This window comes from Corynebacterium sp. HMSC071F07, from assembly GCF_001810285.1.
Lineage (GTDB): Bacteria > Actinomycetota > Actinomycetes > Mycobacteriales > Mycobacteriaceae > Corynebacterium > Corynebacterium simulans.
This window is the reverse complement of the sequence record NZ_KV800708.1, coordinates 39,719-94,604: the sequence shown is the minus strand read 5'-3', so window position 1 is coordinate 94,604 and position 54,886 is coordinate 39,719. Positions and strand designations below refer to the sequence as shown.

48 protein-coding genes, 5 tRNA genes and 4 pseudogenes are annotated in these 54,886 nt (G+C 59.1%); 25 read left to right on the top strand and 32 right to left on the bottom strand.

Annotated elements, in window-relative coordinates; all coding sequences use genetic code 11:
* Positions 1-635, bottom strand: a 635-nt coding sequence (tig, locus tag HMPREF2724_RS12835) for a trigger factor (protein ID WP_168164872.1), incomplete at its 3' end; no start/stop codon positions are given.
* 85 nt (positions 636-720) lie between these two features.
* A tRNA-Pro gene (locus HMPREF2724_RS05545) sits at positions 721-794 on the bottom strand.
* 194 nt (positions 795-988) lie between these two features.
* Between HMPREF2724_RS05545 and HMPREF2724_RS12830 the strand changes: the two genes are divergently transcribed.
* Entirely contained in the window at positions 989-1,129 is a 141-nt protein-coding gene (locus HMPREF2724_RS12830; protein WP_168162620.1) for a hypothetical protein, read from the top strand.
* Positions 1,130-1,354: 225 nt separating this feature from the next.
* Here HMPREF2724_RS12830 and HMPREF2724_RS05540 read toward each other — a convergent pair.
* Positions 1,355-1,429 (bottom strand) — tRNA-Gly (locus tag HMPREF2724_RS05540).
* Between the two features lie 149 nt (positions 1,430-1,578).
* On the opposite strand from HMPREF2724_RS05540, the gene HMPREF2724_RS05535 reads away from it, so the two are divergent.
* On the top strand, positions 1,579-2,376 hold the full coding sequence (locus HMPREF2724_RS05535; RefSeq protein WP_062043531.1) for a hypothetical protein: 798 nt from the start codon (positions 1,579-1,581) through the stop codon (positions 2,374-2,376).
* 133 nt (positions 2,377-2,509) lie between these two features.
* Positions 2,510-3,343: an aldo/keto reductase gene (locus tag HMPREF2724_RS05530; RefSeq protein WP_061924182.1), complete on the top strand. Its 834-nt coding sequence runs from the start codon at positions 2,510-2,512 to the stop codon at positions 3,341-3,343.
* 158 nt (positions 3,344-3,501) lie between these two features.
* Here HMPREF2724_RS05530 and HMPREF2724_RS05525 read toward each other — a convergent pair whose 3' ends face one another.
* Positions 3,502-3,975, bottom strand: a complete 474-nt coding sequence (locus tag HMPREF2724_RS05525) for a ribose-5-phosphate isomerase (protein WP_061924185.1) — start codon at positions 3,973-3,975, stop codon at positions 3,502-3,504.
* Between the two features lie 125 nt (positions 3,976-4,100).
* Between HMPREF2724_RS05525 and HMPREF2724_RS05520 the strand changes: the two genes are divergently transcribed.
* Positions 4,101-4,802, top strand: coding sequence for a hypothetical protein (locus tag HMPREF2724_RS05520; RefSeq protein WP_070455891.1), 702 nt, complete (start codon positions 4,101-4,103; stop codon positions 4,800-4,802).
* Between the two features lie 20 nt (positions 4,803-4,822).
* On the opposite strand, the gene HMPREF2724_RS05515 is transcribed toward HMPREF2724_RS05520, so the two are convergent.
* The gene (locus tag HMPREF2724_RS05515) at positions 4,823-5,446 is read right to left on the bottom strand and encodes a mycothiol-dependent nitroreductase Rv2466c family protein (RefSeq protein WP_070432994.1); all 624 of its coding nucleotides are present in this window, start codon (positions 5,444-5,446) and stop codon (positions 4,823-4,825) included.
* Between the two features lie 107 nt (positions 5,447-5,553).
* On the opposite strand from HMPREF2724_RS05515, the pseudogene pepN reads away from it, so the two are divergent.
* Positions 5,554-8,108 (top strand): annotated as a pseudogene (gene pepN / locus HMPREF2724_RS05510) (aminopeptidase N).
* Between the two features lie 12 nt (positions 8,109-8,120).
* Here pepN and HMPREF2724_RS05505 read toward each other — a convergent pair.
* The 7 genes from HMPREF2724_RS05505 to HMPREF2724_RS05475 form a co-directional block, all read right to left on the bottom strand.
* Positions 8,121-8,876, bottom strand: a complete 756-nt coding sequence (locus tag HMPREF2724_RS05505) for a GntR family transcriptional regulator (protein ID WP_246815601.1) — start codon at positions 8,874-8,876, stop codon at positions 8,121-8,123.
* Positions 8,877-9,030: 154 nt separating this feature from the next.
* Complete coding sequence (locus tag HMPREF2724_RS05500) at positions 9,031-9,732, bottom strand: SDR family oxidoreductase (protein ID WP_061924200.1); 702 nt, start codon at positions 9,730-9,732, stop codon at positions 9,031-9,033.
* Positions 9,733-9,782: 50 nt separating this feature from the next.
* Positions 9,783-11,009, bottom strand: coding sequence for an alkylhydroperoxidase domain protein (locus HMPREF2724_RS05495; RefSeq protein WP_061924203.1), 1,227 nt, complete (start codon positions 11,007-11,009; stop codon positions 9,783-9,785).
* An 80-nt stretch (positions 11,010-11,089) separates the two neighbouring features.
* Entirely contained in the window at positions 11,090-12,760 is a 1,671-nt protein-coding gene (locus HMPREF2724_RS05490; protein WP_070455888.1) for a dipeptide ABC transporter ATP-binding protein, read from the bottom strand.
* Positions 12,761-12,767: 7 nt separating this feature from the next.
* The gene (locus HMPREF2724_RS05485; RefSeq protein WP_070455887.1) at positions 12,768-13,643 is read right to left on the bottom strand and encodes an ABC transporter permease; all 876 of its coding nucleotides are present in this window, start codon (positions 13,641-13,643) and stop codon (positions 12,768-12,770) included.
* Positions 13,640-14,620 (bottom strand): ABC transporter permease, encoded by a 981-nt coding sequence (locus HMPREF2724_RS05480; RefSeq protein ID WP_070455886.1) that lies wholly within the window; start codon positions 14,618-14,620, stop codon positions 13,640-13,642. The genes HMPREF2724_RS05485 and HMPREF2724_RS05480 overlap by 4 nt, the downstream gene beginning before the upstream one ends.
* Entirely contained in the window at positions 14,621-16,252 is a 1,632-nt protein-coding gene (locus HMPREF2724_RS05475; protein WP_062043514.1) for a TIGR04028 family ABC transporter substrate-binding protein, read from the bottom strand.
* 149 nt (positions 16,253-16,401) lie between these two features.
* Between HMPREF2724_RS05475 and HMPREF2724_RS05470 the strand changes: the two genes are divergently transcribed.
* A complete protein-coding gene (locus HMPREF2724_RS05470) occupies positions 16,402-18,309 on the top strand; it encodes an FAD/NAD(P)-binding protein (protein ID WP_070587532.1) in 1,908 nt (635 codons plus the stop codon).
* 163 nt (positions 18,310-18,472) lie between these two features.
* On the opposite strand, the gene HMPREF2724_RS05465 is transcribed toward HMPREF2724_RS05470, so the two are convergent.
* The gene (locus HMPREF2724_RS05465) at positions 18,473-19,624 is read right to left on the bottom strand and encodes a cystathionine gamma-synthase (RefSeq protein WP_070455884.1); all 1,152 of its coding nucleotides are present in this window, start codon (positions 19,622-19,624) and stop codon (positions 18,473-18,475) included.
* Positions 19,625-19,861: 237 nt separating this feature from the next.
* Here HMPREF2724_RS05465 and HMPREF2724_RS05460 point away from each other — a divergent pair, with 237 nt between their 5' ends.
* Positions 19,862-20,902: a mechanosensitive ion channel family protein gene (locus tag HMPREF2724_RS05460; RefSeq protein WP_061924223.1), complete on the top strand. Its 1,041-nt coding sequence runs from the start codon at positions 19,862-19,864 to the stop codon at positions 20,900-20,902.
* Positions 20,903-20,905: 3 nt separating this feature from the next.
* Positions 20,906-21,301 (top strand): globin, encoded by a 396-nt coding sequence (locus tag HMPREF2724_RS05455; protein ID WP_061924226.1) that lies wholly within the window; start codon positions 20,906-20,908, stop codon positions 21,299-21,301.
* A gap of 3 nt (positions 21,302-21,304) precedes the next feature.
* On the opposite strand, the gene ald is transcribed toward HMPREF2724_RS05455, so the two are convergent.
* The 6 genes from ald to HMPREF2724_RS05425 form a co-directional block, all read right to left on the bottom strand.
* Complete coding sequence (gene ald, locus HMPREF2724_RS05450) at positions 21,305-22,396, bottom strand: alanine dehydrogenase (protein ID WP_061924230.1); 1,092 nt, start codon at positions 22,394-22,396, stop codon at positions 21,305-21,307.
* Positions 22,397-22,627: 231 nt separating this feature from the next.
* Entirely contained in the window at positions 22,628-23,272 is a 645-nt protein-coding gene (locus HMPREF2724_RS05445; RefSeq protein ID WP_061924233.1) for a DUF8185 domain-containing protein, read from the bottom strand.
* Positions 23,273-23,328: 56 nt separating this feature from the next.
* Entirely contained in the window at positions 23,329-23,757 is a 429-nt protein-coding gene (locus tag HMPREF2724_RS05440; protein WP_061924236.1) for an acyl-CoA thioesterase, read from the bottom strand.
* A 29-nt stretch (positions 23,758-23,786) separates the two neighbouring features.
* Positions 23,787-25,457, bottom strand: coding sequence for an energy-dependent translational throttle protein EttA (gene ettA, locus HMPREF2724_RS05435; RefSeq protein WP_062037514.1), 1,671 nt, complete (start codon positions 25,455-25,457; stop codon positions 23,787-23,789).
* Between the two features lie 160 nt (positions 25,458-25,617).
* Positions 25,618-26,217 carry a single-stranded DNA-binding protein gene (locus tag HMPREF2724_RS05430; RefSeq protein ID WP_070455883.1) on the bottom strand — a complete coding sequence of 200 codons (600 nt, stop codon included), beginning with the start codon at positions 26,215-26,217 and terminating at the stop codon, positions 25,618-25,620.
* A gap of 262 nt (positions 26,218-26,479) precedes the next feature.
* Positions 26,480-28,600 (bottom strand): bifunctional copper resistance protein CopD/cytochrome c oxidase assembly protein, encoded by a 2,121-nt coding sequence (locus HMPREF2724_RS05425; protein WP_070587529.1) that lies wholly within the window; start codon positions 28,598-28,600, stop codon positions 26,480-26,482.
* A 75-nt stretch (positions 28,601-28,675) separates the two neighbouring features.
* Here HMPREF2724_RS05425 and HMPREF2724_RS05420 point away from each other — a divergent pair, with 75 nt between their 5' ends.
* From HMPREF2724_RS05420 to HMPREF2724_RS05410, 3 genes are all read left to right on the top strand, one after another.
* A complete protein-coding gene (locus HMPREF2724_RS05420; protein WP_062043497.1) occupies positions 28,676-29,641 on the top strand; it encodes a LysR family transcriptional regulator in 966 nt (321 codons plus the stop codon).
* A 56-nt stretch (positions 29,642-29,697) separates the two neighbouring features.
* A tRNA-Arg gene (locus HMPREF2724_RS05415) sits at positions 29,698-29,771 on the top strand.
* 102 nt (positions 29,772-29,873) lie between these two features.
* Positions 29,874-30,536 (top strand): hypothetical protein, encoded by a 663-nt coding sequence (locus HMPREF2724_RS05410; protein WP_061924293.1) that lies wholly within the window; start codon positions 29,874-29,876, stop codon positions 30,534-30,536.
* A gap of 3 nt (positions 30,537-30,539) precedes the next feature.
* Here HMPREF2724_RS05410 and HMPREF2724_RS05405 read toward each other — a convergent pair whose 3' ends face one another.
* A complete protein-coding gene (locus HMPREF2724_RS05405) occupies positions 30,540-30,725 on the bottom strand; it encodes a PspC domain-containing protein (RefSeq protein ID WP_201040745.1) in 186 nt (61 codons plus the stop codon).
* A gap of 146 nt (positions 30,726-30,871) precedes the next feature.
* Here HMPREF2724_RS05405 and cmrA point away from each other — a divergent pair, with 146 nt between their 5' ends.
* Positions 30,872-31,684 (top strand): mycolate reductase, encoded by an 813-nt coding sequence (gene cmrA / locus HMPREF2724_RS05400; protein WP_070455881.1) that lies wholly within the window; start codon positions 30,872-30,874, stop codon positions 31,682-31,684.
* 40 nt (positions 31,685-31,724) lie between these two features.
* Here cmrA and HMPREF2724_RS05395 read toward each other — a convergent pair.
* A pseudogene (locus HMPREF2724_RS05395) lies at positions 31,725-33,235 on the bottom strand (alanine/glycine:cation symporter family protein).
* 332 nt (positions 33,236-33,567) lie between these two features.
* Here HMPREF2724_RS05395 and orn point away from each other — a divergent pair.
* From orn to crtI, 4 genes and pseudogenes are all read left to right on the top strand, one after another.
* A complete protein-coding gene (orn, locus tag HMPREF2724_RS05390) occupies positions 33,568-34,200 on the top strand; it encodes an oligoribonuclease (RefSeq protein WP_061924309.1) in 633 nt (210 codons plus the stop codon).
* Positions 34,201-34,250: 50 nt separating this feature from the next.
* Positions 34,251-34,323: transfer RNA gene (locus HMPREF2724_RS05385), tRNA-His, on the top strand.
* A 90-nt stretch (positions 34,324-34,413) separates the two neighbouring features.
* On the top strand, positions 34,414-35,310 hold the full coding sequence (locus HMPREF2724_RS05380) for a phytoene/squalene synthase family protein (RefSeq protein WP_246815600.1): 897 nt from the start codon (positions 34,414-34,416) through the stop codon (positions 35,308-35,310).
* Positions 35,310-36,917, top strand: a pseudogene (gene crtI / locus HMPREF2724_RS05375) (phytoene desaturase family protein). The gene HMPREF2724_RS05380 and the pseudogene crtI overlap by 1 nt, the downstream one beginning before the upstream one ends.
* Positions 36,918-36,926: 9 nt before the next feature.
* On the opposite strand, the gene HMPREF2724_RS05370 reads toward crtI, so the two are convergent.
* On the bottom strand, positions 36,927-38,147 hold the full coding sequence (locus HMPREF2724_RS05370) for a L,D-transpeptidase (protein ID WP_061924316.1): 1,221 nt from the start codon (positions 38,145-38,147) through the stop codon (positions 36,927-36,929).
* Positions 38,148-38,432: 285 nt separating this feature from the next.
* Here HMPREF2724_RS05370 and HMPREF2724_RS05365 point away from each other — a divergent pair.
* Positions 38,433-38,505: transfer RNA gene (locus tag HMPREF2724_RS05365), tRNA-Lys, on the top strand.
* A 270-nt stretch (positions 38,506-38,775) separates the two neighbouring features.
* Here the strand turns inward: HMPREF2724_RS05365 and HMPREF2724_RS05360 are convergent.
* On the bottom strand, positions 38,776-40,053 hold the full coding sequence (locus HMPREF2724_RS05360) for a glutaminase (RefSeq protein WP_061924324.1): 1,278 nt from the start codon (positions 40,051-40,053) through the stop codon (positions 38,776-38,778).
* Positions 40,054-40,088: 35 nt separating this feature from the next.
* Here HMPREF2724_RS05360 and HMPREF2724_RS05355 point away from each other — a divergent pair, with 35 nt between their 5' ends.
* Entirely contained in the window at positions 40,089-40,652 is a 564-nt protein-coding gene (locus tag HMPREF2724_RS05355; protein WP_061924443.1) for an isochorismatase family protein, read from the top strand.
* Positions 40,653-40,674: 22 nt separating this feature from the next.
* On the opposite strand, the gene HMPREF2724_RS05350 is transcribed toward HMPREF2724_RS05355, so the two are convergent.
* On the bottom strand, positions 40,675-40,953 hold the full coding sequence (locus HMPREF2724_RS05350; RefSeq protein ID WP_061924326.1) for a DUF3618 domain-containing protein: 279 nt from the start codon (positions 40,951-40,953) through the stop codon (positions 40,675-40,677).
* Between the two features lie 118 nt (positions 40,954-41,071).
* On the opposite strand from HMPREF2724_RS05350, the gene bcp reads away from it, so the two are divergent.
* Both bcp and HMPREF2724_RS05340 read left to right on the top strand, forming a co-directional pair.
* A complete protein-coding gene (gene bcp, locus HMPREF2724_RS05345) occupies positions 41,072-41,542 on the top strand; it encodes a thioredoxin-dependent thiol peroxidase (RefSeq protein WP_070587680.1) in 471 nt (156 codons plus the stop codon).
* Positions 41,543-41,550: 8 nt separating this feature from the next.
* Positions 41,551-42,183, top strand: a complete 633-nt coding sequence (locus tag HMPREF2724_RS05340) for a TetR/AcrR family transcriptional regulator (RefSeq protein WP_061924329.1) — start codon at positions 41,551-41,553, stop codon at positions 42,181-42,183.
* On the opposite strand, the gene HMPREF2724_RS05335 is transcribed toward HMPREF2724_RS05340, so the two are convergent.
* From HMPREF2724_RS05335 to HMPREF2724_RS05315, 6 genes are all read right to left on the bottom strand, one after another.
* Positions 42,180-42,611 carry a holo-ACP synthase AcpS gene (locus HMPREF2724_RS05335; RefSeq protein ID WP_061924333.1) on the bottom strand — a complete coding sequence of 144 codons (432 nt, stop codon included), beginning with the start codon at positions 42,609-42,611 and terminating at the stop codon, positions 42,180-42,182. The genes HMPREF2724_RS05340 and HMPREF2724_RS05335 overlap by 4 nt on opposite strands.
* 11 nt (positions 42,612-42,622) lie before the next feature.
* Positions 42,623-43,387, bottom strand: a complete 765-nt coding sequence (locus tag HMPREF2724_RS05330) for an ATP-binding cassette domain-containing protein (protein ID WP_061924336.1) — start codon at positions 43,385-43,387, stop codon at positions 42,623-42,625.
* Positions 43,388-43,398: 11 nt separating this feature from the next.
* A complete protein-coding gene (locus HMPREF2724_RS05325; RefSeq protein ID WP_201040752.1) occupies positions 43,399-44,370 on the bottom strand; it encodes an ABC transporter permease in 972 nt (323 codons plus the stop codon).
* 119 nt (positions 44,371-44,489) lie between these two features.
* Entirely contained in the window at positions 44,490-45,482 is a 993-nt protein-coding gene (locus HMPREF2724_RS05320) for a substrate-binding domain-containing protein (RefSeq protein WP_070587523.1), read from the bottom strand.
* 183 nt (positions 45,483-45,665) lie between these two features.
* Positions 45,666-45,821 (bottom strand): hypothetical protein, encoded by a 156-nt coding sequence (locus tag HMPREF2724_RS12825; RefSeq protein ID WP_158510293.1) that lies wholly within the window; start codon positions 45,819-45,821, stop codon positions 45,666-45,668.
* A gap of 21 nt (positions 45,822-45,842) precedes the next feature.
* Entirely contained in the window at positions 45,843-46,046 is a 204-nt protein-coding gene (locus tag HMPREF2724_RS05315; protein ID WP_141741026.1) for a hypothetical protein, read from the bottom strand.
* A gap of 384 nt (positions 46,047-46,430) precedes the next feature.
* Here HMPREF2724_RS05315 and HMPREF2724_RS13480 point away from each other — a divergent pair, with 384 nt between their 5' ends.
* The 5 genes from HMPREF2724_RS13480 (at position 46,431) to HMPREF2724_RS05290 (ending at position 52,977) form a co-directional block, all read left to right on the top strand.
* Positions 46,431-46,895 (top strand): HNH endonuclease family protein, encoded by a 465-nt coding sequence (locus HMPREF2724_RS13480; protein WP_371440780.1) that lies wholly within the window; start codon positions 46,431-46,433, stop codon positions 46,893-46,895.
* A 339-nt stretch (positions 46,896-47,234) separates the two neighbouring features.
* The gene (locus tag HMPREF2724_RS05305) at positions 47,235-48,218 is read left to right on the top strand and encodes an ABC transporter permease (protein ID WP_061924351.1); all 984 of its coding nucleotides are present in this window, start codon (positions 47,235-47,237) and stop codon (positions 48,216-48,218) included.
* Positions 48,219-49,325 carry an ABC transporter permease gene (locus HMPREF2724_RS05300; RefSeq protein ID WP_061924355.1) on the top strand — a complete coding sequence of 369 codons (1,107 nt, stop codon included), beginning with the start codon at positions 48,219-48,221 and terminating at the stop codon, positions 49,323-49,325.
* Positions 49,322-51,226 (top strand): ABC transporter ATP-binding protein, encoded by a 1,905-nt coding sequence (locus HMPREF2724_RS05295; RefSeq protein WP_061924358.1) that lies wholly within the window; start codon positions 49,322-49,324, stop codon positions 51,224-51,226. The genes HMPREF2724_RS05300 and HMPREF2724_RS05295 overlap by 4 nt, the downstream gene beginning before the upstream one ends.
* A gap of 77 nt (positions 51,227-51,303) precedes the next feature.
* Positions 51,304-52,977 (top strand): ABC transporter family substrate-binding protein, encoded by a 1,674-nt coding sequence (locus HMPREF2724_RS05290; RefSeq protein ID WP_061924361.1) that lies wholly within the window; start codon positions 51,304-51,306, stop codon positions 52,975-52,977.
* Between the two features lie 82 nt (positions 52,978-53,059).
* Here HMPREF2724_RS05290 and HMPREF2724_RS05285 read toward each other — a convergent pair whose 3' ends face one another.
* Together HMPREF2724_RS05285 and HMPREF2724_RS05280 are read right to left on the bottom strand one after the other, a co-directional pair.
* Positions 53,060-54,181, bottom strand: coding sequence for an SPFH domain-containing protein (locus HMPREF2724_RS05285; RefSeq protein ID WP_070587514.1), 1,122 nt, complete (start codon positions 54,179-54,181; stop codon positions 53,060-53,062).
* Between the two features lie 252 nt (positions 54,182-54,433).
* Positions 54,434-54,886: pseudogene (locus HMPREF2724_RS05280) on the bottom strand (proline iminopeptidase); the annotation flags it as partial.

Here is a 54,886-nt window from a genome sequence, read left to right as displayed (position 1 = left end):
TTGTCCTCGTCGGTCTTCATGCCGCGCAGTGCGGTGTCAAGGCCCTTGATGAGGTCGTCATCACCAATCTGGTAGGACATGCCTTCGTAGGATGCCTCTTCCAGCTTCTCGCCGTCGATCTCGGTAACGATGTCGATGATGGCGAAGTCGCCGGTCTTCATCTTGCGCTTGGTGTCCTTGAGCTCACCAAAGCGTGCTGCCAAGTCCTCGAGAGCCTTGTCGACGTCCTCTTCCTTAGCCTCCAGAGCCGGAACGGTAACAGACAGCTTGGAGAAGTCCGGAACCTCGATCTCCGGGCGGATGTCAACCTCAGCGGTGAACTCGACGAAGTCGTTGTCCTCGATCTTCGCGATGTCAACCTCTGGCTGGCCGATAACCTTCAGCTCGTTTTCCTGAACTGCCTGCTCGTAACGGGTCGGCAGCATGTCGTTGACAACCTGCTCGAGAATCGGGCCGCGACCAAAGCGGGCGTCGATAAGCTGGCGCGGAGCCTTACCCTTACGGAAACCTGGGATAGAAACCTGTTGTGCGATCGCCGCATAGGCCTGATCGATTTCCTTGTCCAGCTCAGCAAACGGAACGTTGACGGTGAGCTTGACGCGGGTATCGCTCAGCTTGTCTACGGTGGTCTTCACGAGAAACTCTCCTGGCATAAATTGGTTCAGAATGTAAATAAGGGGTCTGGAAATACTTTTAAGGGTATTCCCAGACCCCCATACGTCGGGGCGACAGGATTTGAACCTGCGACCCCCTGCTCCCAAAGCAGGTGCGCTACCAAACTGCGCCACGCCCCGTATGTAGGCCTCCACGATCTTCTAAAACATGTCATGCTTTTCGCCGTGGGTGCGTTGCATACTCGAAATAGTGTAGCGGCATATCTCCAAATGACCTAACACCGACCCCCACTTAAGAGCATTTCCGCAGGTTAAAAGCTATTAATTTCCTCCCCGCCGCAAGGGTCAATGACGCAAAGTTAACGCCTTCAAGCGTGAGTTTTAGCGCTTGTTTTGCGGCGCCATTCCACTGCATCGGCAACGTCTCCGCAGCCCGTTCAGCGAAGCCCCACACCATCGCACTGTGGGACGTGGGCCTTGCCCCTAAACCAGATGGTGAGGTCGCCCATTCCTAGATGGTGAGGTCACGCCGTCAATTCTGCGCCTGGTGATAACGGCTGTGACTGGAGTCTACTGACCTCACCTTTTAGACCTCACCATGTAGGTTTGTCACCTCACCATTTGGGGTTTCGGCCAAACAAGCACGCTTTATGGGCTTTTCCCTGGATTTGATCGCAAGGTGGAAAACGACAAATCTCGAGCCAACATTTGCATGAAACGTTGACTCGAGATTTAAAAATTGGAGGGAATGACGGGAATCGAACCCGCGTCTTCAGCTTGGAAGGCTGAGGTATTAGCCACTATACGACATTCCCACAGTCCGACATCTAGCGATGTTTGACGTGCGAACCACTTTAGCGCACTTGCCGGCAGAAAATAAAACCGGCCCGTCAACGTGGGGAACTAACTAGGCTTGGAAGGCGTTCAACGTGTGTTGCCCATCAAGATTTGGAAGTGAGTTTTCTTGACACCAATTATCCTGCTTATTGCCGTCGGCGGCGGCGCCGCCTACTTTGCTTCGCGCGGACAGAAGAAAAGGCGCGAAGAGCTTGAAGCGCAGCGCTTCGAGGACGCATTGGCAGATGCCCGCCGCTGGACTGAGCGCCTGGGTGGTCAGGTCATGCAGATTTCCGGCACCGACGCTGCTTCCACACAAGCCATGGCAGATGCTTCCGAGCGTTTCACCGCAGCCAATGCCGCGATTTCCCGCGCCAACACCGTCAAGCAGGCGAATCTGGCGCGCGAATCCGCGCTAGAGGGCATGCACTATGTCAACGCAGCGCGCGAAATCATGGGCATGGATGCAGGCCCAGAGCTCCCGCCGTTGGAGGGCCAGCGCCAGGCTGGCAAGGTCACTGAAAAGCGCACAGTTGAGGCAGACGGCCAGACGATTACCGCTTCGCCTTATGCATCCAGCGAGACGCCGAACTACTACCCCGGCGGCGTGGTTGCAGGCCGCCCGGTTCCGGCTGGTTGGTACTCCCGCCCATGGTGGGCCGACGCACTGAGCACCGGCGTATGGATGATGGGCTACTCCATGATGTTCAATGCCATGTTCAGCGGCATGTCCGGCATTGGCTACTCGGCAGCAGCTGCCGAAAGCGGCGACTGGGGCGGCGACCAGGGCGGTGGTGAATTAGGCGGTGGTGACATCGCCGGAAACACGGGCGGTGACGGCGAAGATGGCGGCGGATTCTTCGACGGCCTCTTCGACGGCGGCGATGGCGACGACGGTCTCTTTGACTTCGATTTCGATTTCTAGTTCTCGCCCCCACACTGGGCGCCCAGCAACAGCACCACCCGAGCAATAATTAATACGTAAATTTTTGTGGCTATTTTGTACCGCTGAGCTTGGCTTCTGCTAAGTTGTTCACTCGCAACGTAGTCTGGGAACCATGTCTGTACCAATGATGAAACTCCACGACGGTAACGAAATCCCACAGCTTGGCTTCGGCGTCTTCAAGGTCAATCCAGAAAAGACCGAAGAGCTCGTCGCTGAAGCCCTGCGCGTGGGCTATCGCCACATCGATACCGCTGCCGTTTATGGCAACGAGGAGGGCGTAGGCCGCGCCATCGCTAACTCCGATATTCCGCGCGAGGAGCTATTTATTACCACCAAGCTGTGGAATGATAGCCAGACCAACGCCGCAGAGGCCCTCGATGAGTCTTTGCAGAAGCTAGGCCTCGACTACGTCGACCTTTATCTCATCCACTGGCCATGCCCTGAAAACGGCAACTACGTAGAGGCGTGGAAGCAGATGATTGAGCTGCAAAAGTCCGGCAAGGTCAAATCCATTGGCGTTTCCAACTTCGAGCTCGAGCACTTAGAGCAGCTGGAAACCCACACCTCTGTTACCCCGGTGGTTAACCAGGTTGAGCTGCACCCGTACCTGCAGCGTTGGCGCGAATTGGACGCTTTCCGTGCACACGGCGTCAAGATTGAGGCTTGGGGCCCACTCGGTCAGGGCCAGACGGACCTTTTCGAGATTGATGAGGTTACCGAGCCTGCCAAGAAATATGGGGTCTCCCCTGCGCAGGTCATCATCCGCTGGCACCTGCAAAATGACGTCATCTTGTTCCCGAAGTCCGCGAACCCAGAGCGTATTGCGGAAAACTTCGATGTCTTTGGCTTTGAGCTAACCGAGGACGAGATGGCTGCCATCACGGATCTGGATCTTGGTGAGGAAGGCCGCGGCGGCCCGCACCCAAACGAGTTCAACGCTAGCTAAGCAGCGCGAGAACTAGACAGCGCGAGTCTGCTTAGCTAGGCATCTAAAAAGCGCCTTCATTTCTCGTTGGCCCCACATCCAGTGGGTGGGCGAAAAGAAGTGAAGGCGCTTTTAGCAGTTTTAGTATTTGAAGGCACCTTAAAGGAACCTTGAAGGAACTAAGCCTCAGGCAGCTCCGGGGGAATCTCAGTGCGCTCGTACTCCGCCAGGATGTCGATGCGGCGCTGGTGGCGATCCGCCGCGGACCACTCCTGCTCGAGGAAGGCATCCACGATGGCCAGCGCTTCTTCTTCAGAGTGCATGCGGCCGCCGATGCCGATCAGCTGAGCGTTGTTGTGCTCGCGAGCCAAGCGGGCGGTTTCTGGGGACCAGGCCAGTGCGCAACGCGCGCCCTTTACCTTGTTGGCTGCAATCTGCTCACCGTTGCCGGAGCCGCCGAGCACGATGCCCAAGGAACCGGGATCGTTGACGGTACGCAGTGCCGCCTCAATGCAAAAAGCTGGGTAATCATCCTCAGCGTCGTAAACGTGTGCGCCACAATCGATGACGTCGTGGCCCTGCTTCTTCAGGTGTTCAACGATGACGTTCTTCATCTCGAACCCTGCGTGGTCTGCTCCTAAATAAACGCGCATGCCCCAAATCCTACAGCTTTGCCCAATCTGGCGTTGCTATGATCGGCGTTCCCCGTATTCATCCCCCGTATTAACGCTGAATCCCTCACAGCATGGCTCGCAACGTCTTAGAAAGGAGACTGGAAATGAACGAACGTTTTGGCGCACGGCTGTGCCTCGGCCTCTTTGTGGCCAGCCTGCTGTCGCTGCCAATCTTTCCGCTCTTCCTGCCGCCTTTCGTCGGACCCGTCGTCAGCACTGCTTGCGTCACGCTCGCGCACATCATCCTGGGCCTTTTCTATTATTTCCGGCCAACACGAGACCTGCGAGTAGGCCTTTGCGCACTCCTCGGCGCGGCCTCCTGGGCCACCTGGGTGTGGTGCTACTGGGAGGAATACAGCGCACAGATGTCGCTGCCCAACATCAATATCGCGGGCCTTATCGCACCAATTTCAACGCTGCTCACGATTCTTTTCCTCTCCTCGGATAACCTCAAGTTCGGCTCCACATCCCGCGGCAGGAAGCGATATTTTGCCGTCGGAGTTGCCTTCACGGTGTTGGTCTTGGTCGAGGTGCTGTGGACCTTCCTGTTCCAAGAACAACTTGCAGAACCGGCCATGTCGCCTGATATGGCCTCCTTGGCAACGGTCATCATCCTGCGCGCCGCACCAGTCATTCTCACCGTGGTTACTTGGGCCATCGCGCTTTCCACCCAAGACAAAAAGCCCCGGCGCCTGCTGATTGGCACCGGAGCTTTGGCCCTGCTGAGCTTTTTCATCCCGTTCGTCACAGCATTTTCAGCAGTATTTGCTTTCGCGGCATGGGCTAACACCCGCGTCAAGCATTAAGTTCGGGGTGCTAACCCAAGTTACTTCTGGCTCACCTGCGGCATTTCGGTGCGGGTGCGCTTTAGTTCAAAAAAGTATGGGTACTGCGCAAGGCGGACGGAAGCATCAAAGATTTCGCCGGCTTCCTCACCTTCTGGCACGCGGGTAATTACCGGGCCGAAGAATGCGGTATCGCCGAGCTTGACCACTGGGGTTCCTACTTCATCGCCGACCTCGTTGATGGCGGCATTGTGGAACTCGCGCAGCTTATCGTCAACGTCCTCTGTGTTTGCCACCTCGGCGTAATCTGCCGGCAAGCCGACCTCTTCCAGCGCCTGCGCAATGATTTCATCATAAGCGCCGAAGCCTTTCTTGCCGCCCTGCTCCTGGCCGTGGATGAGATTGCCCATCGCGGTGTAATAGGCATCGACCTTTTCAGGTGCCGCAATGGCGATCTTCGTGGCGACGCGGGCCGGGCCCCAGTTTGCCTTCATCATTTCCATGTAATCCGGGTCCAAATCACGGCCGTCGTTAAGCACGGAAAGCGACATCGGCACGAAGGTGACCTCGATATCGCGGACCTTTTCTACTTCCTTGATCCAACGGGAGGTGGCCCAAGCAAACGGGCAGCTGCAATCGAACCAAAACTTCACAGACTCAGCCATGTGGACTCCTTTTATACAAATTCATTGCTAACTGGCCCTTCCCACCCTACGGGCACGACTAAGGTGGATGCAGAAACTCAATTGCTACAAGGAGGAGTAATTAGCCTATGACCTCGATTAACCTCACTCGCGAAGAGGCCACGCACCGCTCACAGATGATCGACGTTTCCCACTACGACGTCCACCTAGACCTTGTTGGTTCCAAGGTTAATCCCGAAACGCATTTCATCTCCACGACTACCGTGACCTTTCGCGCCAAGCAGGCTGGCTCCACGTTCATCGATCTGCGCGGCGAGGAACTGCTAGAGGTTCGCTTGAACGGCGCTCCCCTGCCCACCAAGGCTTATGAAGCCGAGTACGGAATCCCGCTGTCCGGGCTGCAGGTAGCAGATTATGAGCTCAAGGTTGTAGCCAAGATTCCTTATTCTCACACCGGTGAGGGCCTGCACCGCTTCGTCGATCCAGCAGACAGCAAGGTTTACCTCTACACGCAGTTTGAAACTGCCGATGCCAAGCGCGTCTTCGCTTGCTTCGACCAGCCAAACATGAAGGCCACTTATTCGCTGGCTTTCGACGCCCCGGCAGACTGGACAATCATCACCAATGGCCCCACCACCGTCGCGCCAATCGAGGGCAAGGCTGATGCCCAAACCTGGTCCACGGAGATTGATTACCCGCTTTCTACCTACCTGATTGCCCTGTGCGCCGGCCCCTACTTCGAGGTCACCGATACCTGGAACGGCGAACTGACTGAGCACCCAGAAGGCAATGCCGCTGAGAAGGTTTCCGTCCCGCTGGGGGTCTACTGCCGTGCCTCCCTAGCAGAGCACCTCGACGCAGAGCGCATCCTTACTGAAACCAAGCAGGGCTTCGACTTCTACCACCGTAACTTCGGCTTTGCTTATCCCTTTGGCAAGTATGACCAGATCTTCGTGCCGGAGTTCAACGCCGGCGCTATGGAGAACGCTGGCTGCGTGACCATCCGCGACGAGTACGTCTTTAGCTCCAAGGCCACCCACTACAAGTACGAGCGCCGCGCTGACACCATTCTCCACGAGCTGGCGCATATGTGGTTTGGTGACTTGGTCACCATGGAATGGTGGGATGACCTGTGGCTCAACGAGTCCTTCGCCCCCTGGTCGCCGCCATCTCCCAGGCTGAGGAAACCCAGTACGACACCGCATGGGTCACCTTCGCCAACGTGGAAAAGTCCTGGGCTTATCAGCAGGATCAGCTGCCCACCACGCACCCGATTTCCACCGATGCCTCCGACATCGAGACCGTGGAGCAGAACTTCGACGGCATCACCTACGCTAAGGGCGCTTCCGTGCTCAAGCAGCTGCAGGCCTATGTGGGCCGCGAAAACTTCTTTGCCGGCGTGCGCCGCCATTTCAAGGCGCATGCTTTCTCTAATGCCACCTTCGACGATCTACTCGCTTCACTCGCCGAGTCCAGTGGCCGCGACTTAAGCTTCTGGGCTAAGCAGTGGCTCAAGACCACCGGCATCAACACGTTTGCAGTTGAGCTAGACACTGACGACGCCGGGGTCATCACCACCGCACAGCTGGTCCAGCGTGGCGAGACGCTGCGCACCCACCGCGCAGGCGTGGGCATCTACAACTTGGTAGACGGCAAGGCCGTTCGCACCGATCGCATCGAGATGGATATCGACGGCGAGTCCACCGATATTCCGCAGCTTGTAGGCCGCAAGGAACAAGACATCGACTTCCTGCTGCCAAACGACGATGATCTGACTTACGCGCTCATCGAGTTGGATTCCAAGTCGCTGGAATTCATGGTCGAAAACATCGACAAGTTCGCCGACCCAATGGCGCGTACTCTGTGCTGGTCCGCAGCATGGGAGATGACCCGCGGTGGCACCATGCGCGCCCGCGACTTCGTGGCGCTCGTAGCGCGCGGCGCGGCGGCAGAGACCGAGCTGGCGGTGCTCGAGCGCATCGTGCAGCAGGCGGCTTCGGCGCAATCCAACTACGCGGACCCAGCGTGGGCCAAGGAGTCGACGCTGCTTGCCGACGCCCTGCTCGCCGGCACGCAGGACGAAGACCCAGAGCGTTCCATCGTCTTCGCGCAGGCGCTGGCCAAGATTCGCCTGACCGAAGGCACCCGCGCCTTCCTGCAGGATGTTCTGGACTCCTCCGATGACGAGGGCCTGCGTTGGTACGCAATCGCAGCGCTGGCTGCCGACGGCGCGCTTGACAATGTCCCGGCTGCCATCGATGCGCAGTTGGCGCGCGATAACTCCGCGACCGGCCACCAAGCCGCAGTGCGTGCGCGCGCCGCGGTCAACACCGCGGAGAACAAGCGCGCGGTGTGGGAAGAAATTGTCGAGGGCAAGCTGACCAACCGCGAGCTGACTTCCAAGCTAGAGGGCCTTACCTACCCCGGCGCTGACGATCTGTTGCCGACTTCCGAGTTCTTCGATGTGGCAGAAAAGATTTGGGCTTCCCAGTCCACCGAGATCGGACTGACCTCTGTGACTGGTCTGTTCCCATCCTGGGCTATCTCGCAGCAGAGCCTGGATGAGGCCGATGCGTTCCTGCAGCGCGACCTAGCCGGCGGCCTGCGCCGTGCGGTTACCGAGCAGCGCGACCGTATGGCTCGTGCGCTGCGCAATCGTGCGGTAGATGCGCAGGAAGCATAAGAGGCACGCTAATTAGTCGAGGTGAGGGACCTGTCCGGGTGATGGGTCCTCGCCGACGATAACCTCCACGTTGGCGATATCGGAGCGCAAAGTTTCCTCGTTTATCGCCATAACGGTGCCATCGGACTGCTTGATGACGCGGCTAAAGCGCAGCAATGGGTGCGAACGGCCCACGCCGAGCAGTTTTTGCTCCTCTGCTCGGGCGGTAGCGGCCACGATGCGATCGCGCTTGTGCGCCATTTTCAGACCACAGCTTTCTAAGGTCTCCAGCAAAGGCTGGTGGAGATCGCGCTCATCAAGGTCCGGAACCAACTGCACAGGGATGGTGTACTTCGAGACGCTGATCGGGGCGTCATCCACGTAGTGCACGCCCTTGAGTTCCCACACGAGCGTGCCCTCTTCTACTCCGAAAGTCGCCGCCATATGGGAGAGCACTTCTGCCTTGTGCAGCGCTACTACTTCAACGCGCGTCAGGAAGCCACGATCCCGCAGCTGCAGCAGAATGCCTTCATGGCTAGTCAGGTTAAGTGTGGGCGGGACGGCGCGTACAAAGGTGCCACCGGTGCGACCGCGTTTGCGATCAATTAAGCCCTCGATCTGCAAGATGTCCAACGCGTGGCGCACGGTCATGCGGGCAACGTTGTATTCCTGGACCAGTTCGCGTTCAGTGGGGAAACGCTCGCCTGGCTTGAGTTGCTGGGTTTCGATCTTGCAGCGCAGCGAATCCGCGATCACCAAATAGGCAGGGCGGCGGCTTGAAGTAGTCACAATTTCAGAAGTCTACAGCGCAGCCGAGCTTTCGCATCTCGAGCAGATGTGAATTAGGGCGAGGAATGGCGCCACCGTGGCGCACATCCCCCGCCCAAGCGTTAACTACAAATTTGCTTCGGTATTAAACCAGTTTTCTAGCTAGTTCTTGCAACTATCCTTTGAGGTTCTTGCGTTGCGCAAGCTCCACGCGCGGGCGCACGCGGATCTCGGTGAGCTGGGTGGTAGAACCTGCATCCACCGCAGCGCGGATGGCATTGGCCACCTCGACGGGCGCGATGACGTGCGCTGGGTCGTAGTCCTGCAGTCCCTGCAACATTGGGGTATCGGTAGGGCCTGGGGCCACGGTGGAAACGCGGATACCGAGCTCGGAAAGGCGCAGGCCGTCGGCAAGCGCGTAAAGCGCATGCTTGGTCGCGGCATAGATGACATTGTCGCCGTAGCTGTGGATACCGGCACCAGAGTTGATGAAGACCACGAGGCCTTCCCCATCAGCCGCGCGCAACTGCGGCAGCAGGCGGCGGCTTAGTTCAGCGGGAACGTGGACGTTTAAGTCCATCTGTGCCTGCCAGTCCTGCGGGCGTGCGGACTCGACGGAGTGCTTATCGGCGCGAGCTGCCGCGTGTACCAGAACGTCGACGCGGTCGAGGGCCTGCAGCGGCTCTGGCAGCGCGGTTTCGGGGTCAAGAAGCTCCAGCAAGTCGAGCGCTACCGGGGTGATGTTCGCGGCTTCCGGCAGCTCCTCGGCGCGGCGGCCCAGCGCATAGACGTGATGGTCGCGCGCGAGGTCCTCAATGATCTCGCGGCCCATGCCGCCGGTAGCGCCGGTTACTACTGCGATCTTGGTATTTGCCATGATTTACTCGCCTTCCTAACTATGTTTGCGCTTATTTAGGTTTCCCGATTCTAGCGATAACGCTTCGGCACATCCGGCGCGCCGAGGGTAAGCATGAGGCGGTTGGCCCAGTTGAAGAAGGACGCAGAGTTGATGAGGTCAATGATTGCCAGGTCATCGAAGCCCACGCTGCGCAGCTTGGCCACGCATCCGGAGTTGAAGCTGAAGGGCGAACGCGTCAGCTCACGCGCGGCGTCGCGAATCACGCCCCATGCATCGCTTCCCAAATCGGCGTCGAGGCCTTCGAAAAGCAGCCTATCGATGGCCGCGGCATCGCCGCCCTCATCCTTGGAACGCTGCTGGTGCACCGAGGCGCAGAACTCGCAGCCGTTGAATCGGGAAACCACGGTGGCGGCCAGCTCGCGCTCGGCACGGCCCAAGCCGCCGTCGGTGTTGTAGAAGATATCCAAGTCCGTGAGCGTACGGGCCTTCAGCGCCGCAGCATCGCGGGCCAGCAGGCGGAAGTACTCGGAGTCGATGCGCTCCGGGCGGATGAGTGCATCGATCTGCTCTTGGGTGAACTCCTCCTTGGCCAACGGTGTAAGCCACGGCTTCCAGCCCAGCGAGTGGGCAACAAAGCCCTGCGGAGCGTGGGTCTCTGGGTTAAGCGTGTGCTCGTGCAGCTGCCAGCCTGGGTCGGAAGCGCCCTCAATACGGGTGGTCTCGGGGGCGGTGGATTCATCGCCGCCCAAGACCTTCAGCCCGTGGATGACGCGCAGCTGGAAGGAAAGGAATGCGATGAGCTGGGACAGGCTCACGATGTCATCCTCAGACCAACCGGCAGCCTGCAGGTGGCCGATGGCCTCGGCGGAAGCGTCCTTAGGGTGGAATGCCAAAAGATGTGCAAAATCGAAGGCCGCGGCCAAGCGCTCGTCTAGGCCGGCAATCTCACCGAAGGTGATAAAGCCTGCGCCCTCGCCCGAAATATCGGCCGGTGCGGCATAAGGACCAGAAGTAGTGCCGTGCTCAATGGCGGCCTGGACGGCGCCCTGCAGAGTCTCCGTGGCCTCATCAGCAAGCAGGTCCCCATAGAACTCGCCGGCGCTTTTAGCCTGGTAAATGCCGCTCAAGAAAGCCGCCACGGCATAGCGCTGCGCATAGCTAAAGGTGCCGGGCTCCTCTGGCTCCAGCAGGGCTTGGAAGGAAAGCTGCGCATTCGCCAAAGCATCGGGCCGGCGTGCGCGCAGCTGCACTAGCTCCGGGCTTGCCCCGGCTAGTTGGTTGATGATGTCTGCCATGAAACTTCCTTTCCTTGTTTTAAGGTTTTAGGCTCTTAAGGTTTTTAAGGCCTTCACCCGCCGCGTAGGAGCGGCGGTGCTTACAGCCCTAGGTTTAAGTCCCCGGCGCGATAACGCTGGCTGGGGATGGCGTCGATTAGCGTGCGCGTGAACTCGGAGCGCGGGTTCGCAAATACCTCAGCGGTCCGGCCCGACTCTACCTGCTTGCCATGGGAGAGCACCGAGACCGTATCGGAGATCTGGTTGACCACGGCGAGGTCGTGGGAGATGAAGACATAGCTCAACTGCAGTTCATTTTGCAGCTGCGCCAGCAGGCGCAGGATCTGCGCCTGGACGGTCACGTCGAGGGCGGAGACTGCCTCGTCAAGCACCACCAACTCCGGTTCCACGATCATGGCGCGGGCAATGGCCACGCGCTGGCGCTGGCCGCCGGACAGCTCGCGCGGGCGGCGGTCATAGTGCTGTGGGTCGAGCGCGACGAGCTCCAGGAACTCCTGCGCGCGGGCCTTAGCCTTGGACTTGCTAGCGCCCGCGAGGTTGCGCAGCGGCTCAGCGATGGCGTTACCGATGCTCTGGCGTGGGTCCAGGGAGGAATACGGGTTCTGGTAAACGAGCTGGACGGACTTACGCGCCTCACGCAGCGCCTTGCCCTTCAGCTTGGTCAGCTCGGTGGTACTACCAGCTGCATCCAGCAGTTCGATAGAGCCCGAGGTCGGCGAATTGAACAAAGAAATGGAGCGTCCCGTGGTGGTTTTTCCGGAGCCAGACTCGCCCACCAGCGCGTGGGTGGTTCCTTTCGCCACGTCGAAACTCACGCCATCCAAAGCCACGAAGTCGCCGTAGCGCTGGGTGAGGTCGCGGACCTTGAGCACGGTTTCAGCAACGGGTTCCTTGCTGGCAGGCTGCGCCACGCGCGAAGAGTGCGGGGCCTCGGCTACAGAAAGCGACGGGGCGTCGGCAAGCAGGCGGCGTGAGTAGGCATGCTGCGGGTCGGTGAGCACGCGCGCGGCCTGCCCGGACTCGCGAACTTGGCCCTTTTCCATGACGACGATGCGGTTCGCGCGGTCACCTGCCACGGCGAGATCGTGGGTGATGAACAAGATGCCCACGCCGGTCTCCTGGCGCATTTCATCAAGCAGGTCCAAGATGACCTTCTGCACCGTCACATCGAGTGCGGAAGTCGGCTCGTCGGCAATGATGAGTTCTGGCTCCAGCGCCACCGCCGCCGCGATGAGCACGCGCTGCTTCATGCCGCCGGAGAGCTCGTGCGGGTACTGGCCATAGCGGCGGTCAGGCTCGTCGATGCCCACTTTCTCCAGCAGCTTAATCGCGCGCTGCTTGCGGCTAGCGGCGCTGCCGATGCCGTGGATGGCCATGCCTTCCTCGATAGAGGCGCCGATGGTCTTGAGCGGATTCAGCGAGTTGTTGGGATCCTGCGGGATGAGCCCAATTGCGCGCCCGCGCAGCTTGCGCCACTGCGCATTGGTGTAATCGGTGACGTTGGTGCCCTTGAAGGCGATCGTTCCGGCGTCGACCTGCGCGTTGGGCGCGAGTAGGCCGATGGCGGCCATGGCAGAGGTGGACTTGCCGGAGCCGGACTCACCCACGATGGCGGTGATCTCCCCTGGGTGGACTTCCAGGCTAACGCCCTGCACGGCTGGGACTTCGCCCGCGGCCGTGGTGTAGGAGACATTCAAGTCACGGATGGTAAGCAAAGGATTATTCTGTGCAGCCTTGTCTTTAACTGTCATTGTTTTTCTAAGCCTCCGCTCGGAAGTTCTGGGATAGACGGTTGGCAGAGACCACTACGGCCACGATGGCCAGGCCCGGCAGGATGATGAGCCACCAAGCGGTGGCCATGAAATCGCGGCCTTCGGCGATGATGAGGCCCCACTCCGGGGTCGGGGCCGGAGCGCCGTAGCCCAAAAAGCCGAGGATGGAAAGCTGCAAGATTGCAGAACCAAACTGCAAAGTAGCCAGGGCGATGACCGGGGTCAGGGAGTTCGGCAGGATGTGGCGCGCCATGACCTGCATGGGGATCGCGCCGGCGCCGTAGGCGGCCTCAACGTAGTCGGAGCCGGCCACAGACATCACCTGCGAGCGGGCCAGACGGGCGAAGGTGGCAATAGAGGTCGCACCCACCGCGACGGCGGCCTGCAGGGAACCAAACCCCAGCACGATAATGATGGACAGGGAAAGCAGGATGCCCGGGATGGAAAGTAACACGTCCACCACGCGCATGATGATCGCATCCACCCAGCCGCGCAGCGAGCCGGCCAGAAGGCCCAGTAGCGTGCCCACCATAAGGCCCACTGCCACGGCGATGAGCGCGCCAATGAGTGACTGACGCGCACCATAGACCACGCGGGCATACAGGTCGCGGCCTACCGCGTCGGTGCCGAACCAGTGCTCAAAGCTGGGGTGCAAAAGAGCGACGTCGGTGCCGGCATAAGGATCCGAGTTGGTGAAAAGGCCCGGCACCAAAGCCGCCAGGAAGGCCACCGCGAGGATCACCAGCGCGAGGATGGAGGCTGGGCTGGTCCACGGGTTGCGCTGTGCGCGCGAGACGTGGTGGCGGTTGCGGCGCAGCTGCGTGGGTTGCGCGTTTGTGTTATTCGAGGTTGGAACGCTCATGCGCGGGCTCTCTTCGCGGATTCGGTCGATCCTGCAGTAGCAGTAACGGGACGGCGCAGGCGCACGTCCAGCACTGGGTAGAGCAGATCCACCACGAGGTTGATGATGACGTAAGCGGTAGCCGCGATCAGAACCACGGCCAGCAGCACCGGCGTATCGCGGTTCGAGACCGCCTGGGCAGTCATATAGCCCAGGCCGTTGCGTCCGAAGACGGTCTCCGTCACCACGGCGCCGCCTACGAGCTCACCGAAGAGCAGGCCCGCCATAGTCAGTGCCGGAAGGAGGGAGTTGCGCAAGATGTTGCGCCAGAAGATCCAAGATTCTGTAGCACCACGAGCGCGCACCGCCTGCACGAAGGGCATCGACTGCGTCTCGTCGATGGAGCGAATCAGCACCTGAATAAGTGGTGCGGCCATCGGCACCGACAGCGTCAAGGTCGGCAGGATAAGGCCCTCTACCCTGGAAGGCTCGATGATGCGCACCCAGCCCAGCTGGAAGGAAAAGACCTGGATGAGCAGGATGCCAATCCAGAAACCGGGCAGGGAGACCATGAAAGATGGCAGCCCGCGGAAGAAGGTCGCAATCGCGCCGAGGCCCGGCAAGGTAGCCAGGAAGGCCACGATGAGCGCCACGACGATGGCCAGGCCAATCGCGCACGCGGCGAGGATAAGGGTGTGCGGGAGGGCGTCGGCAATCAGCGTCGATACCGCCGCGCCCGTCTGCGTAGAGTTACCGAAATGGCCGGTGAAAAAGCCTGCGAGCCCGGTAAAGAACTGCACGAGCAGCGGCTTATCGACGCCCATTTCCTCCCGGATGGCGACAATCTCCGCCTCCGAAAGGCCCAGTGCTGGGTCGCCAAAGCGCGACATCACGGCGTCGGAAGGCAGCGCGGAAAGCAGGAAGAAGGCCACCGTGTATGTCACGAGCAGCACCACGAGTGCCTGCCCGATGCGGGCAGCTAATTGTCGAGCAGTCATTTACTTCTCCTCTTGATTCAAGCTGACCTCGTAGAACCACGGGCGGGCCACCGACTCGGTGTGGAAACCGGAAACCTGCGGCGATACCGCGTAGACCTGCGGCTCCTCGAAGAAAGGAATGACGTAGGCCTGTTCGGTGAGGTAATCTTGCACCTCTTCGACGGCCTTCTTGCGGTCTTCAGACTTGGGGCTGGAGCTGACCTTTTGCAGCAGATTCTCCAAGTGGGCGTCGATTGGCTTGCCGTCCTCGTCTTGGTTAAGCAGGGCGTCGCGGTTGTTCACCGAGTACATGGAGGAAATAACGTCATAGTCCGCGCGGCCGACCATGATGTGGTAGAGCTGCACCTTGTCGATGGACTTCGCATCTGCGTTCTGAGTTGCCTGGTCGCCCGGGTTAATCTCGATGGCGATGCCCAGCGCGCCTAGCTGATCCTGGACCATCGTCATGACTTCCTTGGAACGCGGCTGCGGCAGCGCGGTATTCGAGCGCAGCACTAGGCGCTGGCCATCCTTGACGCGGATGCCATCGGGGCCGGGCTTCCATCCGGCTTCGTCAAGCAGGCGCTTCGATTCCTCCGGATCGAAGGTATAGGCCGACGACTGATCCTTGAAACCCAAGCCGGTCTCGGCCACGGAAGACTTGGCCAGCGGGTAGGACTCGGAGAAGAGCACGCGGATAATTTCCTCGCGGTCGATGCCGTGAATGATGGCCTCGCGCACGCGCTTATCGCGCAGAAATCGGTGATTGAAGCGGAAGCCCAGCTGGTTGTTAATCGCGTTGGTGCCGCGGGAGAAGATTTCTACACCCTTGTCTTCCAATAACGGCTCCTGCGGGGCAGAGATCTGGCGGGCGATGTCTGCCTGACCGGAGATGATGGCGCCCGTGCGCACGGATTCTTCGGCTGCCAGGATGTAATGCACGCCGTCGATGTCGGCGCGGCCCTGGTGCTCTACGGCCGGTGGCGCCCAGTCATAGTCCTCGCGGGTCTTAAGCACGAGGTCGGTGCCGATCTTTTCTTCGTCGACCACGAAGGGCCCGGAACCCACAAACTTCTTTGCATTACCGGGGCCAAAGCCTTCGTTGTCCAACTGCAAGGAGCTATCTGCGAGTAGGCCTGCGTTATAGGAGGAAGTAGCCTGCAAAAAGCCCGGCGAAGGCTCGGAGAAGTAGAACTTCACCGTGTCTTCGTCGACTACTTCGCCGCGCTCATAATTGGCAATCTGCTCCGAGGCCGTCAGGGTGCGCTCGGTATCGCCCAAGCCATAAAGATCGAAGTTACGCACCACGTTTTCCGCGGTCAGCGGGCTGCCGTCGGAGTAAGTCACATCCGTGCGGATGTTAAATGTGTACTCGGTGGCGTCCTCGTTGACCTTCGGCATCTCCGTGGCTATCCATGGAGAAAGCTCGAGAGTCTCCGGGTCCTGGTACAGCAGACGGTCGGTGAGCTGATTGACCACGCCACCGTTGGGATAAAAGCCGGCCGCTGGCGGATACAGCGTGCGGAAGAACTGCGGTTCGAGATAGGTCAGGACGTTGTCTTCATCTCCAGAACCCGCGCCGGTCGATGTCGCGCATCCTACAAGAAGGGCCGCGGCACCCACCACGCTGGCGATGGTGCGAATCAGTTTCACTTTCTAAAGCCTTCGAGTTTTAAAGAGATTGCTATTAGCCATGTAAATTAACACAACATAGACATGTTAGTATCTATTCCATAGACAGTCCGGTCTAGAAAAATTCTCAAAACGGCGAGCCCGCAAGCTCGCCTCAAAGGATGAATTAAATGATTTCGCCAGATTCAACCCCCTCCATCGCCATCGTTGGCATGGGGCCTCGCGGCATCTCCGTGATAGAGCGGTTGGCCGCGCACCTCAATGCCCGCAGCGACTCTCCCGCCCTCGCGCTGCATCTCATCGACGACGCCCAGTTCGGCGCCGGCCGCATCTGGGACACCGAACAAACCCAGACGCTGTGCATGAATACCCTCGCCGGTGCCGTCACACTGTTCACCGAGCCTGGCTCCACCATGAGCGCCCCGGTTCTCGAGGGCCCCATTCAGTACGAGTGGATTCAGCTACTGCGCGGCGAGCGCGAGGGCATCTCTCCAGAAAAGCAGGCGCTTTTCGACGCCCACCCCGTCACCGTCGACGAGTCCTTCCGCGCCGAAATTGAGTCCAGCCGCCCCGAGTCCAACCCTTCCCGCGCGCTCTATGGCGCTTATCTGCGCTGGGCTTTTGAGGTGGCATTGGCACAGTTGCCAGATACTGTCACCGTCTCAAATCACCCCTCCCGCGCGGTTGCTGTGCGCGAAGAAGGCACGCAGGACGTCATCGAGCTTGCCGACGGCTCTAGCGTCACCGCCGATTCCACCGTGCTGGCTTATGGCTGGCAGGGGCCGGGCCCTAACGGCTCTGAGCAGCACCTTACTGAGGCCACCGCCGCCTCCGACTCGCTCCACTGGGTACGCCCTAATAACCCGGTGGAACAGGACATTGCCGAAATCCCTGCCGGCCAAGAGGTCTTGGTGCGCGGCCTGGGCATGGGCTTCTTCGACATCATGGCGCTGCTGACCATCGACCGCGGCGGTGTCTTCCACGAAGACACGTCCACTCGCTCCGGCCTGCGCTATGAGCCCTCCGGCAACGAGCCGCATCTCATCGCCTCCTCGGGCCGCGGCTACCCCTATATTCCCAAGTCTGACTATCACTCACTCCCACCGCGCGCAAAACTTATGCGCTTCCGCGAACAACTCGCGAAGGTAGAAGGCGGCGAAATCGATTTCGGCCGCGACCTACTCCCCCACATCGCTCGCGATGCTTATGCCGAGTACTACGAGACACAGGCCCGCGTTAACTCTGCGGCACTGCAGGTTCCACTGGAAGAGATCATTGCGCGCATTGATGCGGCGAAACTTAATTCCCAAAACATCGTCGGCATCTCCCAGGAGCTCAATGCGGCACTCAAAGATGTTTCTGCCGAGCCGCTCGATCTCTCCCACTGGGTCAATCCGTTGGATGCTTTCACGGGTTCCACCGCAGAAGAGCTCACCGCGTACATCGCGGACAGCTTGGCGGACGATATCATCGCCGCCGATGCCGCTCAGGATTCCCCGCTGAAGTCTGCGCTGTGGGCGGTTGCCTCCGCCCGCAAGCCCTCTGCCATCGCAGGCTCTGAGGGCCGCCTGGACTGGGAGTCACGCACCAGCAATTACAAAGAGTTCATGGCCTTTGGCCAGATGGTCGGCTCCGGCCCACCCCTGTTCCGCGTCCGCCAGCTGCTCGCTCTCGTGGACGCTGGCGCGGTCTCCTTCTTGGGAGGTCGCCCCGCACTGAGCTGGGACGACGAATTCACGCTGACTTCCGGCCCACGCGCTGCTTCGAGCCCGTGGCTGATTGATGCGTGGATGCACTCTCCCGACGTGCGTCGCCCAGCCGACCCGCTAGCGGTATCGCTTAAGGACCGCGTTCGCCCCTTCCTAGACCATGGCAACCCCACCGGCTCCCCAGAGACCACGTGGGAGCGCAAGGTGGTTCGCCCCGACGGCAGCGTCGACCCGCGCCTGCACGTCATCGGCATCCCTACCTACTCGCAATGGCCGGATACCACCATCTCCCCGATGCCTGGTACCGACCCGCTGATGCTGCAGGAGACCGACCGCACCGCCGGCTCGCTGTTGGCGGCACTTCGCTAGCGCGCCCCTGCGCCCTTTCCATCCTCACCATTTACTCAAATACCCAGGGCTGGAAACCAAGACCTCCAGTTCGACTTCGCGGCTGATGAAAAATCCAACGAGGCTATCTAGGAGGTCTGGGTGCCCAGCCCTGGGTATCTGTTCGAGTAAGGCCGCCGCCTCCCTAACCCAACGTGTCCAATGCCTGCTCGAAGTCCGCAATAAGATCGGCGATATCCTCGATGCCGACCGAGATGCGCACCAAGTCCGCAGGTGGAACCAACTCAGAGCCCGCGGCGGACACATGGGTCATATTCTGCGGATGCTCAATCAGCGATTCCACGCCGCCCAGCGACTCCGCGAGTGAGACCAGCTTCGTGTTCAGGCAAATCTGCTTTGCGTGCTCCTCGTTATGGAAGCGCACCGACATCATGCCGCCGAAGCCGCGCATTTGCCGTGCAGCCAATTCATGTCCCGGATGCGTCGGTAGCCCCGGATACAGCACCTGCTTTACTTCGGGCCGCGATTCCAAGTATTCGGCTACTGCCTGCGCATTTTCACAGTGCCTATCCATCCGCAGCCCCAACGTCTTAATGCCGCGAGCGGTGAGATATGCATCAAAGGGCGAAGACACCGCACCGACGTTGCCCTGGAAGTACAACAAGCGCTCGTCCATCTCAGCGGAATTTGTCACCACTGCTCCGCCCAACACATCAGAATGGCCGCCCAAGTATTTGGTGGTGGAATGCACCACGTGGTCCGCGCCCAGTTCAAGCGGATTCTGCAGGTATGGAGTGGCAAAGGTATTATCCACGACCACTTGGGCGCCGCTCTTGCACGCGGCAACTGCGGCGATGTCAGTGATATTCAGCGCCGGGTTTGTTGGCGTTTCCAGCCAAATCAGCTTGGTGTTTTCGCGGATGGCCCCAGCAACCGCCGCGGCGTCGGATGTATCTACGATGTCAAGCTCAATGCCCCACTGCCCATAGTCGTTGTTGAGCAGGCGATACATTCCGCCATAAGCATCATTCCCCAAGATAGCGTGGTCACCCGGGCGCAAGATAATGCGCAACAGCGTATCGATGGCCGCCATGCCAGATGAAAAAGCCCGCGCATATTGCGCATTCTCTAATGCGGCAAGCGTTAACTCGAGCGAGCGCACCGTGGGGTTAGCCACGCGCCCGTATTCATAGCCGCCGCGCAACTGCGCCAGACCATCTTGTTGAAAGGTGGTCGAGGCATAAATCGGTACGTTGATGCTGCCCATGTGGCTATCGGGCTGGTAGCCAGCATGGATGGAGCGAGAGTGGAATCCAGAAGCACGCTTAACAGTCATGTCTGAAAATTGTAGACAAAGCTGTCCACTTTGCCCGTGGATTGCTTCTTTAAATTCATTGCAGCACTTAACGCAACGCTGAGCTGAAACTTGAGACAACGTCGAGCCCGTGGGCCATGCCCAACGATTGCCCTTTACGTACCATGGTGTGGCTGCGCGTAGCAGATTTCGCTAGCCCATCGTTGCTAGCCCCGTCACTGCACGCCTCTCGCACACTTTCCCCAAATAGAAAGCACTATGAGTCCTAATTTCGCACCGCATCTGACGCTCGCCCAAAGCGAGACCACTCCACAAGAGGCAGTAGATAACCTCACCGGCTTGTGGGAAAACGAAACCACCCAGGCATGGCTCGTGGATAAGCCCATCCGCGTGGCTATCATCCTTCTCATCGCGCTCGTCGGCCACTGGTTGCTACGCCGCCTCATCACGAAGCTGGCAGATAACAGCATCAAAAACGGCCGCCTGAAGTCCCAGATTCGCCCACGCCGCAAAGCTGCAAAACAGGAAACCGCACTGTCCAAATCCCACGAGGCGCGCCGCGTTTCCCGCCTGCAGACTTTGGCTAGCGTGGGCCGTTCCGCCGCGGGCATTTTCATCTGGGTCTGGGCCGTGCTCGCAATCCTGGACGAGGTCGGCGTCAACGTTGCCCCACTCGTAGCCTCCGCAGGTGTGGTCGGTGTTGCCCTTGGTTTCGGCGCTCAGTCACTGGTCAAGGACTTCCTCTCCGGCATCTTCATGTTGTTGGAGGATCAGTACGGCATCGGCGACACCATCGATTTGGGCAACGGTGTCTTCGGCGACGTTGAGTCGATTTCCCTGCGCATCACTACCGTGCGCGATATCGACGGCGCCCTGTGGTACGTCCGCAATGGCGAGATCCTGCAGGTGGCTAACCACTCCGACCACTACTCCGTGGCCCGCGTGCAGGTTCCGGTCGCGCTTTCCAACGACCCGGATAAGGCCTTTGACGTCATCTCCAAGACGGTTGAAGAAGCCGCGCTTGACGACGCCATCCGCGACGACCTCCTAGACAAGCCCGACGTCAATGGAATTTCCAGCCTCGAGGTCGACCATATGTCCTTCCGCGTCGTGGTCAAGACCTTGCCAGGAAAGCAGTGGGGCGTGCAGCGCAAACTGCAGTCGAAGATTCTCAACGCGATGCATGCCAACGACATCGATACCCCATACCCACAGGGCGTGGCCTTCTTTGACATGGACGAGGCTCCAGACGCACAGGTAGAAAGCCTCAGCCCTTCGACCCCAGGAAACGAGTCTTAAATCATGCCGTCTGAAAAGCAGCCAGCCAGCGTTTATGAGGCAATCGGCGGCATGGAGACCTTCGAAAAGTTGGTCCACGGTTTCTATGCCCAAGTCCGCAACGATGACGTCATCGGCCCGATGTACCCCGATGCCGATTGGGAGGGCGCTGAGGAGCGCCTCAAATGGTTCTTGGTTCAATACTGGGGCGGCCCGCAGCTTTTCAGCGAAAACCGCGGGCATCCGCGCCTGCGCATGCGCCATGCCCCGTATCCCGTGGACCAGAAAGCCCATGATCGCTGGTTAGAGCTCATGGGCAATTCCCTGGCGGAGATTGATGAGCAGACGATTCCGCCGGCCTATCGCCACATGATTTGGGATCACATGCAGCGCGTGGCGCAGATGCTCATCAATCGCTAGGGTTTAATCCTCCCAATTAAAGGCCCGACGCACCGGCTCAGAAATGAGCTTGCCGTCGCGGGTCATCACACCGCCGGACAAGCCTGGGAAGCGCTCGATGGCACCATCGACACCCTGCGCTGCGACTGCGCGAATATACGGCAGAGTTGCCGAGTTCAGCGCCCGCGCAGAGGTGTTGGCCACCGCGCCCGGCATGTTGGCCACGCAGTAGAACAAAGTGTCGTGAACCTTGAAGGTCGGCTCATCGTGCGAAGTCTTGCGCGAGTTCTCGAAGCAGCCACCTTGGTCAATCGCGACGTCGACAAGCACAGCTCCCGGCTTCATCTTCTTGACTGTTTCCTCGCGCACCAACTTCGGCGCAGCGGCGCCTGGCACAAGGACAGCGCCGATGACGAGATCGGCTTCTAAGAGCTCCGCCTCCAGGGTGGCTGGGTCAGAAATGAGCGTGCGGACGGTGCCCTGGTACTGCTCGTCAAAGCGCTGCAACACATGCGGATCCAGGTCCAGAACCGTCACCTCGGCGCGGAGGCCACGGGCCATCGCCACGGCCGAGGCACCGACCTGGCCACCGCCAATAACGACGACGCGGGCGGCCTGCGTGCCCGGAACACCCGACAACAGCACGCCGCGGCCGCCCTGCGTGGACAAGAGGTGATGCACGCCCTCCATCACCGCGAGACGTCCCGCCACCTGGGACATCGGAGTAAGAAGCGGCAAGGTGCCGTGGCGGTCGGTGACAGTCTCGTAGGCCACCGAAGTGGTCTTGGCTTCTACGAGGGCATCGGTAAGAGGCCGGTCCGCCGCCAGGTGCAGGTAGGTAAACACGATGAGGTCTGGGCGCAGGTAGCCATATTCGGAGGCCTGCGGCTCCTTGACCTTGACCACCATCTCCGCCTGCTCCCAAGTCTCTGCGGCGGTAGGCATGATGCGCGCACCGGCGTCCTCGTAATCGCTATCAGGGAAGGAAGCGCCCACGCCAGCGCCGGTTTCCACCAGCACCTCGTGCCCATCTTTTACGAGTGTTTGCACCGCAAGTGGGGTCAGAGCAACGCGGTTTTCGTTGTTCATAATTTCTTTAGGGACGCCAATGCGCATTCTAGAACTCCTTAAGCAAGAAAATTTTGATGGATAAACTCCTCCCCAAAGAGTAACGCACAGCACAAATGATTTCGAGTGTGATTTTTTACCACGGCTCGCGGAGGCCATAGCACACCGCTACCATCCTTAGAATGACGCAAATAAACCGTGGATTTTTCGAGCTCAGCCGCTCCTTTGGCCCACTCGGCTGGACGGCTTTCGGAGGGCCCGCGGTGCTTTTATAGCGAGTTAGAAGAGGGACAAGCGCGTCGAGCGATAAACGCTACCGAAGGGCGCGTCGACGCGTACCCACCGACCGAGGCCGGAGACACGCAGGTGGCGTGGGATATCCATGGGCGCAGCAAAACCGGGAATTAGGCCTAGGCTCGTGCAGGCAAAGATCATCCGCATGGGAATCTCAACCTCTTGCTCCGCACCACCGCTAACCGTGACCACGGTCTGATTCAACAAGCTGGCAGGCGGGCCCATCGGGCCAGAGAACTGGCGTGCTAACTGTTGGCCTTTATCCGAGAGCTCACGGACCACCTCGACGGGCAGGGTGTCGATAAGCTGAAAGCCCGTGGCTGGCGGCAGCGCACCGGGCCAAGAAGGATCGCGGGCTGGGCCTAAGTCCAGCGTCGCAGACTCAATCCCGGCGAGCACAAGCGCATCATGCAGGGTCTGCGCGGAAACCACTGCCCCATCGCGGGACACAACGGCCTCTATGCGGCGGGCGGCGACGACCTCGAACGGAGTGGTAACGAAAGCCTCGACGGTCTGGGCGTCGAATTGACGCAAGCGCACCACTGCCGAAGCATCCAACCCCACCGCACGTGCGAGAAGGGCCCGCAAACCAGGTCCACCACTTAATAATTCGAGTAATTCATGAACCATGGTCTGCGGGCCCTCCTAGACAAACTGCTCACGCATCGAGCCGGATTTGGCTCGCGCTATGCGTCCAGCTTAACCAAAGCATTCTCCGTGATGATTTTCTTTTCTTCCTCGGAGACGGGACGCGGCGCCTGCGTTACCTTATCGATGACCACCTGGGTGCAGGTGACCACGCAAGTTACGTTGCCAGCACCGTCTTTGATTTCCTGCCGGGTGGTAAACGAGGTATTGCCTAGGCGTACTACAGCAGTCTCTACGGTGACGGTGGAATTCTTTCCATCCCACTTCAGCGGGCGAACATAGTCGACGTCGAGATGACGCACGAACGCAATGAGTTCCAAACCCTGCTTGTAGAAATGGTCCATGGCAAATGCCAGGCGGGCCTCCTGCGCCAACTCGATATAGTTGGCGTTCATCATGTGGCCGTACATGTCGAAGTCCGACCACCGTACGCCTACAGAATGGGCGTGCACCTTTTCAGAAGACATTGATTCCTTTTACTAGCTAGTAGTCACTCTTATCGGGTCAGCTTGCGGTGGGTAACACGGCTCGGGCGAGCAGCGTCTTCACCTAGGCGCTCGATCTTGTTCTTTTCATAGTCACCGAAGTTGCCCTCGAACCAGAACCACTGGCCTTCTGCAACATTGCCCTCCCACGCGAGGATGTGGGTACAGGTGCGGTCCAGGAACCAGCGGTCGTGGGAAATGACCACTGCACAGCCCGGGAACTTCTCTAGAGCGTTTTCCAGGGAGCCCAGGGTCTCGACGTCCAGGTCGTTGGTTGGCTCGTCGAGGAGGATCAGGTTGCCGCCCTCTTTCAGGGTCAGCGCCAGGTTGAGGCGGTTGCGCTCACCACCGGAGAGCACCTTGGAAGGCTTCTGTTGGTCCGGGCCCTTGAAGCCGAATGCGGACAGGTATGCACGAGAAGGCATTTCGTTCTGGCCGACGTGGATGTAATCCAATCCGTCAGAAACGACCTCCCAGACGGTTGCCTCTGGGTCAATGTTCTCGCGGCCCTGGTCAACGTAGGACAGCTTGACGGTCTCGCCAACCTCGACGGTGCCCTCGTCCGGCTGCTCCAGGCCAACGATGGTCTTGAACAGGGTGGACTTACCGACGCCGTTCGGGCCGATGACGCCCACGATGCCGTTACGCGGCAGGGTGAAGGAGAGATCCTTGATCAGGGTGCGACCGTCGAAGCCCTTGACCAGGTTCTTGACCTCAACGACCTTGTTGCCCAGGCGTGGAGGGGTAGGAATCTGGATTTCTTCGAAGTCGAGCTTGCGGTACTGCTCAGCCTCAGCAGCCATCTCCTCGTAGCGCTGGAGACGAGCCTTGTTCTTTGCCTGACGTGCCTTGGCACCGGAACGAACCCAGGCGAGCTCTTCCTTCAGGCGCTTTTGCAGCTTCTTATCCTTGGCGCCAGCAACCTCGAGACGCTCGGCCTTCTTCTCCAGGTAGGTGGAGTAGTTGCCCTCGTATGGGTAGAGCTTGCCGCGGTCAACCTCACAGATCCAACCCGCGACGTGGTCGAGGAAGTAACGGTCGTGGGTAACGGCTAGGACGGCACCCGGGTAGTCAGCAAGGTGCTTTTCCAGCCACTCCACGGACTCGGCGTCCAGGTGGTTGGTTGGCTCGTCGAGCAGCAACAGGTCAGGCTCTGAAAGCAGCAGCTTCGCCAGCGCAACGCGGCGGCGCTCACCACCGGAAAGGTTGTTTACCGGGGCGTCGGAAGGCGGGCAGCGCAGAGCTTCCATCGCCTGCTCAATCTTGGAATCAACCTCCCAGGCGTCGGCAGCGTCCAGCTCCTCCTGCAGCTTGCCCATTTCTTCCATGAGCTCGTCGGTGTAGTTCGTAGCCATCTCTTCCGCGATAGCTTCGAAGCGCTGCTTCTTCTCGAAGATGTCACCGAGGCCCTCTTCCACGTTGCCGCGGACGGTCTTTTCCTCGTTGAGCGGTGGCTCCTGCATGAGGATGCCCACGGTCTTGCCCGGGTCGATGAATGCTTCACCGTTGGAAGGCTGATCAATGCCGGCCATAATCTTCAGAATGGAGGACTTACCTGCACCATTCGGGCCGACGACGCCAATCTTGGCGCCTGGGTAGAAGGCCATCGTTACATTGTCGAGAATGAGCTTCTCGCCGACTGCCTTACGCACGTTTTTCATCGTGTAGATGAATTCGCCCATGTTTCACCCTTTGCTTGAACTTGGGAATGGTTTATAACACAACAAAGAGTACATGACATGGATGTACCTAGCGCCCCGGGCTGGGATTAACGTGGGATTTCAATCCCCCGCTTTGTACCTCCCCGGGGCGCCTAGGTCGCAGGCACCTACGAGGCGGTGCTTAGCTGCCTACCGATTGCTCGGCGGGCGCCTCGGTCTCCTCGAACGACTCCTCGGCTGCATTCGCCTTACTATGCGCAGCTTGACGGCGATCGGCTGCGGTGTCGTGCTTATCGTCATGGTCTTGGGTGCCGGCACCTGCGGCCATCGACGCCGTCCTGTCCACATCGACTTCCGGCATCGTCTCGCCCGAAGCAGGTGCCTCCAATCCGTCGGTTTCATAGACGCGCTCGAGCTTGCGGGAGGAGATAACGTAGCGGTTTAGGTCTAGGCCGACATAGAAAGCCTTGATAAAGGTGCGGAACTTATTCTGGCCATCGGGCGCCAGCCAGGAATCGGAGCAGACCGAGCCGACCACGATGACCGGCATTCCGCGGTGCAATGACTTCTTAACGTTGATCGCGAACTGACCCCACAGCTCCACGTCGATGTAGATGAGGTCGGTATCGCGCCACTCGCGGACTCCGTTGTCCGCGTTATCCACCGGGATGCGGCGGGACGATGCCACGCGCAGGCGCGCCTTGTACATGTCGGTGTTGACTTTAATGAGCTCGGGTTCGTGCGTGAGGTGGCCGGTGATGGTGATTGGTAGCTGAGACATGTGCTTTAGAAAATCCTTTGCTGAGCTAGCGAAACTTGTGAGTACAGGTCTTCCTGCCTCGCGGTGTTTTAAGGAGGTCGTGTAAATGCCTTCCTTGCTCGAATCATCGCTAGCGTCCTAGCACTGTCACAAGGGCCGATTTTCCTAGCTGTGGATAACTTGTTGGAAGCGTCAACAAAAGTTAATCCCCTGCCCGAAGCGGCAGGGGATCTATCCACAAAAAGAACTTCGCTCAGAAAAATAACCGGCTCTACTGCAACGATTACTGCTGCCGGAATCCAGTGGCGTCGCCCTCACTCATGCGGCGCAACATTTCGTTGTAATCCTCCAGCTCCGCATCGCCGTCGACCTCTGCCTTTGCATCGTGGCGGCGAGCGGTAGCACGGTCATCGCGCAGCCAGTCCAAAAAGAGTTTGCCAAAGACGATGACCAACGGGAACTGGCCAAAGCCCCACGCGATGCCGCCGCCCACGCGCTGATCCTGCAGCAAGTCCGGGTGCCACGGCAGCCCCAGCGACTCATAAAACTCCACGCCGAGCACGCTCTGCAGCTGCATCAGGTAGACGCCGGCGAAAAGGTGCAGCGGCATCGAGAAGAACAACACCAGAAGGCGCAGGTTAGTCGGCGCGCGGAACGGCAACGGATCCGGGCCGATAACCTCCCAGTAATAGATATAGCCCGAGACCAAGAAGACCCAGTTCATGATTACGTGGCCGGCATGCTCAGAAACCGCGAACTGATACAGCTCCGGATAAAGGTAGAGCACGTACAAAAAGGTCAGGAACTGAATCAGATTGACCGCCGGATGGGTAAGAAACTTCAAAAGCTTCGACTCAGTTACCGCCACCGCCAAGTCATGGACAGTGGGACGCCCCGGCGCGCCGGGCTCAAAGGCCTCCATCACCAAGGTCAGCGGTGCGCCGAGCACGAGGAAGAGCGGAACCGCCATGGAAAGGAGCATATGCCCCAGCATGTGCATGGAATAAAGCGCCGGGATATAAAGGCCGATGCCCGAGCTCATGATGAAGGTCAAGCCTAAGGCGCCCAGCATAAACCAGGTGGTTCGGACCCGCGACCAGTTAAGGCCGCGGCGGCGCAAGCGCAGCAGCGCGTAACCATAGGCGGCAGCAAGCACGAGCCCCAAAGTGCCAAACATGAGGTCGTAGCGGTACATGGTCCAGACGTTGGTCACCGTCGGGGCGTCGAGAAGCTCGTAGCCCAAGAGCACCTGCATGTTGTTCAGGTTCGGATCGCGCGGCGGCGGGGGCGGCGTGCGGCCCATGGAAATAGCCACGCCCACGGTGGCTGCCATCACGAGGATTTCCACGAATGCGACGCGGCGAAAAAGCAGCGGACGGCGCTCCAGCTGCGGCATGGTGATCTGGCGATGCGCTAGTCCAAAGACGGCAAGCAGGACAGTAAGCACCGCCTTGGTGACGATGATGAGTCCATAGCGGGTGCTAAACAGGTCTGCTAGCTCAACGCGGATGAGCGCATTAATCACGCCGGAGGCGGCCATAGCTACGATGGAGATGAAAGCAACCACCGAGTAGCGGCGCACAGCCGTAGGCATGTCTGGTCCCAGACGGCGACTATGGGCTATAAGCCCCAGCAATCCGCCCACCCAAAGCACCATGAAGAAAAGGTGGAAGAGCAGGGAGTTCGTGCCGTAATCATGGTCGCCGCCGGAAGCAGAGTGACCTTCCATGCCGAGGGGCACAATCTGCATGAGTGCGAAGAAAAACGCAATAGGCTGCAGGGACCATTTCTTAGAAACCAGGCCCAGCACGCCGGCAACAACCGCGATGGAGGCGGTGACCAACCAGGCCTGGGAGGTGGAAATGCTATCCAGCGCCATGCCCATCAGCTGCGGGTTGAGGACTTTGAGGAAAGGTGTGCCCGTCAGATCGGACATAACCAGCGGCACTTCCAGCAGAGATACCACTGCCACGCCAAAAGCCGCCAGGGCGCCGGCGCGGGCGGCGATGTGTCCATCGACACTTAAGCGCGACTCAATGAGACGATCATTGTCTTTCTTAGGAATTTGCGGCGCAACGAGAAAGGCTGAAACCATGTACGAGCCCACCGACAGCGCCATTAAAATCCAGGCGACGCCGCGGAAAAATGGCAGGCCGAATGTGGTCAAACGCCCGGGATCGGGAATGCCCAATGCCGCGAGTGACTCCGCCAGAAAGAACAGGGAAATAACGCCAGCAACCAGCCCGGCAACGATAAGAGCCGCGAGATAGACCGTTGTAGCACCTTTGGCGCCACGCTTTCCACCTTTGAAAACTGTGTTCTTGGACGCTGCGCCCTGCGCCGGCGAAACCGTTGTCGAAGCCGCGCGAGCCGCTGAGCTGGCAGTTTCTTCCCGTTTTTCCATAGGCGCAGTCTACCGCCCAAACCGTCTTCTTACCTAAAACGAATAATCTTTTAAGTTCTGGCATAATTATTCGTTATGGATTCACGCCAGCTACTCTACTTTCGTTCCGTAGTGGACTACGGATCTTTCACTCATGCGGCTGAAGCTCTAGATATGACTCAGCCTTCTCTAAGTCTCTCTATTCGTAAGCTCGAAAAGGAGCTTGACGTTCAACTCCTGACCCGCGGCCGCGCCGGTGTTAAGACCACCGAAGCCGGCGACTACCTCTATTCCATCGCCGCGAAGATGGACACCCTGCTTAGCGACGCCGCACAGCGCATCACCGAGATCGCCAGCGGCGCCGCCGGCAGCGTCTCTATCGCGTCTGCGCCGGAGTTCAACTGGCTGTTTATGCCAGAGGTTCTTCACCGCATGGTGGATCGCGCCCCTGAGGTCAACATCTTCTTGGACGATCCAGAACCGACCATAACCCTGCGCCGCGTCCTCGAAGGCTCCATCGACCTAGGCCTGATGCCTTCGACTGACCCACACGCATTTGCCCAGCGTTACCACAACGAGCTGAACGTCCATGTAGCCAGCGAGATGGAATTCCGCGTCGCCGTACCGGATCGCCTCCAGCACCTGCCCAACCCTGTTTCCCTTCACGACATCGCGGAAGAAACGTGGATCCTGCCTCCACGCAACCCTGAATTCGTTGGCCTTCCAGAGCTGCTGGACCAGGTCTTTGCCAAGCACCCGGACGCCGTCCCTAACCGCGTCCAAGAAATCTCTACCCTCCAGACCGGCCTCCCACTGGTTTCCGGCGGCATCGGTGTGTGCCTTGTCCCGAGCTCGGCACAGGCGCTCAACCACCGCGGCATTCACCTCCGCGAGATTGCAGAAGGCATCCCACCGATGCAGTCCTTGCTCATCTACCGCCGTGAACGCGACCTTTCCCCTGCCGCCAACCAGCTGGTAGATCTCATCCTTTCCGTAGGCGGCGAGAGCGAAGAAACCCTTCTTCACAAGTCCGTCCACTCGGCAGAAGCGGACAAGGCCTAAGACGCTAAGCCCTACTTTTAGTACGCGAGGCTGGCTGGTCTAAGATGAAAGCCTAAGCCTCCATAGCTCAGCGGATTAGAGCAGTGGGTTTCTACCCCATGTGTCGCGGGTTCGAGTCCTGCTGGGGGCACCGCCGAAAAGGCCACTTCACTGGGAAGTTTCTTCCACAGATTGGTGGCCTTTTCTTTGGTTTTATCGGTCTGGCTTAGTAAGCGCGCCTAAAATAACAAGCATGGATATCACGCTGGCCACCTTCGTCACTGCCCCAGAAGAAGCGCTCATCGGCATGCGTTTTACCAACGCATGGGCGCCTTCGCCGGAATACGCACAATCGCGCAACTCGGTTCTGACCGGCCAGTATCCGCAGCGCGGCGCCACGACCCGCATCACCGATATCTTCCGCGAGGCCGGCTACCTCATCAGCGAGGACATCGACTCGGCCCCCGGTACTGCTGAGCAGCCCGTGTTCCGACTGCTCGAGGAGCCTGCGGAGCCGGCGCGGTTGCGCGACGTCGCCAAGCACAGCGTCCTTGCTGTGTGTTCCTTAAGCGGCGGGCCCTCGCCGATGTCGCTGTCGTGGCCGGGTGTTACGGATCAAAAGCTGGTGGAGCCGTGCCCAGAGCTAGTCTCCCCGATGGACTTGGCGCCGACGCTTGCTGCCATCGCGGGCCTTGATGTGCGCCCGAATGCGCATCTTTCCTTCGACGGCCTCAACCTCGTTCCCGTCGTGCGCTACGGCGCTTCCGGGCACGCGGCGTTGTTCTTCGACAACGGAGTGCGCATGCAGGACGCGGTGCTTATCGACGACGTCGCCAGCCCCGCACACCACGCCGCCAGGCTCCGCGATGAATGGGAAACCTGGCATAGGTTCATGGGCTTTGGGCCACTGCAGTAGGGCTTAGCTACCTACCGGCATCACAACCCACAGGATGAGATAAGCCAGCACACCGGAAAAGCCTGCCAAAGTGGCAACAACGAAGAGGATGCGCACCAACGTGGGATCCAGATTGTAGGTCTGAGCAATGCCGCCGCATACGCCTCCGATGTAGCAATCCGTGCTCGAGCGGGTCAAACGGTAATTCATGATTGTCCTTTCTTCTTAGTGTGCGCCCTCCATTAAAGCTTTTCAGCAGGCCACACGCATCAGGTAAACCCCCGAGAATCACCCTGATGTTTTGCTTTCGTCTACGCTGGTTGAAAACTTCTTTTCGGCGAAAGGACACAATCACTATGGCTAAAAACGCAGGTCTTCCCGCACCCACCCGCAATTCCTATGCGCTGCTTACGGGCGCTAGCCAGGGCATCGGCGAGGCGATGGCGCGCGATCTCGCCGCCCTCGGATATAACGTCATTTTGGTGGCGCGCCGCCAGGAAGTCCTCGAGCACATCGCGGATGAACTGAAGTCGAAGCACGAGATCGATGCGATCGCTCTGGCCGCCGACTTAGCAAAGGAAGCCGACGTCGACCGCGTCATCGAGTTCATGGCCGGCAAAGAAATTTCCATCATCGTCAACTCCGCGGGCATCGCCAGCTTTGGCAAATTCATGGACCAGGACTGGGACTATGAGAACAAGCAATTCGATCTCAACGGCAAGGCCGTGCACCGCCTGACCCGCGCCGCTTTGGACCAGATGCTGCCGCGTCGCTCCGGCGCTATCTGCAACGTTGGTTCTGCAGCGGGCAACGTCTCGATTCCGAACAACGCCACCTATGTATTTACAAAGGCAGGCGTCAACGCTTTCACCGAGGCGTTGCACTACGAGCTCAAGGGCTCTGGCGTCAGCTGCACCTTGCTAGCCCCCGGCCCGGTGCGCGATGCCGTCATCCCGGAAGAGGAGCAGTCCATCGTAGATAAGGTAGTTCCTGACTTCCTGTGGACCACCTACGAGTCCTGCTCCGCAGAGACCCTAGAGGCTATGGCTCGCAACCAGCGCCGCGTGGTACCGGGCCCGCTGTCGAAGGCCATGAATACGCTTGGCCAAATCATCCCTACCCCGATTGCCGCACCGCTCATCGGCAGCTTCTACTCAAAGATGGCCTAAGGCACTCCCACCCTTTCCGCGGTCCTGCTTTTGGTGTGCCTTACTCGGTTGCAGAGGAAGAGCGAGCGTTCTTGCGGTCTACCCAGAAGTCGGCGTTCTTGATGCCCAGAGCTTCAGGGTCGAAAACCGGATCCTTGCCAGCCTTCTTCTGCGCGCTGTAGTCCTTGAGGCACTTGAGTGCCGGGACCTGGAGGAAGAGGACGGCGATGATGTTAAGCCATGCGGTGGCGCCCACTCCGATGTCGCCCAATGCCCACGCGGAGCCCGGGGTGGTGGTGGCACCAATGATGACGGAGATGATGATGAGGACGCGCAGGACCCACACCAGCGCGCGCCGTGCGCCAGCATTCTTGATCCAGCGGTTGAAGTAGGTGAGGTTGGTCTCTGCCATGTAGTAGTAAGCCAGAACGGTGGTGAAGGCGAAGAACGCGATAGCAATTGCCACGAAGGAAGCGCCGACACCGTTGAATACCGAGTCCATACCGGATTGAACGAAGCCTGGGCCGACCTCAATGCCGTCAGGCAGGGAGCCGGCGTAGCGAACGGCGCCGTCCTCGGACTCGCCTTCGAAGACCTTGTACATGTCAGTGGAGATGATGATGAAGGCGGTGGCCGAGCAGACGAAGAGGGTATCGACGTAGACGGCGAATGCTTGAACGAAGCCCTGCTTTGCTGGGTGGGAAACCTCAGCAGCTGCTGCCGACTGCGGGCCGGTGCCCTGGCCTGCCTCGTTAGAGTAGATACCGCGCTTTACGCCCCACATGATTGCAGAGCCCAGCATGCCCGCGAATCCTGCTTCCATGTCAAATGCAGACTTGACGATGAGGCCAAAACGTGTGGGATGTCGCCGAAGTTCATGAACAGGATGGTCAGCGCGATGATGATATAAGCGCCTGCCATGAATGGAACGATGAGCGAGGTGAAGTTAGCGATACGCTTGACGCCGCCGATGATGATGAAGGCCAAGACGCCAGCCAAGATGACTGCGGACCAAGTGACGTTGACGCCCCAGGCGTTCTCCACTGCAGCGGCCACACCGTTGGCCTGGATGCCTGGGAGGAAGTAGCTGGTAGCCAGAATCATGGAGACAGCGAAGATGACGCCGTAGACCAGCATGAACGGGCCCACAGAGGTGTGGCGGTAAGCCTTTTCGATGTAGTACGCCGGGCCACCACGGTACTCGCCGGTGTCCTGATCCTTTTCCTTGTAGACCTGGGCGAGAGTACATTCCACGAATGAGGTAGCGGACCCCAACAGCGACACCGCCCACATCCAGAAGACAGCACCTGGGCCACCGAAGGCGATCGCCGTGGCAACACCGGCAATGTTGCCGACGCCGACGCGACCGGCGAGCGAAATCATCAGGGACTGGAAAGAAGAAACACCGGAGTCTGACTTCTCGCCGTTCTTCAGCTGCGCAATCATGTCGGGAATACAGCGAATCTGCAATCCCTTGGTCACGATCGTGAAGTAGACACCGGCGCCCAAGCACAGGAACACGAGTGCTGGGGACCAAATGAGGGAGTTGAGAGCATCCAAGAACCCGGCCATATGAGGGAACCTACTTTCTAAAATTGTGAGCTCTAACATAGAAGGTGACATAAAGAATCATGCACTACTTCAATCGAAGTTTGTGAGGATAATCACGAAAATGTTTTGGAAGAATCTAATTCTTCACATTACCTGTCGGTTGACTGAAATTTAATGCACAGCTCAAGAACCGTCAATACCGCTAAGACGAACCATTTAGAAAAACTGAACTATCTGCACCAAAACACACCCTTTGCCTACCCCCGCCACACCTTCCACGCCGGTGGATTAAATCAGACGGTGGGAAGGGAGGCGTCGACAAGCGCGGCTCTAGGAAGACTAAGGTTAAACCCATGACTGACATCGCCCCGAAGAATGACCGACTCGTCTGGATTGACTTGGAGATGACAGGGCTGGACCCGAAGCGCCACGTCATCGTGGAGGTGGCCGCCATCATCACTGATGGCAACCTCAACGTCATTGGTGAGGGAATCGACCTAGTGGTCCATGCCACGGAAGCGGAGCTCGCTGAGATGGATGACTTTGTCACCAACATGCACGCCAACTCCGGCCTGGATAAGGAAATCCGCGAATCCACCACCACTCTGCGGGAAGCCGAAGATGCCGTCCTGGCGCTCATCGCTGAGCACTGCGACCCCGAGCATCCCGCCCCCCTGGCAGGCAACTCCATCGCCACCGACCGCACCTTCATTCGCGCCTACATGCCGCGCTTGGATGAAGCGCTGCACTACCGCATGATTGACGTTTCCACCATCAAGGAGCTCAGCCGCCGTTGGTTCCCGCGCGCTTATTACAACCAGCCAGACAAGGGCATGGCGCACCGCGCGCTCCAGGACATCATCGAGTCCATCCGCGAGTTGGACTACTACCGCCGCAGCGTGTTCCGCACCGACGACGGTCCCTCCTCCGCGGAAGCAGCGGATCTCAAGGAGTCAACTACCGCTGACTACCAGGCGTTTTTGTAATTTACGCGGCGTGAGTTAATCTTATCCGTGCTGCTTTTAAGGCAGCGATGGTGGCTGTAGTTCAGCTGGTAGAGCACCAGGTTGTGATCCTGGGTGTCGCGGGTTCGAGCCCCGTCAGCCACCCCGATGAGGGCCCTAACCTGTTATTTTTCAGGTTAGGGCCTTATACTTTTCTCGCGCTATTTTTAGCCCCGTGGATTAAGGTGGCCGATTGTGTTTGGGATTTCTCGCTTCCCCACTCAGCCTTTGCCACGCTATGACCAAAGTGCCCAAAGAGCTTCAGCACAAATCATCGCGGCCTATTCCACGAGCTTTTCCTTTGCCTCCGAGCTGCTCGCTCCCCGCACGCGCACCGATATCCGCAATCTTTATGCCGTGGTGCGCATAGCGGATGAAATCGTCGACGGCGCCGCAGCCGCCGCGGGCCTTAACACAACAGAAGTCGAGCAGACCCTCAATGCATACGAAGAGGCGGTTCTGTGCGCACCTTCGCAACGCTTTCACACCGATCCTGTGCTGCATGCCTATGGCATTTCCGCCAGGCGTTGCGGGTTCAAGAATGAGCACATTCGGGCCTTCTTCGCGTCGATGCGCCGCGACCTTCACCAGTGCGACTACGCCGACGAGAAAGATCTCGAGGCCTATATCTACGGCTCCGCGGAGGTCATTGGGCTTTTGTGCCTGTCTACTTTCTTGGTGGATCATCCAGTTTCTGGCCCCGAGCTGAGCCAGCTCGAGACGGGTGCACGGCGCCTCGGCGCCGCCTTTCAGAAGGTCAACTTTTTACGCGACCTCGGCGCGGATACCGCACAGCTTGGCCGCAGCTACTTCCCGCAGGCAGGGCACGGCGGATTGAGCACGCAGGACAAAGACCTACTCATCGCCGATATCCGCAGCGATCTCGCCACTGCCCGCGCCGTCACCGGCAAGCTTCCATTCTCGGCACGCGTAGGTGTCAGCGCCGCCACTGACCTTTTTGAGGCCTTGACCAACGACCTTGCAGCACTGCCTGCCGACGCCGTCTTTTCCCAACGCACCCGCGTCAGCGCCCCACGCAAGCTAGCGCTTTTAAGCCGCGCCACCTTGCATTCTTTAAGAAAGAGCAACTGATGAAACTGCCCCGCCTTTCTACCGCCCTCTCCAGCGAGCAGCCCGAGACCGTCATCGTCATCGGGGCAGGCATCGCCGGCCTTGCCACCGCAGCGTTGCTCGCACGCGACGGCAAGAAGGTCACCGTGGTGGACAAACTAGAAGAAGTGGGCGGCCGCGCGGGCAGCCTGACAGAAGCGGGCTTTCGTTGGGATACGGGCCCATCCTGGTACCTGATGCCAGAGGCATTCGACCACTTCTTTGAGCTCTGCGGCACGTCCACGCAGGCAGAGCTCGAGCTTATCGATCTCAGCCCCGCCTACCGCGTCTACAACGACGATGGTGACTTCCTCGACGTCGAGACCGGCGTTGAGAAAGCCGCCAAACTCTTCGAGTCCATCGAGCCCGGCGCCGGCGCCCGCATCCGCGCCTACCTCGCCCAGGCCAGCGACATCTACAACGTGGCACTATCGAAGTTCCTCTACACCACTTTCAGCAGTCCCCGCGAGCTTTTAGGCTCCACGGTTCGCTCCCGGCTAGGTATGCTGGCGCAGCTACTTGTCCGGACCCTGGACAAACATGTGGCGAAATCCTTTAGCGATTACCGGCTACGCCAGGTGCTCAGCTATCCGGCGGTGTTCTTATCCAGCGAACCCGCGGCGGCGCCGGCGTTGTACTCGCTGATGAGCCACACGGACTTGGTCGAGGGCGTGCGCTACCCGCTGGGTGGCTTCGATGCGGTGGTGCGCGCCATCGCCAAGCAGGCCCAGCTCGCCGGCGTGCAGTTCCGCTTGGGCGCGGAGGTCACCAGCATCCTCACAGCGGGCGCCTCCCCGCGCGCGACGGGCGTGCGCATCACCGACGCCTCTGGCACGCAAAAGCTGCTTGCCGACGCCGTGGTTTCCGCCGCCGATCTTCACCACACCGAGAACACGCTCCTCCCACAACGCCTGCGCACCTACCCGGAAAAGTACTTTGCTGGGCGCGATGCGGGGCTTGGAACCGTGCTGGTGCTGATCGGAGTGAAGGGCAAGCTTCCGGAGCTTTCACACCACACGTTGTTGTTTAGCTAGGACGGGGCGCCGGACTTCCGCGCGGTCTATCACGGCCCTGAGCCAGCCCGTCCGCTGGACTGTTCGCACTCCATCTACATCTCCAAGACTTCGGCAACGGACCCCGATGTGGCGCCGGAAGGTCACGAGAATCTCTTCGTGCTCGTGCCAGTGCCGGCTGATTCCGCGCTGGGACACGGCAACGCCTACCGCGATAGTCCTTCTGCCCACGTGGAGGCCATTGCTGACGCTGCCGTAAAGCAGATTGGGGATTGGGCCGGTATCGCAGACTTGGAAGAACGCATCGTAATCCGCCGCACGCTGGGCCCAGCGGATTTTGCAGAACGCTATCACGCGTGGCGCGGCGGCTCGATCGGCCCGGCGCACACGCTGGCGCAGTCTGCGTTCCTGCGCGGAAAGAACGTCTCTTCCAAGGTTGCCGGGCTTTACTATGCTGGTGCCACGACAGTGCCCGGAGTGGGCGTGCCGATGTGCCTAATTTCCGCCGAGAACGTGCTCAAACGCATGCACGGCGACGCCACGGCGTCACCGCTTAGTTCCTTTTATCCTGCTTGAAGCTCTGCTTTAAGCGTTGGCGTTGGTATTGCCCTTGGACCAAGTCTCCCAGTCCATGTTCCAATCACCCAAACCATCGAATGGGTTGAGCTGCTCACCGCCAGTGTTAAAGACGCGGACGATGTCGCCGCGCTTGACCACAGACTGGAACCACTGCGCGGCCTCCGGGGAGAGGTTGATGCAGCCGTGGGACTGGTTATAGACGCCCTGTGCGCCGATGGACCACGGTGCGGAGTGAACGTAGATGCCGGAGTAGGACATCTGCGTAGCGTAATTGACGGAGGTACGGTAGCCGCCGGCGTCGACAGCCAAGCCAAAGGTGCTGGAGTCCATGACCAACGACTCGTACTCATCGCCGATGATGTAGCGGCCATTCGGAGTATCCCACTGGCCATCGGTGCCCAGGGAAACCGGAATCTCGCGCAGCAGTTGGCCGTTCTTAAATACCTTCATAGTCTTGGTGGCGTTGTCCACCAGGGAAATCACACGGTCACCGATGGTGAAGTTGGTGGAAGCGTCCTCGCCGCCATAGATGCCACCGCCCAGGTTGCGGCCGTAGAGATCAACGTTGACCTCAACCTTGGTGCCTGGCTGCCAGTAATCCTTCGGACGCCAGCGCACTTCCTGGTCATTGATCCAGTAGAAGGCGCCTTCAACCTCTGGGGTGGTCTTGACGGTGATTGCTTCCTCGGCAGCCTTGCGGTCGGTGACGTAGTTGCCAAAGCGCACGCCGATGACCTGACCAACGCCCACTTCGGCGCCCGGAATCGGGGAAAGCGCAACCTCAGAGACACCCGCCGCCTGCGGGGTGCTGAAGGTGATGGTCTTTTCGTTTCCATCAACGTCGGCGGCTTTGATTGTGTAGGTGTGGTTATAGCCCAGAACCTCATCGGTGGACCAGGTCTTCGCGTCAGAGGAAAGCTTTTCCGCAACCTCAACGCCAAGCTCATTGGTCATGGTGACGGACTTCAGCTTACCCTCGGTCTTTACCGTGACGAGCTCGGAAGGATCGACGTCTTTCGCACCGTTTTTAACGGAGAACTGCAGATCCTTTGCCTTTGGCGCTTGCGATTGCTCTGCACCACCCTGACTGCCATCAGCGGACGCGGCTTGTTCAGCGGCATTATCTTGAGCGGAAGAATCAATGGTGCACGCTGCCGCAACAGTGGCTGTTAGGGCTACAGCGGTAGTGGCAAGGACACGACGAGCGAGAGGGAGGGAATTAAACACTTGGGCCCTTTAAAATTTGTGTATATAAGACGGTCAGAATTTCTCAATTAGCGTATATCGCACACCTTCAAAACACCACACGGCGCTTCACGCGTTAATCAATTGTTATAAGAAGAACACCCCTGCCCCACCCACCTTCTTCGACGGCAGATCTTGAAGCCCTATAAACCATCATAAAACGCCCTAAAAACACACAATGGCCTGGCGATTTTACAGTTTTGAATAGTGGGTGTTAAAGTTATTTCTCGTTGCACGGCAGGCAAACAAACCAGCCAGACAACATAAGCGCCATTAGCTCAATTGGCAGAGCAACTGACTCTTAATCAGTGGGTTCGGGGTTCAAGTCCCTGATGGCGCACAATACAGAATCTCGCGGTTTCCTTTCACGGAGGCCGCGAGATTTTTTATTCCGGAAACGCCCTTAACCTTCGCCGGAACCGGCCACCCGCCTGGACTCCAAAAGCCGGCAACCTAGATGGTGAGGTCGATTTTCCAAATGGTGAGGAAAGGATGGTGAGGTCAGCCGTCACCAGCCCCACCAGTTAACACGCGCCCCATTGACTGCGGGGCGACCTCACCATTTGCCACTGCGGGCGCAGGAGGAGGCAGCACCACGCCACAGAAAGCGTTAGATTGGCTCGCCCGCAATCTGATAGTCCTCCGGGTCGCCAACTGGAACCTCGGTGCCGTCAGACATCTTGAGGTCCTCGAGCTCGTGGTCTGGGTCCACCAGCTCGATATCGAAGCCCGACTCGCGGATGCGGCGCAGGCCCTCCTTCAACATGCGGCGCCCCATGCGGTTAGTCGCGGTGACATTGGAAAGCTCCAAGACCACTTTGGCGGTGCTCAGGTCATAGCGCTCCAACTCGTGCAGGACGGTTTCCGCGGCGTTGAAGTTGAGCACGCCCTGCAGGTAGATAACCGTCGCGGTATCTTCGTCCACGATGCGGCGGATTGGCTGCACGCCATAGCGCTCCTCAGTGGACATCAGGTGCAACCCCATGTCCTTAGACAAAAGCTTGAAGGCTTCCACACCGCGCACGGAATTGCCCTCCTCATTCAGACGCGGCGAGAAGGTAGCCACACCCAGCTGGCCCGGCAGCGTACCCAGTAGGCCACCTGCCACGCCCGACTTCGCCGGAATGCCGACCTCCGCCATCCAGCGACCCGCGCCGTCGTACATACCTGCCGAGCTCATCAGCGCCAGCGTGAGGCGGCAAACGTCGGCATCTAGGATCTTGTCATCGGTTATCGGTTGACGGCCGCCGTTAGCCAGCGTCGCAGACATCACCGCGAGGTCTTTGACTGTCACGCGGATAGAGCACTGCCGGGTGTAAGTCAGCACCGCATCGTGGGCTTCATCCTCAATAATGTTGTAATTGCGCAGCATGTGCGCGAGCGCGAGGTTGCGTTCCGCGTTTTCAAGCTCAGAGCCGGAAACGCTTTCGTCAATATGCAGCTCATGACCCGCCAGGCGAGACATGTAGCTGCGGATACGCTCAACACGTTCATCGACGCCCGAGTCCACGCCGTTGATGAGCTGCGTGACCGCAATTGCGCCCGCGTTGATCATCGGGTTGACCGGGCGGTGGTCGTCGCGGTTCAAAGACAACTCGTTGAAGGCCTCACCGGAAGGCTCCATTCCCACAATCGAGCGCACCGCTTCCAGCCCCAGCTCCTGCAATGCAAGCGCATACACAAAAGGCTTGGAGATGGACTGCATGGTGAACTCGATATCTGCATCACCTGCCCAATAAACATGGCCAGTGGTGGTGCACATCGCTGCGCCTAGGTAGTCCGGGTTCGCAACCGCAAGCTCTGGAATATAGTCCGCTACTTTTCCGCGTTTATCATCACGGACATGGTCAAGGATTTCCCGTAAGTAAAAAGGAATTGGTGTTTTCATCTCGCTCTAGCTTACGGATGACTATGCTGGCCCGCATGAACAGCACTCCTCAGGTTCTTGTGATTGTGGACGTACAAAATGACTTCTGCCCCGGCGGAGCCCTCGCAACGAGTCGCGGTGATGCGGTAGCCCGCGGCATCGCAAAGCTTGTGCGTGAAGCGTCGTATGACGTCGTCGTGGCTACGCAGGATTGGCACATCGAGCCGGAGGGGCACTTTGCCACCGAGCCGGATTTCATCGATACCTGGCCTGTGCATTGCGTTGCAGACAGCCAGGGTGCGGCCATGCACGCTGCGCTTGCCGACGCCCCCATCGACGCCTACTTCCACAAAGGCGCCTACACCGCTGCCTACTCCGGCTTTGAGGCCGAGTGCACCGACGATGGAGCAAGCCTCGCGCAGTGGCTGCGCGACCGTGGCGTAAAGGGCCTCGACATCGTGGGGATTGCCACCGATCACTGCGTGCGCGCCACCGCTCTCGATGCATTAAAAGAGGGCTTTGGCGTCAACGTTCTAGAAAATTACTGCGCGCCGGTGAGCGAAGAGCGCGCAAAAAAGACCTTTGCCGAACTGCTAGAGGCAGGGGCAAAGGTCAGCTAAAAGCGGTTAAATCCGCGCCGAGTTAGCGGCGCTCAGCGAGCAGGCGCTGCAGTTCCTTCAGGTCGTTCTTGCGACGCTTGGAACGGAATACAGAAAAAGCGATAAGGCCAGCTACTGCTGCGCCAACGCCGGCGAGTGCCATCTGTACGTTGCGGTCCTGCAGCTTCTCGGTTGCGGCGCCCTTTGCGTCATCAACCAAGTTCTGCGGCTTGCTGCGATCCGCGAGCTCGTCGAGGGTGCTAGCCAGCTGGCGGCGGGTGCGCTCGATGTCGCGCTGAATGTCGTTAATGTCGCGTGCCACGTTGTAACTCCTGAATTTGTTTTCGCATTTATGGCGTTAATGGCTCAGCTTCCACCGAGTCAATCAAAGAATAAGTCTACAGTGTTTGCCCGCCGGTGTGCACGGTATGGTTGAGGGCATGACTGAAGCAAAGCGTTTGGAAATCGGAGATACTGCCCCCACCTTTACTTTGAGCGATGACGAAGGCAACTCCGTCAGCCTTAGCGATTACGCAGGAAAGCGCGTGCTTGTGTACTTCTACCCGCGCGCTAATACCCCGGGTTGTACCAAGGAGGCTTGTGACTTCCGGGATGCTTTCGAGCAGCTCAATGGTCTAGACATTGCCGTCGTTGGCATCTCCCCTGATAAGCCGGAGGCCTTGGCCAAGTTCCGCGCAGACCACGAGCTGAACTTCCCGCTGCTTTCAGATCCTGACAAAAAGGTCATGAGCGCATACGGCGCATTTGGTGAGAAGAAGAACTACGGCAAGGTAGTCCAGGGCGTTATCCGCTCCACCTTCTTGGTCGAGGCCGATGGCACCATCGTCCAGGCACTCTACAACGTCAAGGCCACCGGCCACGTGGCTCGCGGGATGAAGGGTCTTTCCTAAACAAACAGATGAGCACTAAGCAGGACACAGAGCTGCTGGTTCCCCGCCGGCGCCCCGCCCAAGCACGCAGCCGCGAGAAGTTCAATCGAATCCTCAAGGCTGCGCGAAGCGTGCTTGTCGACGTCGGCTTTGAGTCCTTCACCTTCGACGAAGTCTCCCGGCGCGCCGAGGTTCCCATCGGCACGCTGTATCAGTTCTTCGCCAATAAATACGTGCTCATCTGCGAACTAGACCGCCAAGATACCGCGGGCAACCTGGAGGAAATCCGCCGCTTCTCCGAGCATGTCCCGGCCCTGCAGTGGCCGGATTTCTTGGACGAGTTCATCGACCATCTGGCCCGTATGTGGCGTGAGGATCCTTCGCGCCGGGCAGTCTGGCATGCGGTGCAATCCACCCCTGCCACCCGCGCTACCGCCGCCGATACCGAGCTGCAGATGCTCAAGCCCTTGGCGGATATCTTGGAGCCGCTTGCCCAGCAGATGAGCTATGACGAACGCATCGAACTTTCCGGTTTCTTGGTGCACACGGTGGTCTCCATGCTCAATTACGCGGCTTCGGGGGAGCCAGAGAGCTTTGATGACGTCGTGCGCGAAATCAAGCGCATGCTCATCGCCTATCTCTTCGCTGTAGCGACGAGCTAACCAGCTGAAGCAATCTGCAGCAGCACCGTCGCAGTGGCGTAATCACCATCGTGGCTAATGCTCAGCGAGGTGAAAAACTGGCCCAGGCTGGCTGCGGCGCGCTCGCGGATTGCGCCTTTAAGCGAGATAGCTACCCTGCCCCAGGCATCGGGCTGGACCTCAATTTCTGCCCAACGCACCTCATCTTCCGCAAGCACCGGCGGGCGCCCATAGAGGGCCTGCGACCACGCTTTGATGAAGGCTTCCTTTGCCGCCCAGCGTCCGGCCAAATGCTCAGCGCGGCGCTGTGGACTCGGCTTCGTCGCTGCCACGCGCAACTCCGTGGGGCTAAAGACGCCCTCGAAGCGAGTGCCTGGCAGCTCCAGCTGCTGGGCAAACTCGGAGATACAAACGAGGTCCGTGCCCACGGCGAAGGTTGCTTGGCTCATGGCCGCTTATTCTAGCTGGCCAACTCCGCCTTGAGGGTTTCCATCTCTGCGCCACCGGCCATCCACTTCGTCAGCTCTTCGACGCTCGCGTCGGCCTTGTCAGCGTTCAGTGCCACCTCGCCAAGGTTCAAGACCACGAAGCGATCTCCCACCAGGTAAGCGTGCTGCGGGTTGTGGGTAATAAAGACCACGCCCATGCCGCGCTGCTTGGCCGCCGCGATAAAGCGCAGCACCATGCCGGATTGCTTGACGCCTAGTGCCGCAGTCGGCTCGTCCAGCACGATGTAGCGCGCGCCGAAGTAGATGGCGCGGGCAATCGCGACCACCTGGCGCTGCCCGCCGGAAAGCGCCTCCAACTCGACGTCGATGTCGGGCAGCTCCACGCCCATCTGCGCCAGCTGCTCGCGGGCGATGGCGCGCATCTTATTCTCCTGCAGGCCGCCGAAACGGCCCGTGAGCTCTTGGCCTAAGAAGAAGTTACGCCAAACCGAAAGCTGCGGCACAAGTGCCAAGTCTTGATAGACGGTGGCAATGCCCGCGTCCAACGCGTCGCGGGGGTTAGAGAAGGTGGTGGGCGCGTCGTCGACAAGCAGCTGCCCGCCTGTTGGAGTGTTCAGGCCGGACAAAATTTTTATCAGCGTGGACTTGCCGGCGCCGTTATCGCCCAGCACGCACGTGACCGTGCCAGGGACCAGTTTCATGGAAATCCCGCGCAGCGCCTGAAAGTTGCCGAATGTTTGCTCAATCTCACGCAGCTCAATAGCTGTAGTAGTCATGATGGTCTGCCCTACTTTCGCTTGTTGAAATTAGCCACGGAACTATTGGTCAGCACCGCAAACAGCAACATGGCGCCGAGGAAGAACTTGAACCAGTCCGGGTTCCAGCCGGCATACACGATGCCTTGGTTGGTCATGCCGAAAATGACTGCACCAATAGCGGTGCCCACGGCCGTACCGCGCCCGCCAGTCATGGAGCAGCCGCCGATGACGGCCGCGATGATGTAGAGGAACTCGTTACCAATGCCTTGGCCCGCCTGGATGGAGTCAAAGGCAAAGAGGGTATGCATGCCGACGAACCATGCGGCGAAGCCGACGAGCATAAACAAAATCACCTTCACGCGGCGCACCGGAACGCCTACCGCGCGCGCTGCTTCTGCATCGCCGCCGACGGCAAAGACCCAGTTACCAAAGCGGGTCTTGTACAGCACGAAGGAGGCCAGCGCCACGAAGAAAATCCACCACAAGACGGTGGCACGAATGCTGAGTGTACCGATGTGGATGGTCCCGGCGAATATGGTCTGCGCTGTGGGAAAGCCCTCCATATCCGCAATGGACGGGGTGGCAACCTGGCCGGTAATCAGCTTCGTCACTGCGAGGTTTAAGCCTTGCAACATTAGGAAAGCAGCGAGAGTGATAAGGAAGGAATCAATCTTCGTGTGCACCACAAGCAGGCCATTTAAGGCACCGATGGAAAGCGCGACCAGCAGCGAGAGCCCCGCGCCTACCCAGGAGTTTAGGTGCAGGTTGTAGTTGAGCATGGTGGCCACCAGCGCCGCAGTGGTTACGGCAACGCCGGACGATAAGTCAAACTCGTTACCAATCATCAAAAGACCCACGGCGAGCGCGACGATGCCGAGCGTGGAGCTGGCATAGAGCACCGTGGAGAAGGCCTCCATCGAGCGGAACGAGGGCGCGACTGCCATAAACAGCGCGAAGATGACGAGCGCGCCGAGCACGCTGGCCAGCTCGGGGCGGCGCATGATTCTCGTACCCAGGCTGCGCTTGTGCAGCCTTCCATCCGCGCTTGGCGACGCCGTATTTTCCTCACCCTTTGCCGCATCTTTAGCCGCGGTGTTTGCTACTTGCGTGGTCCGAACTGTCATCGCAGGCCTTCCTTCGCAGATTCAGAAATCACGTCGACGTTGTTCTCGTCAACGAAGGATGGGCCGGTATAGACCGGGCGTCCACCGCCGACGGTCGAACCATTGCGGTGCGCAAGCCACAGCGCATCAACTGCGAGGTAGCCCTGCATATAAGGCTGCTGATCCACGGCCCAGGCGACGTCGCCTTGGGCGATGGCGTCGACAAGCTCAGCGTTGGTATCGAAGGTGGCGACCTTGGCGGATGCACCGGCGTCGGCAATAGCGTCGACCGCGCGAAGCGCGACGGGCGCCTGGAGCGCCATGACCCAATCGATGGACTTATCCTGAGCGAGCTTCGCGTTCAGCGTGGACTGCGCGGCGGTGAGATCCTGACCGTTGACGTAGAGCAGTTCCACCTTGCTGCCCTGCCCCTTCTTGAGACCCGCGCAGCGGTCCTCCTGGGACTTGTTGCCTTGCTCGTGGATAACGCACAGCGTGTGCTTCGCGCCCTGGGATTTCAGGCGCTCGCCCGCCTTGTTGCCAGCAACCTTTTCTTCTTGACCAAAGAAGGCGCTCATGCCGTACTTTTGATACTCATCCATGCCGGCGTTCAGGCCGACGGTGGGAATTCCAGCCTCGGAAGCTTTCTTGGCCACTGGGCCGATGGCGCCCGCGTTCGGCATGGTTACGGCGATGCCGTCGACGCCGGAATCGATGGCGGATTGGACGAGGTTAGCCTGGTTCTGTGCCTGCGGGTCGGAGGAGTAGCGCAGCTCGATGTTGTCTTTCTTGGCAGCGTCCTCGGCGCCCTTGCGGACCAAGTCCCAGTAGGTATCACCGGGGGCGCCGTGGGAGATCATCGACACCACGATGCGCTCGGTGTCCACTCCCCCGGCGAGGCCGCCTTCTTCGTCAGCACGCGGGGCACCACCAGTAGCCGAACATCCCCCAAGTGCGACTACCAAAGCCACAGTTCCCACAATCTTGTTTGCTTTAACGTTGAACTTCACTCTTGCATAGTGCCCCACCGCAAGCAGCTACTCAAACCCCATGACCTGCATCTTTATCGTTTCAGACGGAACACGCTGGCACTTTCGCGGCGAATTTCACCCCCGTTTTGCGCGAACGACACACAAGAAGAGGGCTACCCCACAAGCTGGGGTGCCCTCCCTAAACCGCGGTCCTAAAGGTTTTTATCCTTTCCCAGGGCTAAGCACACCAACCTGGGCGGCGGCGAGATCGTCTGCGAGTGGCTCGAGGACCTCTTCCGCCTGCAGATTGGGAAGCCAGGCATAGCCCTGGCCTGAAAATGACAGCGCGAAGGGTTCGCCGTCTAGGTGGTTGACCAAGCGTTCGCCTGTGAAATGCGGCTAGAAATCACCCAAGAACTGGGAAACTAGCTCTTCAGCACGCTTTAGTTCCACGCGCGATTGGCCCCGGCGCACGCCTTCCCCGGCAGGACCTTCGGGCTCTACCTCTGCATAAATCTCGCATGCACTCGCCGGAACCACAAGCGCACTGCGGACAATCCCGCGCTGTTGCGTGTATTCATCAAAGAACCTATCGATACTCATTACCGGCGCCAGTCTAGCCGCTAAAATCATCCCCATCATGGCAGCCCGCTCCCCTTTCGCCCGTACTACATAGTCGGCATCCTCAACCTCATCGTCGTAGCTCTCGTCATCTTTGGCGCAACTCTCGACGCCCCGACTTCGTCCACCTCAGCGACTGCGCCCACAACCACTGCAAACGATAGTCTGGACAATATACCCAACAACCCCACGGCACCGGCTCCAGCAACAGCTTCAGACGCAGCTTCGGCAGCACCCGAACCCCCTGCGACACCTGCACCAAATCCAGCATCAGAACAGCTCAACGCTCTGCCGGTTAAGGGCCGCGCGCCAAAGACTGACTACGAACGTGAGCAGTTCGGGCAGGCGTGGTCTGACGATGTCACAGTGGAATTTGGCCACAACGGCTGCGATACGCGAAACGACATTCTGCGCCGTGACCTCGTAGATATCACGCTCAAAGAAAACACTCATGACTGCGTGGTCCTGACAGGTACGCTGCACGATCCCTATTCCGACACTGAGATCAGCTTCCAGCGCGGGCAAGGCACCTCCGAGTTGGTACAGATTGATCACATCGTGCCGCTTGCCGACGCCTGGCAAAAAGGCGCCCAAGAATGGTCACCAGAAAAGCGCCGCGACTTTGCCAACGACCCGCGCAACCTCCTCGCGGTCGACGGCCCACTTAATCAGCAGAAATCCGCAGGCGACGCAGCAACCTGGCTGCCGCCAAGCAAGGAATACCGCTGCACCTACGCGCAGAAAATCATTGAAGTTAAAGCTATCTACGGACTGTGGGTAACACAGGCCGAACATGACGCCCTAGCTAGCCAGCTAGCTACCTGCCCTTGAGCTACCCCCACATTCTACCTGCCATGAATCTGCATATTTTGCGCATAGTTTGACCCTAAAATAGGGCACACCTTTTAGACAATAAGCCTGTATGCCGCGGGAAACGTGAGCACCCAAGCAAAGCAACGGCCGATATCATGCCCTGGAATAAATACAATCCGGGGCTAATAAGTTTTACCCCCAAACTTTAAAAAATTGGGCAAATAGGCGGCCAACCCTTTTCCAATTTCCTAGTATCAACGTCAGCGAAATTGATAGCCAAGTCACATTTTCTCCCATGTGTGTCGAGGGACTCAAAGACGCAACTCTCAACTGTCGACTCTGCGAACGGAAAACCCGATGTTCAAATACATCCTGAAGAAGACCGCTAGCTGGTTGCTAGTTATCTTCCTCGCGACCAACATCGCTTACCTTCTCGCGGCCACATTCCTTGATCCGCGTTCCAATTACATTGGCCGTAACCCGCCTCTTCGGCCAGAAGAAATCTCCAATATCCTCCAGCCATTGGGCCTCGACCCAGAAACACCCCTCCTCGAGCGCTGGTGGAACTGGTTTAGTGGGATTTTGTTCCACTGGGACTGGGGCAGCTCCCCTTTGGGAGACCCAGTCAGCGCCCAAATCGGCCACCGTGCGCTCGTGTCTGCCCAGCTTCTCCTCCTAGCAACCGTGCTTTCTGTTGTCATCGGTGTTGCTTTGGGCGTCTACACCGCTGCGCGCCAGTACAAGGCTGCCGACCGCGTATGGCAGGGCATATCCATCATCACGATGAACACCCACGTCGTTGTCGCTTCTATCTTGGTGGTCGCAGGTGGCCTGTGGCTAAACCGTGTGACTGGGCACCGCATCGTCTACGTCACTGGCTCTGCTATTCCGGACACCACTGGTTTTATCCCCAAGCTGATCGACTACGCCCAGCACCTCATCCTGCCCACCATCGCCCTGGTCGTCATCAGCTACGCCGGCTACCACATGATGCAGCGCACTCTCCTGCTGGACAACCTCAATGCCGACTACGTTCGCACTGCCCGCGCGAAAGGGCTAACCCGTGCTCAAGCCATCCGCAAGCACGCACTAAGAACCTCGATCATCCCGGTGGCAACGTCAGTTGCTTTCTCTGTGCCTGGAATCTTCACTGGCGCGATCATGACCGAGCAGATCTTCGCGTGGAAAGGCATGGGCCAGTACTTCATCGAAACCATCAGCCGCAACGACGTCAACGGCACCACCGCGGTCGCCGCCTTCGGCGCAGTGATGATTGCATTCTCTGCAATTCTTGCTGACCTCGTCGTTGTAGCACTCGACCCACGAGTGAGGGTGAGCTAAATGTCCCCAGAGAAAAAGTCCACGACTCCTCGCGCTTCGGCACGCCACCCAGAACGCCATCGCCGCAACGACCTCGCTATCGACTCCGCGGCGGATAACCTCGGTGTTCGCCCACACACCGCCACGGCCGACTTCAGCATGGCCTCGGAGCCAAGCGCCCAATCTGCACTGGCTTCCGGTGTTGACGTCGATGACGCCCAACGCCGCCAATTCACAGGCAACGACGGAGACGAAAAGGAAGAGGTATTCCGCGGCACGTCGAAGCTGAAGCTGTACACGCGGCGCTTCTTCCGCAACAAGTTCGCTTTAATCGGCGCAATCATCTTCCTGCTTCTAACCTTGCTGTCTCTTTTCGGCGGCCTTGTTGCCAAGTGGCCTTTCGACGAGCCTGACTTCTTGAACCTCGCCACAGGGCCTTCGCCGGAGCACTGGTTTGGCACCACCGATTCCGGCAACGACCTCTTCGCCCAAACCGTGCACGGTCTGGGCCGATCGCTCATCATCGCGTTGGTCGTCTCCATTGCCACGACCGTCCTTTCGGCACTCATCGGCGCGGCCGCAGCCATGTACGGCGGACACATCGAAAAGGCGATTCTGGCTATTATCCACTTCTTGCTCGCCATCCCGACCTTCCTGCTCATCGCCCTCGTGGTGGCAGACTCCGGCGGCGACTGGAAGCTGCTCATCGTGGTCCTCATCGCCTTTGGCTGGATGTACCCCGCCCGTGTTATTTGGGCGATGGCGCTGTCCGTGCGCGAAAACGACTACGTGCGAGCGGCCGACTACATGGGCGTATCGCGCTTTCGCACCATCGTTCGCCACATCGTGCCCAACATCGGATCGCTGCTCATCATCCAGTTCGCACTGGGCGTCGTGAGCACCGTCATGTCAGAAACAGCACTGTCCTTCTTGGGTTTGGGCGTGAAGCTTCCCGACGTCTCTTTGGGCACGCTGCTTTCCGTCGGCGCCAACGCCGTCGAATCTTCGCCTTGGCAGTTCTACTTCCCAGCGGGCGTGCTGACCCTACTCACTGTGTCCATGGCATTCATCGCGGATGGCCTGCGCGATGCCATTGACCCCAACTCGAACTCCGGAGGCCGAGCATGACAACGCCTACTACCCCATTGCTGCAAGTCCGCGACCTCGCCGTCACCTTCCCTTCTGAGGCAGGTTCGGTCCACGCCGTGCGTGGCGTCAACTTCGATCTTCTGCCTGGCCGCACCCTCGCCATTGTCGGTGAGTCCGGCTCCGGCAAATCTGTGACCTCCATGGCGGTGATGGGCTTGCTGCCTGAATACGCCAAGGTGGAAGGCTCCGTAAAATTCAAGGGTACTGAGCTCATCGGAATGTCCGACAAAAAGATGTCCGAAATCCGTGGCCAAGACATCGCCATGATTTTCCAGGATCCACTCTCTTCGCTGACTCCCGTCTTTTCCATCGGTGACCAGCTCAAGGAAGCCATCCAGATTCACCGCTCACTATCGGATAAGGAAGCCGAGCAAGAGGCCATCCGCCTTCTGGATTTGGTGGGTATCCCTGAGCCTGAAAAGCGCATCAAGTCCTTCCCGCATGAATTCTCCGGCGGTATGCGCCAGCGCGTGGTCATCGCTATCGCGATGGCCAACAACCCCAAAGTCATCATCGCCGACGAGCCAACCACCGCTCTCGACGTCACCATCCAAGCGCAGATTCTTGAGGTGCTCAAGGTCGCCCAACGCGAAACCGGAGCAGCGGTCATCATGATTACCCACGACATGGGCGTTGTGGCGGGCACTGCTGACGATGTCCTCGTAATGTACGCTGGCCGCGCCGTCGAATATGGCGACGTAGACACCATCTTTACCAACCCCAAGATGCCTTACACAGTGGGACTACTCGGTTCTACCCCGCGCGTGGACAAGTCAAGCGACGAGCCGCTGGTGCCCATCAACGGCACCCCGCCGCGCCTAATCGAGATTGTGCCGGAATGCTCGTTTGCTGCCCGCTGCCCCGTGGCACAGGAAGGCTGCTGGAAGCAGGAGCCTGAATTGCGCGCGCTTGACGACGCCCCGCAGCACGCCGCTGCTTGCCTGCGTTCCGATGAGATCAATCAGGGCAGCATCGGTGGCGAGCGAATGTACCCGCTGCCACAGATTTCCCCCGATGCCCTAGGCGATACCCCGTATGACGAGCGCCCCGTGACCCTAGAGGTAGAAAACCTCGTCAAGGAATTCCCGCTCATCAAGGGCGCCATCCTCAAGCGTCGCGTGGGCACCGTGCATGCGGTCAACAACATCAGCTTCACAGTGCACCAGGGCGAGTGCTTCGCCATCGTGGGCGAATCCGGTTCCGGCAAGACCACCACCCTGCTGGAAATCATGGATCTTAACCCACCTAAGGGTTCCACCATCGTTGTTAACGGCACCGACACCTCCGGTCTTAGCAGCTCAGCTCGCCGCAGCCTGCGTAAAGACATCCAGATCGTCTTCCAGGACCCAATGAGCTCGCTGAACCCGCGCATGACAATCCGCGAGATCATCGCGGAACCACTGGAATCGTTGGGTTACGAAGGCGACGTCGGCAAGCGTGTGAGCGAGCTAATGAAGCTCGTCGGCTTGGAATCTCATCAAGTAGACCGCTTCCCGGGGCACTTCTCTGGCGGTCAGCGTCAGCGCATCGGCCTGGCCCGCGCACTGGCTACAAGCCCGTCAATCATCGTCCTCGACGAGCCTGTTTCTGCTCTGGACGTGTCCATCCAGGCCGGCATCATCAATCTGCTGCATGACCTGAAGAACCGCCTGGGCATCTCCCTGGTCTTCGTAGCTCACGACCTATCCGTGGTGCGCAATCTTTCCGACAAAGTCGCCGTCATGTACAAGGGCGACTTCGTGGAATACGGCGCCACCGACGAGGTCTTCGATAACCCGCAGCACGCATATACCAAGGCGCTGCTGTCCGCTATCCCTATCCCGGATCCTGCCGTGGAACGCAACCGCAAGCGGGTGATCTACGAGGAACATGCCTCCTAGAAACCCCACGCTCGACCTAAAACTTAATATTTCATCTCTTTGTAATTCCTCCCCCTCTCACAAGGAAGATTCGAACCATGAACCTTAAGCTCCGTAATGCTACTTTGGCGGTCATCACTGCCTCCGCTCTCGTCATCTCCGGCTGCTCTAGCAGCGATTCAGGCTCCTCGGGCGAAGCCATCGACGTCAAGCTCAACGGTTCCTACAACCCAAAGGACCGCTCCGAGCTGAAGGAAGGCGGCGAACTTCGCCTGGCACTGGATGAGATTTCCCAGCAGGAAAACCCATTCCAGGCTGACGGCACCCGGTATACCAGCGATGTGTGGAAGTACTACAACCCGCAAATCGGGCTTTTCGACGGCTCCGGTGAGTTCCACCCCAACAACGACTACATCACCGACATCAAAGAAGAGGAGAAGGACGGCAAGACCGTCATCACCTACACCATCCATGACAAGGCCCAGTACAACGACGGCACGCCGATTGACTGGAAGTCCTTCGAGCACACCTGGAAGTACAACAACGGCGAGGACGAGTCCCTCAATGTCTCCAGCACCGAAGGTTACGAGCTCATCGAATCTGTGACCAAGGGCAAGACCGACAAGCAAGCTGTGGTCACCTACAAGCATGCATACCCATGGTGGCAGGGCCTGTTCAACTTCTTGCTTCCTCCGCAGGTCGACTCCGCAGAGAAGTTCAACAAGGCATACCTGGGCAAGCTGCGCCCAGAGTGGGGTGCTGGCCCGTTCAAGGTCGACAACGTCGACTTCGTCGGTGGCACGGTTTCCTTCGTGCCAAACGAAAAGTGGTGGGGTGACAAGCCATTCCTGGACAAAGTCACCTACCGCCAGATGGAAGACCAAGCTTCCATCAATGCCTTCAAGGCAGGCGAAATCGACGCCACCGGCGTGGGCAATAAGGATCGCCTAGCTGCGGTTAAGGACATGAATGACATTGAGATCCGCACCGCAATGATGCCTTCTAACTCCCTGATTGTTTTGAACTCTGGCAACGAGATGCTGAAGGACATCAAGGTCCGCGAGGCAGTGTTGACCGGCATCGATCGCTCCCAGTTGGCAGCCATTCGCTTCAACGGTCTCAACGGTTACAAGGAAGAGCTGCCGGGCTCCCTCAACCTCTATCAGACCCAGAAGGGCTACGAGGACAACGTTGGTGCCGTCGTGAAGTTCGACGCCGAAAAGGCCAAGTCGCTGCTGGAAGAAGCCGGCTGGAAGGAAGGAGCCGACGGAATCCGCGAGAAGAGCGGCAAGAAGCTCTCGCTGCGCTATACCCTGCTAGGTGACAGCGTCATTAGCAAAGCAATGGCCACCGCAACGCAGAAGATGCTCAAGGACATCGGAATCGATCTGAAGGTCGAAGAGCGTCCTTCCTCCGACTTCTCGGAGATCGCCACCAAGAAGGATTTCGATATCTTCCCGATGGGGTTCACCGCCGGCGATCCATTCGGCATCGCGTACTTTGGTCAGGTCTACCGCTCCGACTCCGAGCTGAACAAGTCCGGCACCGGTACCCCGGAGATGGATAAGAAGATCGAAGAGCTGGCCAAGATCGCAGATCCTGACGAGCAGATCAAGAAGGGCAACGAGCTGGAGCGTGAGGCTCTGTCCACCTATGGCATCATGCCTATCTACAACGGCCCGGCCATGGTCGCTACCAGCCCGAAGCTAGCTAACTTCGGTGCTGCTTCCTTCGCTGTACTCGAGGTCGAAGACATCGGCTACACCGAGTAAAGCCTCAGCCGCAAACAAAGCTGGCTCCACTCGTTGACAATGAGTCATTGAGTGGAGCCAGCTTTTTGTTTTAGTAATCGCCCTAGTTATCGCCCTTGAGCTGGTCACGCAGCTCGTCGAAATACTGGCGTGCCGTCTGCGGTGTATTGCTCTGTGGTGCACCGCCGGAGTACGGCGGCTGCTCAATAGCTTGCGCGCTCTGTTGGGCTTGCTGCTGCGCCTCGCGCGCCGCCTGCTGCGCGCGCTGCGCCTTCTGCGCACGCAGCTGCTCCAAGCGCTCGCGCTGCTCGCGGTCGAGCCCACCAGAGGCTTCGTTGTTAATAGCCTGAGTCGACAGCAGTACGTCGCGCATGCCGCCGAAGAGATCCTGCATGCCGCCTGGGTTGGACGGCATGTAAAGGACGTTAGTGTGAGAACGGTCGGCGACGTCGACCATCGCGTCCAGGTACTGGGAAACCAGCATCAGGGTCTCTGGGTTTTCCTGAACGCCAGCCGCACGCAGCATCTCGTACTGCTGCGCGATACCCTCGACAATTTCCTTACGCTGCTCAGCCACACCGCGACCCTGCAGCTTCTTTGCCTCAGCGGCGCCCTCGGCTTCTTTAACCACGCGAATCTTCTCCGCCTCAGCCTGTGCGATAGCCGCCTCGCGCTCACGCTGCGCAGCGTTAATGGAATTCATCGACTCGCGCACGCGGGTATCCGGACGAATATCGGTAACCAGGGTGTTTACGAAGTGCCAGCCATATGCAGCCATGTTATCGCGCAAAGAAATTGCGACGTTCTGCGCGATGGTGTCCTTGGATGAGAAGGAATCATCCAAGTCCATATTGGCAACCGAGGAACGAACGTTATCCTGCACGTAGGCCACGATCTGCTGTTCGTGGTTGGAGAGCATGTAGTAGGCCTCGCGCTCGCGGCCTTGAACAACCTCGTATTGAACGGCGACCGGAATCTGAACGAAGACGTTGTCCTTGGTCTTGGTCTCCACCATGACATCGAGCTGGCGCACCTGCAGGCTGATCTTGTCGCGCACGCGATCAACCCACGGCAGCTTGAAGTGCAGGCCAGCGGGCGCCACGGTGACGAACTTGCCTAGGCGCTCCACGATGGCCGCCTCTCGCGTGCGGACAATGAAATAACCATCAAAAATGGTCAAAACAATCGCCAGCAGAACAACGCCAACAACAATCATTCCGATCATTGGTTCTTCCTCTCGTTCAATTCCTCATTCAATTCTTGATTTACTCCTCACCTTTCCACACCTTGAATAAGTGCGCGAGTAGAAAAGAAGAAACTTAATGAAACTGCTACCGAATAAGACAAGGGGCTATGCAGCGAGCGCCAAGTCCGCCGTCTGCTTTCCGTCTTCCACTCTATGCAGCGTCGTGCCGACACCGCCAGGCGCAGGAACTGATCGACGACCGACCGGGGCCGGCCGACGCAAACGGACGTTCTAGTGGTCATCAACCAAGTGGAAAAGGTCGCCCAGAATGCCCTCGCCGTCGTGGCTGATTCCGTTGTGTTGGAACTTGTTAGTCACCATTGGGCGCAGGTCACGGTAGGCGCTAGCGGTCTGCATCGCCTCTTCGAAGGGCACGAAGATGTCATCCAGATAGACAGCTGCGGCGGCCTGCACCTCAGCGTTGCCCAATACCGCGGCGTCGTAAGGCGCAGCATCCCACTCAAACTGCGCCAACGCTTCTGCCGAATCCTTGAACGCATGCAGCGCCGGATCCTCATCGAACTGCCACGGGAAGATGTGCTCGCCTGTCAGCCACGTGCCTGACTCGGCAAACTCCGGGAACTCCTCGCGCACGCGGTGCGCCGCCCAGCCCGTGACGTGCTGGCCGCCCACACTGCCATAAATGGATTCGTGGATGGCCGCATACAATGGCCCACCCTGGAA

Excerpts from the sequence above, each read along its gene's own strand:
- HMPREF2724_RS05530 (WP_061924182.1), top strand. The coding sequence starts at position 2,510 with ATGTCTGTACCAATGATGAAACTCCACGACGGTAACGAAATCCCACAG.
- HMPREF2724_RS05525 (WP_061924185.1), bottom strand. The coding sequence starts at position 3,975 with ATGCGCGTTTATTTAGGAGCAGACCACGCAGGGTTCGAGATGAAGAAC.
- HMPREF2724_RS05520 (WP_070455891.1), top strand. The coding sequence starts at position 4,101 with ATGAACGAACGTTTTGGCGCACGGCTGTGCCTCGGCCTCTTTGTGGCC.
- HMPREF2724_RS05515 (WP_070432994.1), bottom strand. The coding sequence starts at position 5,446 with ATGGCTGAGTCTGTGAAGTTTTGGTTCGATTGCAGCTGCCCGTTTGCT.
- HMPREF2724_RS05500 (WP_061924200.1), bottom strand. The coding sequence starts at position 9,732 with ATGGCAAATACCAAGATCGCAGTAGTAACCGGCGCTACCGGCGGCATG.
- HMPREF2724_RS05495 (WP_061924203.1), bottom strand. The coding sequence starts at position 11,009 with ATGGCAGACATCATCAACCAACTAGCCGGGGCAAGCCCGGAGCTAGTG.
- HMPREF2724_RS05490 (WP_070455888.1), bottom strand. The coding sequence starts at position 12,760 with ATGACAGTTAAAGACAAGGCTGCACAGAATAATCCTTTGCTTACCATC.
- HMPREF2724_RS05485 (WP_070455887.1), bottom strand. The coding sequence starts at position 13,643 with ATGAGCGTTCCAACCTCGAATAACACAAACGCGCAACCCACGCAGCTG.
- HMPREF2724_RS05480 (WP_070455886.1), bottom strand. The coding sequence starts at position 14,620 with ATGACTGCTCGACAATTAGCTGCCCGCATCGGGCAGGCACTCGTGGTG.
- HMPREF2724_RS05470 (WP_070587532.1), top strand. The coding sequence starts at position 16,402 with ATGATTTCGCCAGATTCAACCCCCTCCATCGCCATCGTTGGCATGGGG.
- HMPREF2724_RS05465 (WP_070455884.1), bottom strand. The coding sequence starts at position 19,624 with ATGACTGTTAAGCGTGCTTCTGGATTCCACTCTCGCTCCATCCATGCT.
- HMPREF2724_RS05460 (WP_061924223.1), top strand. The coding sequence starts at position 19,862 with ATGAGTCCTAATTTCGCACCGCATCTGACGCTCGCCCAAAGCGAGACC.
- HMPREF2724_RS05455 (WP_061924226.1), top strand. The coding sequence starts at position 20,906 with ATGCCGTCTGAAAAGCAGCCAGCCAGCGTTTATGAGGCAATCGGCGGC.
- ald (WP_061924230.1), bottom strand. The coding sequence starts at position 22,396 with ATGCGCATTGGCGTCCCTAAAGAAATTATGAACAACGAAAACCGCGTT.
- HMPREF2724_RS05445 (WP_061924233.1), bottom strand. The coding sequence starts at position 23,272 with ATGGTTCATGAATTACTCGAATTATTAAGTGGTGGACCTGGTTTGCGG.
- HMPREF2724_RS05440 (WP_061924236.1), bottom strand. The coding sequence starts at position 23,757 with ATGTCTTCTGAAAAGGTGCACGCCCATTCTGTAGGCGTACGGTGGTCG.
- ettA (WP_062037514.1), bottom strand. The coding sequence starts at position 25,457 with ATGGGCGAATTCATCTACACGATGAAAAACGTGCGTAAGGCAGTCGGC.
- HMPREF2724_RS05430 (WP_070455883.1), bottom strand. The coding sequence starts at position 26,217 with ATGTCTCAGCTACCAATCACCATCACCGGCCACCTCACGCACGAACCC.
- HMPREF2724_RS05425 (WP_070587529.1), bottom strand. The coding sequence starts at position 28,600 with ATGGAAAAACGGGAAGAAACTGCCAGCTCAGCGGCTCGCGCGGCTTCG.
- HMPREF2724_RS05420 (WP_062043497.1), top strand. The coding sequence starts at position 28,676 with ATGGATTCACGCCAGCTACTCTACTTTCGTTCCGTAGTGGACTACGGA.
- HMPREF2724_RS05410 (WP_061924293.1), top strand. The coding sequence starts at position 29,874 with ATGGATATCACGCTGGCCACCTTCGTCACTGCCCCAGAAGAAGCGCTC.
- HMPREF2724_RS05405 (WP_201040745.1), bottom strand. The coding sequence starts at position 30,725 with ATGAATTACCGTTTGACCCGCTCGAGCACGGATTGCTACATCGGAGGC.
- cmrA (WP_070455881.1), top strand. The coding sequence starts at position 30,872 with ATGGCTAAAAACGCAGGTCTTCCCGCACCCACCCGCAATTCCTATGCG.
- orn (WP_061924309.1), top strand. The coding sequence starts at position 33,568 with ATGACTGACATCGCCCCGAAGAATGACCGACTCGTCTGGATTGACTTG.
- HMPREF2724_RS05360 (WP_061924324.1), bottom strand. The coding sequence starts at position 40,053 with ATGAAAACACCAATTCCTTTTTACTTACGGGAAATCCTTGACCATGTC.
- HMPREF2724_RS05355 (WP_061924443.1), top strand. The coding sequence starts at position 40,089 with ATGAACAGCACTCCTCAGGTTCTTGTGATTGTGGACGTACAAAATGAC.
- bcp (WP_070587680.1), top strand. The coding sequence starts at position 41,072 with ATGACTGAAGCAAAGCGTTTGGAAATCGGAGATACTGCCCCCACCTTT.
- HMPREF2724_RS05340 (WP_061924329.1), top strand. The coding sequence starts at position 41,551 with ATGAGCACTAAGCAGGACACAGAGCTGCTGGTTCCCCGCCGGCGCCCC.
- HMPREF2724_RS05335 (WP_061924333.1), bottom strand. The coding sequence starts at position 42,611 with ATGAGCCAAGCAACCTTCGCCGTGGGCACGGACCTCGTTTGTATCTCC.
- HMPREF2724_RS05330 (WP_061924336.1), bottom strand. The coding sequence starts at position 43,387 with ATGACTACTACAGCTATTGAGCTGCGTGAGATTGAGCAAACATTCGGC.
- HMPREF2724_RS05325 (WP_201040752.1), bottom strand. The coding sequence starts at position 44,370 with ATGCGCCGCCCCGAGCTGGCCAGCGTGCTCGGCGCGCTCGTCATCTTC.
- HMPREF2724_RS05315 (WP_141741026.1), bottom strand. The coding sequence starts at position 46,046 with ATGAGTATCGATAGGTTCTTTGATGAATACACGCAACAGCGCGGGATT.
- HMPREF2724_RS05305 (WP_061924351.1), top strand. The coding sequence starts at position 47,235 with ATGTTCAAATACATCCTGAAGAAGACCGCTAGCTGGTTGCTAGTTATC.
- HMPREF2724_RS05300 (WP_061924355.1), top strand. The coding sequence starts at position 48,219 with ATGTCCCCAGAGAAAAAGTCCACGACTCCTCGCGCTTCGGCACGCCAC.
- HMPREF2724_RS05295 (WP_061924358.1), top strand. The coding sequence starts at position 49,322 with ATGACAACGCCTACTACCCCATTGCTGCAAGTCCGCGACCTCGCCGTC.
- HMPREF2724_RS05290 (WP_061924361.1), top strand. The coding sequence starts at position 51,304 with ATGAACCTTAAGCTCCGTAATGCTACTTTGGCGGTCATCACTGCCTCC.
- HMPREF2724_RS05285 (WP_070587514.1), bottom strand. The coding sequence starts at position 54,181 with ATGATCGGAATGATTGTTGTTGGCGTTGTTCTGCTGGCGATTGTTTTG.